Source organism: Streptomyces sp. NPDC058864 (assembly GCF_042742985.1).
Lineage (GTDB): Bacteria > Actinomycetota > Actinomycetes > Streptomycetales > Streptomycetaceae > Actinacidiphila.
In genome coordinates, this window is the sequence record NZ_JBHYMQ010000032.1 from 1 (window position 1) to 55993 (window position 55993).

A 55993-nucleotide genomic window follows, 5' to 3' on the forward strand; every position below is an offset into this window, starting at 1 on the left:
GAGATCGCGACCCGTCCGGCGGGGCTGATGAGCAGGGCCCAGCCGGTCTGGACGTTGAGCTCGGCGATCCGGACGCCCCGGGCGCTGTCGGTGCGCCGGTCGGAGATCTTGAGGACGTCGAAGCCCTTCGCGATGTCGTTCGAGTAGATGTAACCGTTGTAGTAGTAGGCGCTCCAGGAGCCGCCGAGGGTCAGGGTGTCGGTCGAGATCGGCCCGCGCTCGAAGTAGCCGATCTCCTTGGGACGCGCGGAGTCGGTGAAGTCCCACACGGAGACGCCGCCCTGGTACCAGGCCTGGACCATGATGTCGCGGCCCTTGGCGGGGATGAGCGAGCCGTTGTGGGCGACGCAGTTCTCGGTGTCGGCCTGGTGACGGGGGATCTTGTAGTAGTTGCGGAAGACGAGGTCGACCTTGCCGTGCTTGCGGACGATGTCGTAGATGCCGTCGGCGCCGCGCTGCGGACCGATCGCGGCGTTGCACTCGGCGCCGCCGCCACCGCCCAGCTCGTCGGTGAAGACGACCTTGGTGCCGCGCTCGTTGAAGGTCGCCGAGTGCCAGAACGAGAAGTTGACGTTGTCCTGGACACGGTCGAGGACCTTCGGCCGCTCGGGGTCGGAGATGTCCATCAGGATGCCGTCGCCCATGCAGGCGCCGGCGGCGAGCCGCAGCTTCGGGAACGCGGTGATGTCGTGGCAGCCGGTGGTCTCACTGACCCGGGCCTGGGTGTCGGTGGGCGGGACGCCCGGGTTGCCGCCGTCCGGGAAGAGCACGGGGAAGGCCGTGACGGCCGCCTTCTCCGGGTGGTTGCGCGGGATCTTCACCACGGAGATGCCGTCGTGCGGCGGCTGGCAGTCCGGGAAGGATGCGCTGGGCGAGTAGGAGGACACGTAGACGAACAGGTCGCGCTTGCCCGGTACGAGGGTGTGGGTGTGGGAGCCGCAGGCGGTCTCCACGGCGGCGACGTAGCGCGGGTTGGCCTTGTCGCTGATGTCGAAGACCTTGATGCCCTCCCAGGAGGACTTCTCGGCGGCGGACTGGCTCGTGCTCGCGCAGGAGTTGTCGGAGCGCGAGGAGTCGGTGGACAGGACCAGCAGGTTTCCGGAGACCGAGATGTCGTTCTGGGATCCGGGGCACAGGACCTGGCTGACCATCTTGGGGCTGGTGGGACGGCTGATGTCGTAGATCACGAAACCGTCGTAGTTGCCGGCGAAGGCGTATCTGCCCTGGAACGCCAGGTCGGTGTTGAATCCCGCGAGGGACTGCTTGGGTATGTTGACCAGGTGCTCGACATTGGCGCTCGTGACGACCTCGTCGACACCCGGGATGCTCCCGTCGGCCGTGGCGGGGGCCGGAGCCGCCAGTCCGAGCAGCGCGACGGCCGCGACCGCCAGGGTCGCCAGCCGTCCGGGGCGAGCGAGAGCTGTACGTAAGCGCTTCACCGCGTCCTCCTTGTATCCGTTCGCGGTTGAACTTCATGCGGACCCCGGCAGTATGGCCCTTCTCATGTGCGCGTCAAAAGATGACAATGCACTGGTGTTTTCTTCGTATCGCGTTGCGACGCTGCCCGCGCTGGCCCTCACCGCCTCCTTAATGCTCGCCCTGACCAGCTGCGACGGCGGTTCCGGAAGCGATTCCGCGTCCGCCGCGCCCTCGGTCATCGCGCCGGGCGCACCGGGTGAGAAGGCCACCACCCTCTCCAAGGACGAGGCGGCCGAGGCCCTGCCCGACGACTCCCCGAACGCCGCGGACGTCACCTATGTGACGAACATGATCGCCCACCACCAGCAGGCGCTTGTCATGACCGCTCTCGCCGGCACCCACGCCGCCGGCAAGCAGGTCCGCGGGCTCGCCGCACGCATCGACGCAGCGCAGGGCCCGGAGATCGACGTCATGGAGGCCTGGCTCAAGACCAACGGCGGCTCCGACGGCACCGCCCACGGCCACGACCACTCCTCGATGCCCGGAATGGCCACCGCGGCGCAGCTGGCGGCGCTGCGCGAGGCGCGCGGCGCGGAGTTCGACCGGCAGTTCCTGAGCCTGATGATCACCCACCACCGCGGAGCGGTGACGATGGCCACCGACGTGCTCACGCACGGCCGCAACGTCCAGGTCGGCGAGTGGGCGAACGACGTGATCGCCCAGCAGAGCGCCGAGATCGCCCGGATGCGGGCCATGGGCTGACATCGCGGACCGCGACACGCTCCGGTGCCCTCCCCGCGGCCGTCCCGCGGTGCGATGCTGGACGTGGCCGCCCGTACCGCCCGTTCCGGGCGGCACACGGGCCGCCGAGGTGAACCCAACCCTCGCCGAAGGGGAGGCGCCCGTGCTGCGTGTGGCAGTCGTCGGATCAGGTCCCAGCGGGGTGTACACGGCCGAGTCGCTGACCCGCCAGGAGTCGGTGCCGGACGTCGCCGTCGACGTCCTGGACCGGCTGCCCTGCCCCTACGGGCTGGTCCGGTACGGGGTGGCCCCCGACCACGAGAAGATCAAGTCCCTGCAGGGCACGCTGCGGCGCGTCCTGGAGGACCCCCGGATCCGCTTCCTGGGCAATGTGGACGTCGGCGGGCCGGGGCTGCCGCCGCGAGCGCTGCTGGAGCTGTACCACGCCGTGGTGTACTGCGTCGGCGCCGCGACCGACCGCCACCTGGGGGTGCCCGGCGAGGACCTGCCCGGCAGTTGCGCGGCCACGCACTTCGTCTCCTGGTACAGCGCCCATCCCGACGAGGCTCCCGACGGCTTCCCGCTGCACGCCCGCTCCGCCGTCGTCATCGGGGTCGGCAACGTGGCCGTCGACGTGGCCCGCATCCTGGCCCGCGGCGCCGAGGAGCTGCGGCACACCGATGTGCCGGAGGGGGTGCTGCGGGCCCTGGCGGACAGCAGGGTCACGGACGTCCACATGGTGGGGCGGCGCGGTCCCTCGCAGGCGAAGTTCACCACCAAGGAGCTGCGCGAGCTCGGCGACCTGCCCGACGCGGACGTGCTCGTCCGTCCCGAGGAGCTGGCGCTCGACCCCGCCTGCACCGATCCGCAGGGGCTCGTCCCGGTCGCCCGGCGCAACGTGGAAGTGCTGCGCGGCTGGGCCTCCAGGCCGCCGGCGGGCCGGCGCCGCCGCATCCATCTGCGGTTCTTCCTGCGGCCGGTGGCCGTGCTCGGTGAGGACGCGGTGACAGGGGTGCGGTTCGAGCGGACCGCACCGGACGGGCAGGGCGGGGTGCGCGGCACCGGCGTCCTGGAGGACGTCGACGCGGGGCTGGTGCTGCGCTCGGTCGGTTACCGGGGCGTGCCCCTGGAGGGGCTTCCGTTCGACGAGCGGCTCGGCATCGTGCCCAACGAGGAGGGCCGTGTGCTGCGCGCCGGCGTGCCTTCGCCCGGCGAGTACGTGGCGGGCTGGATCAAGCGCGGGCCGACCGGGGTCATCGGCACCAACCGGCCCTGCGCCAAGCAGTCGGCGGCGGCCCTCATCGCCGACGCCCGGGAGCTGCTGGCCCGGCACACCGCGGCCGCCGATCCGCTGGAGGGGCTGCGGGCACTGGGGCAGGACCCGGTGGAGTGGACCGGGTGGGAGGCCATCGAGGCCGCCGAGGCGGCGCTGGGACGGTCGCTGAACCGCACGACCGTGAAGATCCCCGACTGGGAAGGGCTGTTGGCGGCCGCCCGCCCCACCGGGTGAGACCCGCGGGAACTCACCCGAACCCCTCCGCGATCAACGAACCGTTTACGTTCACCAGGTTCACGGGCAACCACTTCAGCGTTCCACCGCACACCCGCGCCGCGTTCGAGGAGCTGCCCATGGCGACGCCGTCGCACCGTCCGGCCGTCCATCCTGTCGACGAGGTCCTGCCCGCCGTCCAGCTGGGGGCGTTCGGGCTGCAGCACGTGCTGGCGATGTACGCCGGCGCGGTGGCCGTGCCGCTCATCGTCGGCGGCGCGCTGAAGCTGCCGCCCGCCGACCTCGCCTACCTGATCACGGCGGACCTGCTGGTGTGCGGCATCGCCACGCTGCTGCAGTGCGTGGGCTGGTGGCGGTTCGGTGTCCGGCTGCCCATCATGCAGGGCTGCACCTTCGCGGCGGTCGCACCCATGGTGCTGATCGGCCAGGACGGCGGACTCCCCGCGATCTACGGCGCCGTCATCGCCTCGGGAGTGGCGATGGTGCTGCTGGCCCCGGTCTTCGGGCGGCTGCTGCGGTTCTTCCCACCACTGGTGACCGGCACCGTGATCCTGGTCATCGGGCTCAGCCTGCTGCCGGTGGCCGGCAACTGGGTCGCAGGAGGGGTGGGTTCGGCCGACTTCGGGGCACCGCGGAACATCGGCCTCGCGGCCGCGGTACTCGCGGTGGTCCTGCTGGTGCAGCGCTTCGCGCCCCCGCCCGTCGCGCGGATCGCGGTCCTGGCGGGCATCGTGCTGGGCACCCTGGCGTCGGTGCCGCTGGGCTTCGCCGACTTCGGCGCGGTCGGCGACGCCGACTGGGTCGGGATCAGCACGCCGTTCCACTTCGGCACGCCCTCCTTCCAGGGCGCGGCGATCGTCTCCATGCTCGTCGTGGCCCTGGTGACGATGACCGAGACGACCGGCGACATCATCGCCGTGGGCGAGCTGACGGGCCGCCACGTGGAGCCGGGGCGGCTCGCGGACGGGCTGCGGGCCGACGGCGTCTCGACCGTGCTCGGCGGGGTGTTCAACACCTTCCCGTACACCGCCTACGCGCAGAACGTGGGCCTCGTGGGGATGACACGGGTGCGCAGCCGCTGGGTGGTGGCGACCGCGGGCGGCATCCTCGTGCTGCTGGGACTGCTGCCCAAGCTGGGTGCGGTGGTCGCGGCGATCCCGGAGCCGGTGCTGGGCGGCGCGGGACTGGTGATGTTCGGAACGGTGGCGGCGAGCGGGGTGCGGACCCTGTCCACCGTCGACTTCCACGGCAACGGCAATCTGACCGTGGTGGCGGTCTCGGTCGCCGTCGGACTGCTGCCGGTCGGCGTGCCGAATGTGTACGACGCCTTCCCCGACTGGTTCCAGACCGTGATGGACAGCGGCATCAGCGCGGGGTGCATCACCGCGATCGCGTTGAACCTGCTCTTCAACCACCTGCCCGGTGGCTCCGGTTCGGGCGCGGACCAGGCGCGGGAGGAGCCCCTGTAGCGCGCCGCGGCCCCCGTTGTCGGTGGGACGGTGCAGAATCTGTGACGCAGGACACATTCCCGTACTTTCGGAGATGGTGCGTCATGGACGACGTCGTACTCGCGATCGGCACGCGCAAAGGACTGTTCCTCGGACGGCGGGGCGGCGCCGGGAAGTGGGAGCTGACCGGCCCGCACTTCCCCATGCAGGCGGTGTACTCGGTGGGCATCGACACCCGCAGGGCGGTGCCCCGGCTGCTGGTCGGCGCGGACAGCTCGCACTGGGGGCCGTCGGTGTTCCGCTCGGACGACCTCGGGCGCAGCTGGGAGGAGCCGGCGCGGCCAGCGGTGCGGTTCCCGAAGGACACGGAGACCTCCCTGGAGCGTGTCTGGCAGATCCAGCCCGCCGGCAGCGGCGCCCCCGACCTGGTGTGGGCCGGGACGGAACCGGGCGCGCTCTTCCGCTCCGACGACGGCGGGGTGACCTTCGAGTTCGTCCGGAGCCTGTGGGAGCACCCGCAGCGGGAGCTGTGGGGCGCCGGATTCGGCGGGCAGGCGGTGCACACGGTCATCACCGATCCGCGCGACGCCGACGCGGTGGTCGCGGCCGTCTCCTCCGGCGGGGTCTACCGCTCCTCCGACGGCGGCGCGGGCTGGCAGGCGTCCAACACCGGGCTCAAGGCGGAGTTCCTCCCCGACCCGTACCCGGAGTTCGGCCAGTGCGTGCACAAGATCGCCCGGGACGCCGAGGACCCGGACCGGCTGTACCTGCAGAACCACGGCGGGGTCTATCGCAGCGACGACGCGGGCGCGACGTGGACGGAGATCGGCAAGGGCCTGCCCGCGGACTTCGGCTTCGCCGTCGCCGCCCACCCCCGGCGCGGCGGCGTCGCGTACGTCTCCCCGGTCAACGACGGCAGCGACCGCTACCAGCCCGACTACCGCTGCCGGATCTACCGCACAGACGACGCCGGCGCCTCGTGGACGGCCCTGTCCTCCGGACTGCCTACGGAGGAGCACTACGGCGTGGTCCTGCGCGACGGGCTGCGCACGGACGACGCCGACCCGGTCGGCGTGTACTTCGGCAACCGCAACGGCGAGGTGTACGCCAGTGCCGACGAGGGAGACACCTGGCGGCTCGTGGCCTCGCACCTGCCGGACGTCCTGTGCGTCCGGGCGGCCGTGGTCTGAGTGTCGGTGTGAGCCACTAGAGTGACTCACCGTGGCAGTACGACCGTTGAACGAAATCGTCGAAGAAGGCTGGGCCAAGGCGCTGGAGCCGGTGGCCGGGGGGATCGCCTCGATGGGCGACTTCCTGCGCGCCGAGATCGCCGCGGGCCGCACCTACCTGCCGTCGGGGGCGAACGTGCTGCGCGCGTTCCAGCAGCCCTTCGACGACGTCCGGGTGCTGATCGTGGGCCAGGACCCGTATCCCACCCCGGGGCACGCCGTCGGGCTGTCGTTCTCGGTCGCCCCGGAGGTGCGGCCGCTGCCCGGCAGCCTGCTGAACATCTACCGGGAGATGAACACCGACCTCGGCCTGCCCCAGCCCTCCAACGGTGACCTGACCCCCTGGACCCGGCAGGGCGTCCTGCTGCTCAACAGGGCGCTCACCACCGCCCCGCGCAAGCCCGGGGCGCACCGCGGCAAGGGCTGGGAGGCGGTCACCGAGCAGGCCATCCGAGCGCTCGCCGCACGCGGCAAGCCGCTGGTGTCCATCCTGTGGGGCTCCGACGCGCGCAGACTGCGGCCGCTGCTGGGCAACCTGCCGGCCGTCGAGTCCGCCCACCCCTCCCCCATGTCGGCCGACCGCGGGTTCTTCGGTTCGCGTCCGTTCAGCCGGGCCAACGACCTTTTGGCACGGCAAGGAGCGGATCCGGTGGACTGGCGGCTGCCCTGACAGAGGCAGCCGTTACCCTGCCCGGGTGACGACGCATTCGAACACCCCAGCGGGCTGGTACCCGGACCCGCACGGCACGCAGAACCTGCTGCGTTACTGGGACGGCTCCCAGTGGACGGAGCACACCCACGCGGGCGGCGCGCAGGTCCCGCCGCAGCCCAAGGACAATCCCTGGGCGCTGGGCGTCGACGGGGGCCCCGACCCCGCGCGCATCCAGCGCCAGGTGCAGCAGCAGGCGGGCGTCGCCCCCACCGGCCCGGGTGGGGGGACGCTGTTCAGCGAGCCCGTCCTGGTGGTCAACCAGAAGGCCAAGCTCATCGAGCTGAACAACGAGTACAGCGTCTTCGACCAGCAGGGACGCCAGCTCGGCTCGGTGCTCCAGGTCGGCCAGAGCACCGCGCGGAAGGTGCTGCGCTTCGTCGCGAGCGTCGACCAGTTCCTGTCCGTGCGCCTGGAGGTCCGCGACGCGCACGGACAGCCCCAGTTGCTGCTGACCCGGCCGGCGAAGTTCATCAAGTCCAAGGTGATCGTGCAGCGCGCCGACGGCATGACGCTCGGCGAGATCGTGCAGCAGAACGCCATCGGAAAGATCAACTTCTCCTTCGAGGTGAACGGGCAGAAGATCGGCGCGATCAAGGCCGAGAACTGGCGCGCCTGGAACTTCGCCATCGTCGACCACACCGACACCGAGGTCGCCAGGATCACCAAGACGTGGGAGGGCCTGGCGAAGACGATGTTCACCACGGCCGACAACTACGTGCTGCAGATCCACCGGCAACTGCCGGACCCCCTGCTGAGCATGGTCGTCGCCTCCGCGCTCACCGTGGACACCGCTCTCAAGCAGGACTCGCGCGGACTCGGCTGATCGTGGCACGCATACGGTGCCGGGGTGTGCGAACCCGGCACCGTACCGGGACAGAACCGGACAGGTAACCCCTGCGATGGACCCGCCCGAACAACAGAGCGCGCAAAGGCACTAGCATGCCTCGCCATGAGCACTGCCGAAGGCCCCGCACCCGGCCTGCCCGTTCGTATGCCCCGCCCCCGCCAGCCCGGGCGGCACCGGCGGCCGGAGCCGCTGACCACGCCCGAGGGTGCACCCGCGCTGGTCCTCGCCGTGCCCGGCACCCCGTCCCCCGCGATACGCAGTCTCGCGGAGGAGATCGTCAGCATCGCCCGCATCGAGCTCTCCGGTCTCGACCCGCGCATCGGGTACGTCGACGGCGACGGCGAGGAGTACCCGACGCTCGAGTCCGTGCTGGCCCAGGCCGCGACCGAGCGCGGCGACCAGGCCCCCGCGGCCGTCGTGGTCCCGCTGCTGGCCGGTCCCGAGGCCTCGGTGATGCGCCGGCTGCGCCAGGCTGTGGCGGACAGCCGTTCCGCGGCAGAGGTGACCGACGTGCTCGGCCCCCACCCGCTGCTGGCCGAGGCGCTGCACGTGCGCCTCTCCGAGGCCGGCCTGGCCCGCGCCGACCGCGCCCGCCTGTTCACGGTGGCCACGGCCGCCGACGGCATCATCCTGGCCACCGTGGGCGGCGAGGAGGCCGTCCAGGCGGCGGGTGTGACCGGTCTGCTGCTGGCCGCGCGCCTGGCCGTGCCGGTGCTGGCCGCCGCGCTGGACATCGAGGACTCGGTCGCGGGAGCCGCCGAGCAGCTGCGCTCCTCCGGCTCGACCACGCTGGCGCTCGCGCCGTACGTGATCGGTCCCGAGGTCGCCCCCGAGGTGCTGCACGACGCCGCCAAGGAGGCCGACTGCTCCGCGGCCGACGCGCTGGGTCCCTACCCGGCCATCGGCAAGCTGGTCGTCGCCACGTACACCGCGGCCCTGGGCATCGCCCAGCCGTCGCAAGGCGCTCCGCTGAGCTGAACCGGCGGGCCTTCGACGACAACGGCGTGGTGGCCCGCCCCGGGATGCCGGGGCGGACCACCACGCCGTTGCGCTCACCGGGGCGCCGCCGTCAGGCGAAGACCACGCAGGACGCGGCGGGCACGGCCACCGAGCCCGCAGGCTCGGGGATACCGGTGGCCGGGTCCACGTCGAACCAGCTGACGTCGCCGGAGCGCTCGTTGGCCGCGTAGAGCCGCTTCCCCGAGGGGTCGAGGGTCAGATGGCGCGGCCAGTCGCCGCCGCAGTCCACGGTCGCCAGCAGCTCCAGCCGGTCACCGCTCTCGTCGACGGACAGCACGGCGATGCTGTTGTGGCCGCGGTTGGCGGCCCAGGCGAACCGGCCGTCGGGCGAGACGACCAGCTCGGAGGGGTAGTTCGGGCCGGAGGCGTCCGCGGGGAGCACGGAGACCTCGGCGAGGGGCTTGAGACGGCCCACCTCGGCGTCCCAGTGACAGACCGTCACCACGGAGTCCAGCTCGTTCATGACGTAGGCGCGGTCGCCACGGGGGTGGAAGGTGAGGTGGCGCGGTCCGGTGCCGGAGCGCAGGCCCATCTCGCGTTCGACCTCCAGCTCCCCGCTCTCCGCGTCGAGTTCGCAGACGCGCACGGAGTCCGTGCCGAGGTCCACGCTGAGCACCCAGCGCCCGGAGGGGTCGGGCAGCACCATGTGGGCGTGCGGGCCCTCCTGGCGCTCCGGATCGGGGCCGTCGCCCTCGTGCTCCAGGACGTGGCGCGGCTCGCCGAGCGCGCCGCGGTCGTCCACCGGCAGCACGCTGACGGTGCCGGAGGCGTAGTTGGCCGTGAGCAGGTGGCCCCGGTGCAGGCACAGGTGGGTGGGCGCGCCGCCGCCCACCGGCACCGTGGCTCCCAGCGGTTCGGGGCGGGCGGGGTCGCTCAGCGAGAACACGGCCGCGCCCCCGTCCTCGGCGTGCTCGCTGACGGCGTAGAGCAGGCCGCCGTCCTCGGAGAGCACGAGGAAGGAGGGGTCCTCCACCGCGGAGTCGGCGCGCAGCACCGTCAGCGCTCCCGAATCGGGGTCGACGGCGGCGGTGGTCAGTCCCTTGCCGCCCGCCGAGGTGAACGACCCGATGTAAACGTGCCCGGCCACTGCCGTACCTCTTCCGCAGGTTGTCTGTACGGCGGCTGAGAGTAACGCAGTGGCCGGAAACCGATCCCGTTGCCCCCGTCACACCAGCGTCTCGCCACGGGAGAGGGCGAGGGACTCGGGGTGGTGGACGTAGGCGGGGGTCAGGTCGCCGGTGTCGTAGTAGCGGTGGAAGACACCGGTGGCCGAGCCGGAGATGGGCGGCACGATCCACGACCAGTCGGCGGGCACCGGACGGCCCTTGCGCTCCTCCCGTTCGATGTGGGCGAGGAAGCGCCTGGACTCGGTGTGGTGGTCGGTGATGCTGACGCCGGCACTGTCGAAGGAGTGCAGCACGGCCCGGTTGAGCTCGACCAGGGCCCGGTCGCGCCAGAGCGAGCGGTCGCTCGCGGTGTCAAGACCGAGCCGGTCGGCGAAGCGCGGCAGCAGGTCGTAGCGGTCGGCGTCGGCGAAGTTGCGGGCGCCTATCTCGGTGCCCATGTACCAGCCGTTGAAGGGGGCGGCCGGGTAGCAGACGCCGCCGATCTCCAGGCACATGGAGGAGATGGCCGGGACGGCGTGCCAGCGCAGGCCCCACTCCGCCAGCCAGTCGAACTCCGGGTGCGCGATCGGCACCTCCAGCACGGCGTCGGCCGGCAGCGGGAAGTGGCGCGGCGGTTCGGCTCCGCCCTGCACGACCAGCGGCAGGACGTCGAAGGGCGTGCCGGGGCCGCCGGACCAGCCGAGCTGCCGGGCCACCTCGGTGATTCCGGTGTTGCCGGGGTCGCCGAGCACACCGCCGTCGGGCCGGGGGTAGCCGGCGTAGCGGATGAGCTGGTCGTTCCAGATCCTCGGGCCGGGACGGTCCGGCGTGTCCGGGGCGAAGACGGTGATGACCGGGCGGATCCGGCCACCGTTGGTCGCGACCTTCAGATGGGCGGCGGCCTCCAGGGCCACCCCGCGCGCGGTGGCGACGTGGCGGCGGTCGCGGACCTGCAGGGAGTTCCAGTACAGCCGCCCTATGCAGCGGTTGCTGTTGCGCCAGGCGACGCGCGCGCCGAAGACGAGTTCCTCGTGGGTGTGCCGGTAGGTGCCCGTCGCGTCGATCTCGGCGAGCACCGCGGCCAAACGCTGCTGCAGGCCACCCGCGGCGCCGGGCAGTTCGCGGTGGTACTGCCGCAGGAAGTCGGTGGCCAGCGCGCGGACGTCGACGTCCTTGTGCCGGACGGCCGGGGCCCCGTCACCGCCGGCCGCGCCGGTCACGGGGCAGGAGGCCGCCGCGTCCCCGGGAGGCGGTGCTCCGGCGTCCTCCTCCTCCGCGGCCTGCGGGTGCCCCGCGGGGCACCCGGCCAGCGGCTCCGGGCCGTCCATCCGCGCGTGCTCCGCCGCGGGCGGGACGCGGCCCGGCCCGGCACGCCGTTCGTTCTTCCCCCCGGTACGGCGCAGAAATCTCAGCACGCCTGGCACCCCCAAGACCGCCCTGCGCGAACCGTTTCCCTCACGGCCCGCGGATACGGCACGAGACGGGAATCGGTCTCACCGCTCGTCCGGAGTCAGTCATCCTGGCATGCCGGGCCGAACAGGACGCTCAATCGGGTGAATTGACGACATCACGACCCAGGTTGGCCGCGATCCGGTCACGTGACGACAGCGACCGGTCCCGATCGGCCCGGGGGCGCACACGAATCCGGCACGCACGCCCGGCGCCGCCGATGGACCTCCACGCGGCGGCGGCGCGCCCCTCGCGCGAGTGCGTCTCCGGACCGGGCAGGCGCCCCAGGTCCCGGCCGGCCGGCGGATGCTCACGCACGTCCCTCGCTTCTCCGGGGGCATCGGACACCGCACAGCGTCCTCGGCACGGCCGAAAGCCGGCGTGACGCACTCGCCAGACAGGCGTACGGAACCGCCCGCGACTTTCACGCGGCAGGGGCGCGCCCCTCGGGCGAGTGCTCAGAAGGGCCCGGAGGGCCGCGCCGGACGCGGGGCGGCACCCAGGGGGACGGCCAGGCCGGTGAGGGCCATCTCGAGGCCGCGCAGGTGCTCCAGGGCCCGGTCCGCGCGCGGGTGCGCGCCCGCGGTCTCGGTGGCCGCTCCCCTGGGCGCCTCCCCGGATACCGCGGTGCCGCTCGCGGCCGCGCCCGGGGGCACCAGGCGCCGTACGGCGATCTCGACGCGGCGGCAGGCTGCCGTGAGGCGCTCGTCGTGGCAGGCGCGAGGGTCGGCCACGACCTCCGCGAGGCCGCGGACCTGGCGGGCGCACTCGTCGAGCAGGGCGAGGACGGTCCGGGCCCGGGCCTTCCTGCGACGCAGCGGGCTGAGGGGGTGCATCAGCGGGGCGACGGTGGCCCGTACCCGCTCCAGGAGGACGTCGAGCTCTGCCACATGGCGGGCCAGGTCGTCACCGGGGCCGCCGGCGAGGTGGCGGGCGGCCTCGCCGGTGAAGTCGTGGACCGCCCGCAACGCACGGCCGATCCAGGCGTCGGTCGCCGCGTGCGTGGTCACCGGCAGCACCACGAGGACCGCGACAGCCGCGCCCAGGGCGCCGACGGCGGTCTCCCCCAGCCGCAGCGCGAGCAGCCCGGGGTGGAGGATGCCGAGGAGGCCGTAGAGCAGCCCGGCCATCACGGTCACGAAGAACATCATCCAGCTGTACGAGACCGGGGCGGTGTAGAAGATCCCGAAGACGCAGACGGCGACGAGCGCGGCGGTCGGTTCGGGCGCCCCGTGCAGCGGGAGCGCCACGGCGAGTCCGGCGACGATGCCGGTGACGGTGCCGAGGACACGGCGGAACCCGCGCACCAGGGTCTCTCCCCGCGAAGTGGTGTTCACGAAGATCCACCAGGCGGTGCCGACGGCCCAGTACCAGCGGTCCTCGGACAGCGCCTGGCCCACCGCCACCGCGATGCCGCCCGCGAGCACCGCCTGGAACGCCTGCCGGGTCGTCGGACGGCGCAGTCCCCGTGGCTGGGGCAGGACGACGGCCGGCGCCGGGACGGCCCCGCGTTCGTAGCACCACAGGCCGAAGCGGACGAGGGCTGCGCAGCCCAGCCCGAGGCCCATGGCCCCGTACAGCTCGGGCAGCAGGGCGGGGCCGGCCCGCAGGAACTGGGCGATGAAGAACATCATGAAGGCGAAGACGCCCAGCGCGTGGCCGCGCGGCCCCCAGCGGCGGACGTAGACGCCGGCGAAGACCACCGCGAGGAAGGCCGCGTCCCGTGCGCCCGCGTAAGGGTGCAGCCACGCGGCCAGCGCGAGGACGGGGAAGCCCACGGCGGGCATCAGCGCGGTCGTCACGGCCTGGCGGGCCGGGCCGGGGTCGGCGACGACGAACAGCGCGAGCAGGGCGGCGAGGCCACCGACCACGACGGCGGGCAGCGGGAGCCCGGCCGTCGCCACGGCGGTGACCGCCCCCGCGATGCCGAGGACCGCGCGCGAGGCGCTGCGCAGCCGCGCGCGCCCCGGGTCCGGTGCCATGAACATCCGCCTCACCACGTGCGCGTCCTGCCCCCTCGTTCGTGCCGCGGCGTATGTCCGCGCATGGAAAAGGCGCTGCGGGGGCCTCGTGCCTGCCGCAACGCCATCGTCGTCCCCAGGAAAGCACCCTTCGGGCCCATGGCTCAACCGAGCGCGTTTCCGCTGGGCCATTGGCCCAGCCGTTGATCACGCGGTCGGCGCGGGGCCGGACCACTGGCCCATGCCGAAACACCCATTCGGCGTATATTGAGGAGAAAGGCGGACGTATTGACGCGAAAAAGTCGATCCCGCCTTTAAAGGCGCCTGACGAACCAACTCACCGGATCCGCCCCAGGAGGGGCTCGAGTCGTATCCGACCCGTCCGGAGGAGGACGCGATGAGGGACGTGGCGAGCGAGCGGGACGTGGACCGTCCCGGAACCATCGAGCGGGTCGTGACACTCGACGTCAACGGCCGGTCGTACACCCTGCGCCTGGACACCCGGGTCACGCTGCTGGACGCCCTGCGGGACCGGCTGGGGCTGACGGGCACCAAGAAGGGCTGCGACCAGGGGGCCTGCGGGGCGTGCACGGTCCACCTCGACGGCAGGAGAGTGCTGTCCTGCCTGACCCTGGCGGCCCAGGCGGAGGGCCGGGCGGTCACCACCATCGAGGGCGTCGGAGGCACGGACGGGCCGCACCCCGTGCAGCGGGCCTTCGTGGAACACGACGGCTTCCAGTGCGGCTTCTGCACCCCCGGGCAGATCATGTCCGCGGTGGCGCTGATCGCCGAGGGCCGGACCGGCTCCGCCGAGGAGATCCGGGAGTTCATGAGCGGCAACCTGTGCCGCTGCGGCGCCTATCCCAACATCGTGGCCGCGATCCGCGAGGCGACGTCCGGGGGAGGTTACGATGCGCACCTTTGAGTACGTACGGGCCACCGACACCCAGGAGGTCGTGCGGATGCTGGCGGAGGACCCGTCGGCGTCCTGCCTCGCGGGCGGCACGACCCAGCTGGACCTGATGAAGGACGGGGTCCTCGAACCGCCGACGCTGATCGACATCACCCGGCTCCCGCTGCACGGCATCGAGCGGCGCGGTGAGTCGCTCCACGTGGGGGCGCTGGCCACGATGGAGGAGCTGGCAGCCGACGCCACGGTCGCCGAGCGGCTGCCGGTCGTGCGCGAGGCCCTGCTGCTGGGCGCGTCGGTGCAGTTGCGGAACATGGCCACCATCGGCGGCAACCTGCTGCAGCGCACCCGTTGCCGCTACTTCCGCGACCCCGCCGTCCTCGAGTGCAACAAGCGCGCCCCGGGCACGGGTTGCGCGGCCGTGCAGGGCGCGGCCAGGATGCACGCCGTACTGGGCGTGAACGAGAACTGCATCGCGCTGCACGCCTCCGACCTCGCCGTCGCGCTGGTGGCACTGGACGCGGTCGTGCACATCCAGGGGCTGTCGGGCCGGCGGAGCGTCCCGCTGACGGAGTTCTACGTGAGCGCCGACGAGAGCCCCCAGCGGGAGAACGTCCTGGAGCACGCCGAGCTGATCACCGAGGTCGAGATCCCGCTCCCGCCGCCGTCCGCCCGGTCGGGCTACCTCAAGGTCCGCGACCGGGTGTCGTACGAGTTCGCACTGACCTCGGCCGCCGTGGTGCTGGTCGTGGAGGACGGCACCATCCGTCAGGCCCGGGTCGGGCTGGGCGGAGTGGGCTCGAAACCCTGGCGGGCGTACGAGGCCGAGCACGTGCTGACCGGAGCTCCCGCGACGTCGGCCACGTTCATGGACGCGTCCGAGGCGACGATGCGCGACGCCTGGACGGTGCCCGGCACGGCGTTCAAGGTACCGCTGGCCCGCCGGACCCTCGTCCGCGAACTGCAGACAGTGTCAGGAGTGACGGCATGAGCACGGTCGAGAGCAGGCCGCTGGTCGGGGCGGGCGTCAACCGGGTCGACGGACCGCGCAAGGTCACCGGCACCGCGCCCTACCCGATGGACTTCAGCGTCCCCGGTCAGGCCTACGGCGCCCTGGTGCAGAGCACCGTCTCCGCGGGCCGGATCGTCCGCATGGACACCGAGGAGGCGGAGCGCTCCCCGGGCGTGATCTCGGTGCTCACCCACGAGAACGCCCCGCGCGTCGGGGCCGGCCCCACCACGGTGCTCGGTGAGGCCCCGCCCGCCCCCTTGCGCAACGACCGGGTCATGCACCACGGGCAGCACATCGCCTTCGTGGTGGCCGAGACGCCGGAACAGGCCACCGCCGCGGCACGGCTGGTGCACGCCGAGTACGAGGCCGCCGAGCCGCTGCTGGACCTGCAGGACCCCAGGGCGCAGCACCTGGTCGACCCGTGGAAGATGGACCACACACGCGGTGACGCCGCCGCCGCAATGGAGGCCGCCGACATCATCGTGCGCGGTACGTACTTCACGGCGGACAACACCAACAACCCGCTCGGGCTGTTCGCCACGCTCGCCGCGTGGGAGGAGGACACGCTCACCGTCCACGACACCAGCCAGTGGCCGTCGATGGTGCGCACCACCCTCGCCATGGTCTTTGGCATCCCCGAGAGCTCGGTGCGGGTGCTGGTGCCCTACGTGGGCGGCGGCTTCGGCGCCGGGCTGCGGGCGTGGCCGCACGTCATCCTCACCGCCATGGCCGCCCGGACGACCAAGCGCCCGGTGAAACTCGTGCTGACCCGGCCGCAGATGTTCACCTCCGTCGGGCACCGGCCCAGCGGGGTGCAGTGGCTCAGCGTGGGCGCCTCGCGCGACGGCGAACTGGTCGCCCTCGACCACCGCAGCCTCAGCTCGCTGAGCATGGAGGACAACGACTTCGAGCCGTTCTCCCACGGGACCTCCTTCGCCTACCGGTGCCCGAACGTCATCACCCGGGACCAGCAGGCCAAGCTCAACATCGCCGTGCCGACGTCGATGCGCGCCCCCGCGGAGGCGCAGGGCTGCTTCGCGCTGGAGTCGGCCCTCGACGAGCTGGCCTACACGCTGCGCATGGACCCCTTGGAGCTGCGGATCCGCAACCACACCGAGGTCGACCCGCGCAACGGGCTGCCCTGGACCGGCAAGGCGATCCTCGAGTGCTACGAGGTCGGCGCGCGGCGCTTCGGCTGGGCCGACCGCGATCCGGAGCCGCGGTCGATGCGCGACGGCAACTGGCTCGTGGGCTACGGCATGGCGAGCGCGATGTTCCCGTACTTCGCGACGCCGTGCATGGCCGAGGCCACCGTCAACCGCGACGGCAGCGCGTTCGTGCGCAGCGCGGCGACGGACATCGGCACCGGCACGTACACCGTGATGGCGCAGCTGTCCGCCGAGGAACTGGGCCTGCCCCTGGACAAGGTCCGCTTCGACCTCGGCGACTCCGACATGCCCGACTCGATGATGGCGGGCGGCTCCGGGCTCACCGGTGCGCTCGGCAACGCCGTGCACGACGCCTGCCGCAGGCTCGTGGGGCTCTTCGCGGACCTCGCCCGGGGGGACGCCGACTCGCCGCTGCTGGGCGCCTCCCCCGAGGACGTCGAGGTCTCCGGCGGCCGGGTCCACCTCGTCGGCCGCCCGGACAGCGGGGAGTCGTACGCCGACATCCTCGCCCGGCACGGACTGCCCCAGCTCACGGCGACCGGGAGCAGCACGCCCCTGGACCCGGCCGGGATCGGCATGTCCCCGGCCGGTGCCTACGGCGCGAAGTTCGTGGAGGTGCGGGTCGACGCCGACCTCGGGATCGTCCGGGTCGCCCGGGTGGTGTCCGTGATCGACGGCGGCCGCATCCTCAACGAGAAGACGGCGAGGAGCCAGATCATCGGCGGCACGGTCGGCGGGATCGGCATGGCCCTGTTCGAGGACACCGTCACCGACCCGCGCACCGGCCGCATCGCCAACGGGACGTTCGCCGACTATCTCGTCGCCGTGAACGCCGACATCCCGGAGCTGGACGTCGTCTTCGTCGGTGAGCCCGACCGCGGATCGCCGACCGGGACCAAGGGAGTCGGCGAGGTCGGGCTGGTCGGCATCGCACCGGCGATTGCCAACGCCGTGTACCACGCCACCGGGAAGCGCTTCCGCGACCTGCCGATCACCATCGACGCCCTGCTCTGAGCGGCGCGAGGCAGCGCCCGTGCCCACCGACGAGCTGGACGCCCGGATCCTGGCGCTGCTGCTGGAGCAACCGCGCACCAGCGTCCGCGAGTACGCCCGCATCCTGGGTGTGGCGCGCGGGACCGTGCAGGCGCGGCTGGACCGGCTGGACCGGGACGGGGTGATCACCGGGTACGGCCCGCGGCTGTCGCCGGAGGCCCTGGGGTACCGGGTGCTGGCCTTCGTCCACCTGGAGGTGACCCAGGGCCATCTGGACGCCACGGGCGAGGCCCTGGCCGCGGTTCCCGAGATCATCGAGGCGTTCTCGATCACCGGCGGAGGGGACCTGCTCACCCGGGTGGTCGCCCGGGACGCCGCGCACCTGGAGGACGTGATCCAGCGTCTGGTCCAGGTGCCGGGCGTGGTCCGCACCCGCACCGAGGTGGCGCTGCGCGAGCGGGTGCCGCAGCGGATGCTGCCGCTGGTCAGGGAGGTCGGCCGGGACGCGGCGGCCGGGCGCACACCGTGATCGCCGGCTTGGCATGCTGGGGGCATGACGCTCCCCGCGGTGATATTCGACCTCGACGGCACCCTCGTGGACAGCGAGCCCAACTACTTCGAGGCGGGTCGCCGGCTGCTGGCCGCGCACGGCGTGGACGACTTCACCTGGGAGCAGCACCGGCGCTTCATCGGGATCGGCACCAAGGAGACGCTGGAGACCCTGCGGGAGGAATACGGCCTGTCGGCGTCCGTCCAGGAGCTGCTGGACGGCAAGAACCGGCTCTACCTGGAGCTGGCCCGCGGGGCCACCGACGTCTTCCCGCGGATGGAGGCGTTCGTCGGGCTGCTGGCGAAGGCCGGGCATCCCATGGCGGTGGCCTCCGGCTCCTCGCGGGAGGCGATCCGGGCGGTGCTGGCCGGCACCGGGCTGGACGCCCTGCTGACGACCGTGGTGTCGGCGGAGGAGGTCGAGCGCGGCAAGCCCGCCCCGGACGTCTTCCTGGAGGCTGCCGCCCGGCTCGGCATCGACCCCGCGGACTGCGTGGTCGTCGAGGACGCGCCGCCCGGCGCGGAGGCCGCGCACCGGGCGGGCATGCGGTGCGTCGCCGTCCCCTACCTGGCCGCGCAGGCCGATGACCCCGCCTTCGCGACGGCCGGTCTCCTGGTGCGCGGCGGGCAGAGCGCCTTCGACGCCCGGGCGGTCATGGACTGGCTGACGGCCTGACGGGCGCGGTGGCGTGTTGCTGCGCGTGCTCGAACCGACGGTGGTGTGCTCCCCCTTGATGACCCGAGCGACGGTGCGCGTGACGTGGACATCAGCGCCTGGTCGAGATGGCAGTCAGCCTGGTGAAACGCGGCTGCCGGGGCACGCCTGCGCCGGGCGGTCCGGTAACGACGTACAGCGCCGCCGTCAGTCCCAACTGGACCGCGGCGTCCACTCGGCACGGTAGTCCGGGTGGTCTGCGTACGTGGTGGCGAGGTGGCAGAGAACGGGTTCCAGGGCAGCCAGCGTCAGGCTCCCGGTCCCCCGGGTGACGGCGCTCTTGCCAGTGGTTGCGGCATGCGAAGCCTGCTCTGCCTCGGCAAGCACGCCACGGACGGCAGCCACGCCGGCCAGCACGCGTGCCGGGCCCTGGCGGGCCGTGTACCGGACCACAGCCTGGCCGTCTGCCGTCTTCGCCCGGACGTCGGTCAGGCTCCCTTGGTTCGCCTCGTCATGGATGAGCGAACGGCCGTCGGCACTGTGGACCCGACGCTCCTCACCGACTCCCAGCACTGCCTTCGCTGCTTGCTCGTCCTCATCAAGCCGGGCGTGCAGGAAAACGAGCAGGTCGTAGTTGAGCGCCCCCACGGTCAACACCTCCGAGATGTCTCAGCACGATGGTCAGCCTATTGCCGCGGGGGTTGTTGCATCGGCATTACGTGCTGCCGACGTTGAGGACTCGCCGACCAGGTTGCCGCTGAGACTGATGCGAACGCATGGTCGAGGGCGAACGTGTCGGGACGATTGCCTGCCTCGTGTCCGTGATCCACTAGACGATGCCTTGTCCGCGGAGTCAGACCTCTTGCCTCGTTGTGCAGCACAGAGCCAGGGGTAGCGGCGTCCGTGGCACGGGTTGGCAGCCACGGACGCCAGCGCCCCCTCGGTCAGCTGGATGCTGACAGGTCGATCCAGATCTTGCGGAGCCTGTTGCCGGAGGTCTTCACGTAGATGGGACGGCTGCTGGTCGCACTGTTCCTGCTCGCTGCTTCGATGAATTCCTTGAGCTCGGCGAGGGTCAGATCCCGGTTGTTCCCGTCGAGTGAGTGCTGGTGCTCTGGCATGAACACAGCATCCGCTGAAGACGAGGACCCTGTCACCGGGCGCACGCAGGCGCTCGGAAGCTCGAACGGCAGTCACAGTCACGAACCGTCGCTGGTCACCCCGTGAGGGGCCGCACACTCGCCGGGCTCGGCTCGGTGGTGCTCATTCACACATCTTGCTGTCAGGTATTGAGGCGCCACCAGGTGGTGCCCACGCAGCAAGGACCTGCGATCAGTGGACGCGAGCGCGGTCGCGGGTACCGGAGTGGCCATCCATGGCGCTGCTGGTGCAGGGCAATGCGTAGTCGGTCCCCCCGTGTCAGCCGAGGAAGCTCAGCCGGACCTGGCGGCGGGGGTTGTCGCGGTTGGTGTCGACCAGGACGACGGACTGCCAGGTGCCGAGTGCCGGCCGGCCGCCGATCACGGGGAGCGTGGCGTGCGGCGGGACGACGGCGGGCAGCACATGGTCACGGCCATGGCCGGGGCTGCCGTGCCGGTGGCGCCAGCGGTCGTCGGCGGGGAGCAGGTCGTGGAGGGCGGCCAGAAGGTCGTCGTCGCTGCCCGCGCCGGTCTCGATGACGGCGATCCCGGCGGTGGCGTGCGGGACGAACACGTTGAGCAGCCCGTCGCGTCCGTGGGCGACGTCGTCGAGGAAGTCGGCGCAGGCGTCGGTCAGGTCGTGGACCGTCTCGCGGCTGCCGGTGGTGACGTCGATGGTGCGGGTGGAGAATGCGTCGGCCATGTGACCATGGTGGCCCACGCCGCGGACCCGCGCGTCGCGGGGTGGCGACGGGCGTTCCGAGGGCCGAGACACCGTTGACGCCATCCGGACGGCCTGGCTACGGTCGTCCGCATGTCGCGTCCCGTTCTGCTCACCACGCGCGGTCACATCGACCTGCTGCGGGTGGCCTCCGCCGCCTGTCGCCGCGGCTGCTGACGCTTCCCCACCTTTTCGCACGCCTTTCGTTCCGCGTGCCCTCAGCGCCTTTGCGCGCCCTTCCCGCACCGCTCCCGTACGCGCTCCAGTGACGAGTCGCAGCGCCCACACCTGTGCCCGTGCCTGTGCCTGACGAGTTGCGCGTACGGACGGGCGTGCGTGCCCGCTCGCCGCCTCCCCCATGTGGAGCCTTCTCATGAGCATCAGCAAAGCGCCACCGGACATATCCCCTGTATCGGCTGACGTCCCACCGGACGCCCCTTCTGTCCTCCCGTCCGCGGTCGCGCCCGGACTGACACCCGTGGTGCCGGTCTCCGCCCGCCGCCGCACGCTCCCCCGCTGGCTGCGGCGCACCACGGGCCCGCTGCTGCTGCTCGCGGCGTGGCAACTGCTCAGTGCGACCGGTGTGCTGCGGCCCGAGGTGCTGGCCTCGCCGGGCACCATCGCCGGCACGGCGGCCGACCTCGTGACGAGCGGTCAGCTCGGCTCCGCCATGGCGGTGTCGCTGCAGCGCGTGGTGTTCGGGCTGCTCCTCGGCGGCGCGGCCGGCATCGCGCTGGCCCTGCTGTCCGGGCTGTCCCGTCTGGGCGAGGACCTGGTCGACGCGAGCGTGCAGATGCTGCGCGCGGTGCCGTTCGTCGGCCTGATCCCGCTGTTCATCATCTGGCTGGGCATCGGCGAGGCCCCGAAGGTCACCCTCATCGCGCTCGGCGTCGCCTTCCACCTCTACCTCAACGTCTACGCGGGGATCCGCGGCGTCGACGAGCAGCTGATCGAGGCCGGCACCTCGCTCGGGCTGACCCGCTGGGGGCTGGTCCGGCACGTCGTGCTGCCGGGGGCACTGCCCGGCGCGATGACGGGACTGCGCTACTCGCTCGCGACCGCATGGCTGGCGCTGGTCTTCGGGGAGCAGATCAACGCCTCCGACGGCATCGGTTTCCTGATGACGCAGGCACGGGACTTCCTGCGGACCGACGTGATCGTGGTCTGCCTCGTCGTCTACGCCTTCCTCGGCCTCACCGCCGACATCGTCGTCCGCGCTCTCGAAAGGCTACTGCTGCAATGGCGACCGACCTTCACCGGCCAGTGAGCCACGGCGCCCCGGCAGCGGCGGGCGGTCCCGCGGCGGTGCGCGTGGCGGGGCTGACCCGTTCCTTCGGCGGCCGGCCCGTCATCGACGGCCTCGACCTCACGTTGCGGCCGGGCGAGTTCACCGCGCTGCTCGGCCGCAGCGGCTGCGGCAAGAGCACACTGCTGCGGGTCCTCGCCGGGCTCGACCGGGAGATCGAGGGCACCGTACTGGTGCCGGAAAGGCGTGCGGTCGCCTTCCAGGCGCCCCGCCTGATGCCGTGGAAACGGGTGTGGCGCAACGTCCTGCTGGGGCTGCCGGGACGGCCCGAGCGGGCGCTGGCAGAGGCCGCGTTGGACGAGGTCGGGCTGAGGCAGCGGTCCGGTGCCTGGCCGAAGACGCTGTCGGGCGGTGAGGCCCAGCGTGCCTCGCTCGCCCGGGCACTGGTCCGCGAACCCGATCTGCTGCTGCTCGACGAGCCGTTCGGCGCGCTGGACGCACTGACCCGCATCAAGGCGCAGCGCCTCGTGGCCGAGCTGTGGCAGCGCCGCGGCTGCGCGGTGCTGCTCGTCACGCACGACGTGGACGAGGCCCTGCTCCTCGCCGACCGGGCCCTGGTCATGCGGGACGGGGTCATCGCCCACGACACCCCGGTCGCGCTGCCCCGCCCCCGCGACATCGGCGACGCCGGCTTCACCGCCCTGCGCTCCCGCCTGCTGGCCGAACTCGGGGTCGCCGCCCCGGTGTCCGGCGAAGCGGCCTGACCCGCCCCCGAGTGAAGGAGACCGCCCCACCATGAACGCCACCCGGCGCATCGCGCCCGCCCTGCTGCTCCCGCTCACCCTCCTGCTCGCCTCCTGCGGCGTCTCCACGGCCGACACCTCCGTGGGCGGCACCGGTGACGGCACCGACGGCAAGGGTGCGGTGACCTTGAACGTCGGCGACCAGAAGGGCGGTTCCGAGGCCGTCCTGAGGGCCGCGGGCGAACTCGACGACCTCACCTACCGGATCAAGTGGTCCACCTTCACCTCCGGGCCACCCCTGCTGGAGGCGGTGAACGCCAAGGCCGTGGACATCGGCGGGGTGGGCAACACCCCGCCGGTCTTCGCCGCCGGTTCCGGGTCGCGGATCACGGTCGTGGCGGCCTCGCACGGCTCCTCCGAGGGCGAGGCCCTCGTCGTGCCCAAGGGCTCGGCGCTCAAGCGGCCCGCGGACCTGAAGGGCAGGCGCATCGCGGTCGCCCAGGGAAGTTCCGCGCACTACCAGCTGATCACCTCGCTGCGGGCCGCCGGGCTGTCGCTCGACGACGTCGACGTCAGTTATCTGCAGCCCGCCGACGCCCTCGCCGCCTTCAGCGGCGGCAAGGTCGACGCCTGGGCGATCTGGGACCCGTACACCTCCCAGGTGCTGCGAGACCACGGCGCGCGCGTACTGACCACCGGCACCGGGCGCGTCAACGGGCTCGCTTTCCAGGTCGCGGCACCAGGTGCGCTCGCCGACAAGGCGAAGTCGGCCGCCATCGGCGACTACCTGGAGCGCCTGCGGCGTGCCCAGGAGTGGGTGGCCAGGCATCCCGAGGAGTGGGCGAAGGTGTGGGCCAAGGAGACCGGGCTGCCGTACGAGGTGGCCCTGGACTCGGTGCGGCGCACCAACGGCACCCGCGTCTCCGTGGCCGTCGACGACGCCGCCGTCGCCTCCGAGCAGGAGATCGCCGACACCTTCGAGGAGCTCGGGCTGATCCCGCGGCACGTGGACTTCGCCGCCTTCGTCGACCGGCGCTTCAACGCCGGCCTGCCCGCCTCGACCACCGCAGCACGCACCCACTGAGAGGGGCCGCACATGTCCGTGCACCTGCACTGGTTCCTGCCCACCGGCGGCGACGGCCGCACCCTGGTGGACCGCCACGCCTACACCGACGGCGGCGTGAAGCGCTCGCGCGTCACCCCGGTCTCCGGGGTGCGCGCGCCAGACATCGAGTACCTGGCGCAGATCGCCCGGGCCGCCGACGCGCTTGGCTTCGAGGCCGTCCTGACGCCCACCGGCACCTGGTGCGAGGACGCGTGGCTGACCACGGTCGCGCTGTCGCAGCACACCGAACGGCTGAAGTTCCTGGTCGCGTTCCGGCCGGGCGTCGTCTCTCCGGTCCTGGCCGCGCAGATGGCGGCGACCTACCAGCGGATCACCCGCGGCCGCCTGCTGCTCAACGTCGTCACCGGCGGGGACTCCGTCGAACAGCGTCGCTTCGGCGACCACCTGGACCACGACGCTCGCTACGCGCGCACCGACGAGTTCCTGTCGGTGGTGCGCGGGGTGTGGGGCGGCCTGCCCTTCGACTTCGACGGGGAGCACTACCGGGTCGAGGGCGGACTGACCGCGCTGCCGCCGGACCCGTTGCCGCAGGTCTTCTTCGGCGGCTCCTCACCGGCGGCCGGGCCTGTCGCCGCCCGGCACGCGGACGTCTACCTGACCTGGGGCGAACCGCCCGGGCAGGTGCGGGCGAAGACCGCGTGGATCCGCGCCCTGGCCGAGGCGGAGGGGCGGACGGTCCGTTTCGGCATCCGTCTGCACGTGATCTCCCGTGACTCCGCGAAGGACGCGTGGGCCACCGCGGACCGGCTGCTGGACGACCTCGACGAGGACACGGTCGCCGCCGCACAGGAGGCGCTGGGGCGCAGCGAGTCGGTGGGCCAGCAGCGCATGCTGGCGCTGCACGGCGGCTCGCGCGACGGGCTCGAGATCTCGCCGAACCTGTGGGCCGGGGTGGGCCTGGTGCGCGGCGGGGCGGGAACGGCGCTGGTCGGCAGCCATGCGGAAGTCGCCGACCGGATCGAGGAGTACCACGCCCTGGGGATCGACCACTTCGTGCTGTCGGGCTATCCGCACCTGGAGGAGGCGTACTGGTTCGGCGAGGGCGTCATGCCCGAACTGGCCGCGCGGGGGCTGCTGGAGAGGGTTCCGGCCGCACCCCTTGCGGGCGTTCCCGCGGCGAACGGCCGTCCGGCGTCCGCGCCGGGCGGGGCGCCGCTGCTGCTCTCCGGGGGCCGCTGACCGGCGCCGCACGACGGGGGCGGCTGTCCTGATCCGGGCGGCCGCCCCCGATTGGTCTGGACCACTCGCCGCCCCGCGGGATAGGGTCGGCTGCGCCCGCCCGAGCGTCAGAGGGGGACCCCCGTGTACGCACCGCACCGCGTCGCCGCGCTGGTCGACGCCTGCCTGCTGCCCGTCGGCCAGACCCGCAGACCGCCGGAATGGCTGCGGCGCGGACTGGAGCGGGCCGGGGCGGTCACCATCGGTGTCCCCGCCGCGCTCAGCGGGCCCGCGGTCACCGAACTGCTGCGGGACGAGTTCGGCGACGGCGCGGTCGTGATCAGCGAACCGCTCGACACGGAGGAGGTCGTGGAGGGCTGGGGCGTACCGGGCGCGGCCGTCCTCGCCTGGCTCTCGGGCGTCGACCTGCTCCAGCTCGGCCCCGGCTGCGGCACGGGCGTCCGGGAGGCCATCCGTACCGCGGCCACCCGGGCGGTCGCGGACGGGGACCTGCCGCTGTCCCGCTTGGAGGAGGCCGCCGCGCGCGTGGCCCGGCTGCGTCGCGAGGTGTCCCCGGGAAGCTTCCGCGATCGCCCGTAGTTGGTGGAAACGTGAACCATGTGGATGTGGACGTCGCCGTCATCGGGGCCGGGCAGGCCGGGCTCTCCGGTGCGTACTTCCTGCGCAGGGCCGGGATGCGGCCCGACGAGGACTTCGTCGTCCTCGACCACTCCCCCGGCCCCGGCGGCGCCTGGCAGTTCCGCTGGCCGACGCTGACGTACGGCAGGGCGCACGGCGTGCACTCGCTGCCGGGCATGGAGCTGGAGGGCGCCGACCCCGGCCGGCCGTCCGCCGAGGTCGTCGCCGAGTACTTCGACCGCTACGAGCGGACCTTCGACCTGCGGGTGCACCGCCCGGTCGACGTCTCCACCGTCCACGAGGGCCCGGACGGAAGGCTGCTGGTCGAGTCCGACGCCGGCCGCTGGGCGGCCCGTGCGCTGATCAACGCCACGGGGACCTGGGACCGGCCCTTCGTGCCCCGCTACCCGGGCCAGGAGGTCTTCCGCGGCCGCCAGCTGCACACGGCGGGGTACCGCGGGCGCGAGGAGTTCGCCGGGAAGCACGTGATCGTCGTCGGCGGCGGCACCTCCGCCGTCCAGCTGCTGATGGAACTCCACGAGGCGGGCGGCGCGGCCGCTACGACCTGGGTCACCCGGCGGCCTCCCGTTTACCACACCGGCCCCTTCGGGGAGGAGCAGGGACGGGCCGCGGTCGCGCTGGTGGAGGAGCGCGTCAAGCAGGGTCTGCCGCCCCAGAGCGTCGTCAGTGTGACGGGACTCCCCATGACCGAGGCGATGGAACGCGCCCGCGAACGCGGGGTCCTCGAACGCCTCCCCATGTTCGACCTGATCACCGAGGACGGCGTGACCTGGGCGGACGGCCGCCATGTCACCGCCGACGCCATCCTGTGGGCCACCGGCTTCCGCGCGGCCCTCGACCACCTCGCCCCGCTGCACCTGCGCGGACCCGGCGGCGGCATCCGCCTGGAGGGGCTCACCCAGGTCGCCGGCGACCCCCGCATCCACCTGATCGGCTACGGCCCGTCCGCGAGCACGATCGGCGCCAACCGGGCCGGCCGCAGCGCGGTCCGCGAGATCCGCGCCTACCTGCGGGGACGCCGGACCGGGGCCTTGGACACGCCTGGGGCGCCGGAACCGGTGGCCGCGGCCGGCTGACGGCGGGCCGCCGGGACACCCGCACACCCTCACCGGTTCCGAACGGGCCATGTACCCGCCCCGGAGGGCTCAGCGGGCGGTTCGGCCGCTCTTGCCGAGGGTGGAGGCCCGGACGACGAGTTCCGGCTGGAAGACGATGCGCCGGTGTTCGTGCTCCTCCGCCGCGTCCCCGGTCTCCTCGATGAGCAGGTCGGCCGCCGCCCGGCCCATCCGGTACGCGGGCTGCCGCACGGAGGTGAGCGGCACCGCGGCCGCCGCCGCGAACTCGATGTCGTCGTAGCCGACCAGCGCGATCTCCTCGGGCACCGCGATGCCCGCCGCGTACAGCGCCTGCAGCACGCCGAGTGCCAGCAGGTCGTTGGCGCAGAAGACGGCGGTCGGCCGGTTGGCCATGCCCAGCAGGCGGGCGCCGGCGTCACGGCCGGAGGGGACGTCGAGCCGCTCGGCCTCGATGTGCGCCAGGGATTCGGCGGGGAGCCCGGCGGCGGCGAGCGCGTCCAGGGCGCCGGTGCGCCGGTCCTGGCACTGGGCGAGGTGCATCGGACCGCTGACGTAGACGATGCGTTCGTGGCCGCGCTCGATGAGGTGGTCGACCGCGAGGCGGCCGCCCTCGATGTCGTCCACCGACACCGAGCAGGCCTCGGCGCTCGGCACGACGCGGTCCACGAAGACGAAGGGGATCCCGTGCCGCCGGAAGGAGGCGATGTTCCGGCCACTGGTGTCCGCCGGCGTCACCAGGACGCCGCGCACCCGCTGCTCGGCAAAGAGCCCGAGGTAGTCGGCCTCCTCCGAGGGGCTCTCGCCGCTGTTGCAGAGCATCACGCCGAGCCCGGTCTCCCGGGCGGCCCGCTCGGCCCCCGAGGCGACGTCCACGAAGAAGGGGTTGGCCATGTCGAGCACGAGCAGCGCGATGATCCTGCTGCGGCCCGCCCTCAGTTGCCGGGCGGACTCACTGCGCACGTAGCCGAGTTGCTCGATGACCGACAGCACGCGGGCACGCGTGTCCTCGGAGACCATGTCGGGCCGGTTGATCACGTTCGACACCGTGCCGACCGAAACTCCCGCCTGCTTGGCGACGTCCTTGATCCCCACCATGCGTGTCACGAGCTCCGCCCTACCTCCTGCCGCCGGCCCGCCGCAGGCCGCGGGTTCATGCTACGCATAGGTGACGGCGTCGGCGCCCACTGTGTCCGGGTGGCCGAACGGCAGTGGTGGAGCGGACCGGCGGCCTCCGGGACGGAACGGCGGCCTCCGGACGGGGCGGAATCGCCGGCACGGGACACGGCGGCGCCGTCATGCCAGGTGGAAAACCTCCGCGAGCGGCCGCATGGCCTCGTCGGGCCGGGTCCCGTCCAGCGCCTCGAAGAATTCCGCCATTTCCGCCTGCCAGCGGGCGTTGACGTCGGTCGCCGCCATCGCCTCCTGCGCGGCCGCGAAGTCCTCGGTCTCCAGGTAGCCGACGAGCAGGCCGTCCTCGCGGAGGAAGAGCGAGTAGTTGTGCCAGCCGGTGGCCGAGAGGGCGTCCAGCATCTCGGGCCAGACGGCGGCGTGGCGCTCGCGGTACTCGGCGAGCCGGTCCTTCCGGACCTTCAACAGGAAACAGACGCGCTGCACGGTCGGCCCTGGCCTCTCGGGTCTGATATGAAAGGTTTCAATCGATGGCAGGGACGTTAGGACACCGCGACATGGCTCGTCAATGGCACCCTTTGCGGCGCGCAGACATCCGATCTCTGCCCCATGATGCGGGGCGAATACGGCAGTATGAGCCCACGGGTGGCCGTGCCGACCGTGAGGAGGCCGCATGCGCGTAGCACTGTTCGTCACTTGCGTGAACGACACGCTGTACCCGGATACGGGGAAGGCCGTCGTGACCCTGCTGGAGCGGCTGGGGGTGACCGTGGACTTCCCCGCCGCGCAGACCTGCTGCGGCCAGCCGCAGTTCAACACCGGCTACCGGCACGAGACGGAGCCCCTGGTCAGGCGTTATGCCAAGGCCTTCGAGGGCTACGACTACATCGTCACCCCGTCCGGCTCCTGTGCCGCGATGGTCCGTGACAACTATCCCCGCATCGGCGAGCGGGCCCGCGCGGAGGGGCGCGGGGAGGACCTCGCCGCCGTCGCCGAATCCGTGGTGCCCCGCACCTACGAACTGACCGAATTCCTCACCGAGGTGCTCAAGGTGACGGATGTCGGCGCCTACTTCCCCTATCCCGTCACCTATCATCCGACCTGTCATGGACTGAGGATGCTGGGACTGGGCCGCCGCCCGGTGGAGCTGCTCAGCCACGTGAAGGGGCTGGAGCTGATCGAGCTGCCCGGCGCCGAGGAGTGCTGCGGCTTCGGCGGCACCTTCGCCGTCAAGAACGCGGCCGTCTCCGCCGCCATGGGCGCGGACAAGGCCCGCAACATCACCTCCACCGGCGCCCGCGCCGTGTGCACGGTGGACAACTCCTGCCTGATGCACATCGGCGGCACCCTCGCCCGGCTCGGTTCCGAGGTCCGGCCGGTCCACCTCGCCGAGATCCTCGCGTCGACCGAGGAGCAGCCCTACGGAGGCATCCGATGAGCGGCACCTACCTGGGCATGCCGGCCTTCCCCGTCGCCGCCGGCGAGGCCGTGCGCGACACGACACTGCGCGGCAACCTGCGGCACGCCACCCACACCATCCGGGACAAGCGGGCCCGCGCCGTCGCGGAACTCGACGACTGGCAGCAACTGCGCGCGGCGGGCAAGCAGATCAAGGACGACGTGCTGTGCCATCTCGACCACTACCTCGTGCGGTTGGAGGAGGCGGTCACCACCGCGGGCGGCACCGTCCACTGGGCCGCCGACGCGGACGAGGCCAACCGCATCGTGACGGATCTCGTACGCGCCACCGGTGAGACCGAGGTCGTCAAGGTCAAATCCATGGCGACCCAGGAGATCGGCCTCAACGAGGCGCTCGCCGGGGCCGGGATCGCCGCCTACGAGACAGACCTGGCCGAGCTCATCGTGCAGCTCGGCGACGACCTGCCGAGCCACATCCTGGTGCCCGCGATCCACCGCAACCGCTCCGAGATCCGCGACATCTTCAACGACGCCATGGGCCGCTGGGGCCGTCCCGCACCCGAGGGGCTGTCGGACTCCCCTGCCGAACTGGCCGAGGCCGCGCGACTCCATCTGCGGGAGAAGTTCCTGCGCGCAAAGGTCGGCATCTCGGGCGCCAACTTCATGATCGCCGAAACCGGCACCCTGGTCGTGGTGGAGTCCGAGGGCAACGGCCGCATGTGCCTGACCCTGCCCGAGACCCTGATCTCGGTGGTCGGCATCGAGAAGGTGCTGCCGAGCTGGCAGGACCTCGAGGTGTTCCTGCAGCTGCTGCCGCGCTCCTCCACGGCCGAGCGGATGAACCCGTACACGAGCACCTGGACCGGGACCACCGACGAGGACGGGCCGCGCACCTTCCACCTCGTCCTGGTCGACAACGGCCGCACCGACACCCTCGCCGACGAGGTGGGGCGGCAGGCCCTGCGCTGCATCCGCTGCTCGGCCTGCCTCAACGTCTGCCCCGTGTACGAGCGGGCGGGCGGGCACGCGTACGGCTCCGCCTACCCGGGGCCGATTGGCGCCATCCTCACCCCGCAGCTCCGGGGCACGGACACCGCGCTCGACGCCTCGCTGCCGTACGCCTCCTCCCTCTGCGGCGCCTGCTACGAGGTGTGCCCGGTCGCCATCGACATCCCGGAGGTCCTGGTCCACCTGCGCGAACGCGTCGTGCAGGGCGGCGAGGTGACCCGGGCGGGCAACAAGGTGACGCTGCGGCCCGCCAAGGGCCACGCGGCGGAGCGGGCGGCCATGCGCGCGGCGCGCTGGACGCTGGACCACCCGGCGGCGCTGCGCGCCGGCCAGCGGCTGGCGTCGCGGACCCGCAGGTTCCACCCGCGGCGGCTGCCGGGGCCCGGGAAGGCATGGACCGACACCCGGGAGGTCCCGTCGTTGCCGGCGGAGTCCTTCCGCGACTGGTGGCAGCGCACCCGCGGGCCGGGCACCGCGGACACCGGCACCGGCACCGGCACCGAGAGCAGGGAGGGCACCAAATGAGCACGCGTGACCAGGTCCTGGGGCGGATCCGCCGTGCCCTCGCCGACGCGCCGCGCGAGGCGGCACCGGCGCGCGGCGCGGTGGACCGGGGATATCTGCGCGTCCATGGGCGACGGGACGCGGCGCAGACAGCCGATCTGCTGGCCGAGAACCTCGCCGACTACCGTGCGATCGTCCACCGCGCCACCGGCGACGAGCTCCCCGGCCGCCTCGCGGGCCTGCTGGCCGCGCGCGGCGCCCGACGGGTCGTCGTACCGCCGGGCCTGCCGGAGCAGTGGCTCTCCGCGGTGCAGGACGTGGAACGGGTGCCCGACTCAGCCGGGCTGACGGCCCGCGAACTGGACGCCGTGGACAGCGTCGTCACCGGTTGCGCGGTGGCGATCGCGGAGACCGGGACCATCGTGCTGGACGCCGGGCCGGACCAGGGCCGGCGCAGGATCACGCTCGTCCCGGACCACCACGTCGTCGTCGTGCGCGTCCCGGTGCAGGTCGTGGACTCGGTGCCGCAGGCGCTGGAACGGCTGGATCCCGTCCGGCCGTTGACATGGATCTCCGGGCCCTCGGCCACCAGCGACATCGAGCTGGACCGGGTCGAGGGCGTGCACGGGCCGCGCACTCTGGAGGTCGTGCTCGTGACGGACTGACCGCGCGTCGCTCATTTGGCGTCCGCGTAGCACTCGACCACATGAGTCTGCAGCGGGAAGGGCACCGGCGTCGGGCCGAAGAGCAGGCGCCGGGCCTCCTCCGCGGACTCGGCGACGGCGCGCTCCACATCGGGCGCCAGCTCCTGGGGTGTGTGCACGATGACCTCGTCGTGCAGGAAGAACACCAGGCGCGGCCTTCCGTCGAGCGCGGCCAGGCGACGGCGCAGGGAGGCCAGCACCGCCAGCGCCCATTCGGCGGCCGTGGCCTGGATGACGAAGTTGCGGGTGAACCGCCCCCAGGAACGGGCCTGGGAGTCGGTGAGGTCCTGCCGGTCGGCGGACGGGGCCGGTGACGTACGCCCGAGGTGGGACCGGACCACGCCGCCGCCCTCCCCGGTGCGGGCCGCGGACTCCACCAGGCGCATGGCGGCCGGGAAACGGCGGCGCAGCACCTCGAGCAGCGGCCCCACCTCGCCGCTGGTCTGGCCGTACATGGCGCCCAGCAGACCGAGTTTGGCCCGGGCGCGGTCGCCGCCGAACGCGGTGCGCGCGAGGGCGGCGTAGAGGTCGCCCTCGGCGGCGGCCGCCGCCAGCCCCGGGTCCCCGGAGAGGGCGGCCAGGACGCGCGGTTCCAGCTGGCCCGCGTCGGCAACGACCAGCCGGTGCCCGGGGTCGGCTACCACCGCCGCGCGGATCTGCCGGGGGATCTGGAGGGCACCGCCGCCGCGGGTGGCCCAGCGACCGGAGACGACACCTCCGACGACGTACTCGGGGTGGAACCGCCCGGTGGGCGCCCACTGTTCGCGCCATGCCCAGCCGTGGGCGCTGTGGATGCGGGAGAGCTCCTTGTAGCGCAGCAGCAGCGCGGCTGCCGGATGCGCGACCTCCCGCAGCACATGGGAGCGGGTGGAGGCGATCTTCACGCCCACGCGCTCGAAGGCGGGCAGCAGTTGGGCGGGCGAGTCCGGGTTGACCGGGCGGCCCAGGGCCTCCTGGATGCCGGTGGTGAGCTCGGACAGCACCTTGGGGCGGACGCCGCCCGACGGGCGGGGGCCGAGCAGCCCGATCAGCACCGCGTCGTGGGCGGCGGCGCTCCAGGGCAGGCCGTCCCAGGTCATCTCGGCGGCGGCCAGGGCGCCGGCGGATTCGGCGGCGCACAACAGGCGCAGCCGGTCGGGGTGTTCGGACAGGGCGATGCGGCGCTGCTGGTCGGCGTGGACGGCGACCACCGCCTCCAGTGGGTCGGTGCCCGGCGGCAGGTGGTGGCGGTCGGCGGCGAAGAGCACCGGCTGGTCGTCGGGGCCGCCCTCGCGCGCGTCGTCCGGCACGGGGAGTCCGCGCGGCCGGGCCCAGGCGGCGCCCAGCGATCGGGGTAGTCCCCAGCGCTCCTCGGAGCCGAGCAGCAGGGACTCGACGAGCTTGAGGTCGTGGCACCGGGCCGGACGTACCGGGACCCGCTCCAGCAGCGGCGGGTAGATCTCGTCGGTCGCGGCCCACACCCAGCGCGGCGCCTGCCGGGCCTCGCGCTCGGCGACGGCCGCCGCGAGGTCGCCGACGGCCTGCGGGGGCCCGTCCGCGGTGCCGTCCTCGCGCAGCGCCTGCAGCCGCCCGCCGGTCCCCAGGGGATCGGCGACGACGGCGATGGACAGACTCCTGGGCGAGGTCACCGTTCGAGAGTAGAACGAGGCACCGACAACGCCCCGTGGACAGGTCAGGGGCGGGTCAGGGGCGGCTGTCGCGGCTCACCTTCAGGGCCCACAGCACGAGCGGGGCCTGCAGCGGCAGCCGGGCGCGGGCCGCCTTCCGCAGCGGCGCGGGCCGGTCGCGCCAGTCACGGGCCATCTTCACGTTGGCGGGGAGTACGGCGGTGAAGAAGCCCGCCGCCAGCAGGGCGCTCGCCCGGCGGGTACGGGGCAGGGCGATGCCCGCGGCGAGCGCCAGTTCCACCGCGCCGCTGACGTAGGTCCAGGTGCGGGGCTCGCCGGGCAGGACGCGCGGGACGATCGCGTCGAAGGGCCGGGGCGCCACGAAGTGTGCGGTGCCCGTGGTGGCGAGCAGTCTGGCCAGCAGCACGGCGGAGCGGTCGGACGCGGCCATCGGTTACCTCCTGCGGTCTGCGCGGCGCCGCTCAGGTTAGCGTCGGTGCCGTGTGCCGGGCGGGCGATCGCCGGGGCCGGGGTGTGCCCTTGCTCACCCGCCTCAGGGGGTGGTGACGGAGGGTCCCGCGAAGGGCGGCAGGGCGGCGAACTCCGGGGCGACCCGGAGCGAGACGGCGAGCTGGGCCAGCGCGTCCCGGACCCGGGTGAGGGGGTGCTCCGGGAAGTGGGCGTCGTAATGGGGGGCGTCGCCCCAGTGGAAGGGCAGGCCCTGCCGCAGGTCGGCGGCGTACGGGTGGGGCATGAAGTAGCGCTCGGGGCCGAGCTCGATGAGCACCTGCGCCTCCCGGGCGCCGGTGGTGCCCTGCTCCAGGGCCTGCACCTTCACGACGGCGCTGCAGGAGGCGCGGGGCAGGGTGTAGCTGCCCAGGAAGGCCTGGCCGGTGGGACGGTCCGGCAGGGGGACCTTGATGACCTGGCGCAGCGTGGGCACCGTCCCCAGGTGCACGACGTCGGCCTCGATGAGGCCGCCGCCCGCCCCGGCCGTGTAGTGGGCCAGGGCGTGCCGCAGGCGCGGCAGGTCCTCCAGGGGCGCGGGTACGTCCGGCGGCACGTCGAACCAGTGCAGGCTGACGAGGTCGCCGTGGTCATTGGTCCAGGCGTCCGCCTCGATCTGCCGGTAGCCGGGGAGTTCCGCCCCCGCGATGGGTTCCATGGCCGAGGATCATGCCGTATGGACGAGTTGGGCGTCACGGCGGACCAGGGCGGCGTAGCGGCCGTCCAGGGCGAGCAGTTCGTCGTGGCTGCCGCGTTCCACGATCCGGCCGTGGTCGAGGACGACGATCTGGTCGGCGTCCCGGACGGTGGACAGGCGGTGGGCGATGGTGATGGTCGTGCGGCCCGCCGAGAGGGCGTCGATGGCATCCTGCACGGCCTGCTCGGTACGGGTGTCCAGCGCGCTGGTGGCCTCGTCGAGGATGAGGACCGGGGGGTCCCGCAGGATCGTCCGGGCGATGGCCAGCCGCTGCTTCTCGCCGCCGGAGAAGCGGTAGCCGCGCTCGCCGACGACCGTGTCGTACCCGTCGGGCAGGCCCGCGATGTGGTCGTGGATCTGCGCGGCGCGTGCGGCGGCGACGACCTCCTCGTCGGTGGCGTCGGGCTTGGCGAAGCGCAGGTTCTCCGCGACCGAGGCGTGGAAGAGGTAGGTCTCCTGCGAGACGACGCCGACCGACGCGGCGAGGGTGTCGAAGGCGAGGTCGCGGACGTCGGCGCCGTCGAGCGTGACGCGCCCTTCGGTGACGTCGTACAGCCGGGGCACGAGGTAGCTCAGGGTGCTCTTGCCGGAGCCGGTGGCGCCGACCACGGCGAGGCTGCCGCCGGCCGGGACCGTGAGGTCGATGCCGTCGAGGGTGCGCCCGGGCGACGCCGGGTCGTAGGAGAAGCCGACGTCCTCGAAGCGGATGTCCCCGCGGACGCGCGGGAGGCGTACCGGGTCGTCCTTCTCGGTGATGTCGACGGGCAGGTCGAGGTACTCGAAGATGCGCTGGAAGAGCGCGAGCGAGGTCTGCACCTGGACGCCGGTCGACAGCAGGCTGACGGTGGGCCGGAACAGGCCCTGCTGGAGCGAGACGAAGGCGACGAGCGTGCCGATCGACACGGTGCCGCCCGCTCCGTGCACGGCGATGCCGGCGACCCAGTAGATGAGGGCGGGCATGGCGGCCATGACCACGCCGATGGTGGACATGCGCCAGCGTCCGGCCATGTTGGAGCGCACCTCGAGGTCGACCAGGCGGTCGGACTCCTCCGCGAAGGAGCGGGTGAGGGAGTCGGCACGCCCCATGGTGCGGCCCAGGAGGATGCCGCTGACCGACAGCGACTCGGTCACGATGGCGGACATCGCCGCCATCTGCTTCTGGCGCTGGGTGGTGATCTTCTTGCGCTCGGTGCCGACCCGGCGGCTGATCCACACGAAGACCGGGAGCAGCAGCAGGGAGGCGATGGTCAGCCGCCAGTCCAGGGCGATCATCGCGACGACGGTGGCCACGACGCTGGTGAGGTTGGAGACCAGCGAGGTCGCGGTGGAGGTGACGGTGGCCTGCATGCCGCCGATGTCGTTGGCGATGCGGGACTGCACCTCTCCGGTGCGGGTGCGGGTGAAGAAGGCGAGCGACATGCGCTGCAGCCGCTCGTAGACGGCGGTGCGCAGGTCGTGCATGACGCGCTGGCCGACCGTGGTGGAGATCAGGGTCTGCAGGACGCCGAAGACGCTGTTGAGGACGGCGGTGGCGATCATGCCGAGGGCGAGCAGGCTCAGCAGCCCGGTGCGGCCCTGCGGGATCGCGGTGTCGAGGATCTCGCGCAGCATGAAGGGCGAGGCGACCGAGACGAGCGAGGCCGCGCCGACGAGGAGCCCCACGAGGGTGAGGCGGGCACGGTAGGGACGGAACAGCCGCAGGACGCGGCGTACGTCGGTGGGTCGGGCGGGGTCCTTGGGCGGTGGGGTCCACCGCGGGTTGTCACCGGGGTGCAAAGGGCCTCCGAAAGGTCCGGGCAGGGCAGGACGATGAGAGTGTAGTTCATTGTTACCTATACTCACAATGAACCGCATCCTGATACCCTCTGACCATGGAATCCCGCACCTCCGCCGCGGACACCGACGAGACCACCGGGCGCCTCGCCGACCAGTTGCTGTGGCTGACCCGCCGGCTGCACCGCGCACAACGGCGGCACCTGGAGCCGGTGGGCGTCACCCCGGCCCAGGCACGCATGCTCCGCACGGTCGCGCACGTCCTCAAGAGCGGGCCCGCGCCCCGGATGGCCGACCTCGCCGAACGGCTGGACGTCGTGCCGCGCGCGGTGACGAGCCTGACCGACGCCCTGGAGGAGCGGGGGCTGGTCCGCAGGGCGCCCGACCCGGCCAACCGCAGGGTGGTGCGCATCGAGCTCACCGAGGAGGGCGACGACGCCGTGCGGCGGTTGCGCCGGGCCCGCCGGGCGGCGGCCGAGGAACTGCTCGCCCCCCTGGACACGGACCAGCGCGATGCCCTGACGGCGTTGCTCGCCGCCCTGGACACCGCGCCGGGTCGCTGCTGAGGCTCCCCAGGAAGGGGTCAGGCGCGCCAGGTGTCGCCCAGGCTCACCTTGCCGCTCGCGGGGACTGTCGCCGTACGGTTGGCGCCGGACTCCCAGGTGACGTTCCCGCTGCCGTCCTTCTTGATGTACTTGTACTCGAAGGACGTTCCCGCGCCCATGGAGACGTCGAGCTTCCACACCGGGTAGGCCGCCGAGGACAGCGGCAGGGCGCTGCCGGTGTTCCAGTTGCCGAGTGCGGCGTTGTTGCCGACGACGTAGACGTTCTGGCCCCACACCGTGGTGGCGTTGACCGAGAAGGACGCACCGCTCGCGGGGGTACCGCCGCCTCCGGTACCGCAGGGGGCGCCGGCGTAAAGCGCCACCGCGTCATTGGCGCCGATGGTGGCGGTGAACCTGCCGTCCGATCCGACGGTGTAGGTGGCGCCGCCGTGCTGCACGTCGCAATAGGTGCCGGCGGGCAGTGAGGTCGTGAAGGTCTGCGTCAGCGAACCGCTTTCGTGGTTGATCGCGACGTAGCCCTTGCTGCCGCGCCCGAAGGCGATGGCGTTGTTGCCGTTGGACCACCAGTTGGTCACCGCGGTACCGGCCACCGCGTTGCGGAAGCCCACCATGCCCGCGATCTGCGGCCAGGCGTGCTGGCACTTCCAGCCGTCGCTGTAGCAGGCGTTGACGGTGCCGCCGTTGGGCGGGCCGGCGTCGTTGTCGGAGAACTCGTAGCCGGAGTAGACGTTCGGGGAGCCGTACGGCCAGGCCAGCATGTAGACGTTGGCCAGGGTGTAGGTCGCGCCGGCCTTGTAGTTGAGGGTCGAGCCGTTGCGCTCGGTATCCCAGTTGTCGACGAAGGTGCGCGAACTGCCGCTCGAGAGGTAGCCCGCGCCCCACGAGGCACCCCAGTTGCTGAGGTAGGCGAGCTTCTCGTTGCTGAAGATCCGCTTGAGGTCGTACGCGCCCTGGAAGGCGTCGACGTCACCGGTGCCGGTGTACTCACCGGGCTGCACGGCCTCCCCGGAGCCGTAGATGACCTCCTGAGCCCAGAAGACCGAGGGGTTGCTGAGCTTGGCCTTGATGGCCGCGAGGTCCGAGGCCGCCATGTGCTTGGCGGCGTCGATGCGGAATCCGTCGACGCCCAGGGCGATGAGGTTGTTCAGGTACGCCGCGATCGTCGAGCGCACGTAGTCGCTGCCGGTGTTCAGGTCCGAGAGCCCGACGAGCTCGCAGTTCTGGACGTTGTCGCGGTTGGTGTAGTCGGTGATGTTCGTCCGGCAGGAGTGGAAGTCCTGGTTCTGGTAGTACCCCGGGTAGTTGTACTTGCTGTACGACGTGCCGCCGGTGCCGGTCCCCGAGCCGGCGCTCATGTGGTTGACGACGGCGTCGGCGACGACCTTGACCCCCGCCGCGTGGCAGGTGTCGACCATGTTCTTGAACGCCGTGCTGTCGCCCAGCCGGCCCGCTATGCGGTAGCTGACCGGCTGGTACGAGGTCCACCACTGAGCGCCCTGGACGTGCTCCTGGGGCGGCGACACCTCGACATAGCCGTACCCGGCCGGCCCGAGGGTGCTGGTGCACTCCTTGGCGACCGAGGCGAACTTCCACTCGAAGAGGGTGGCGGTGACGTCCTTGCTCCCGGGCGGTGCTGCCTCGGCCGGCTGCTGTGAGACGCCGACGAGCCCGGCCGTACCGAGCAGGGCGGCCAGGCCCGCGCGCAGAAAACGCGATCTCATGGTGCGGCTCCTTCGTGTTCGGGCACAAAGGTGCCCCGAAGACAGCCACGCGCCGGGCCATCGAGTGTGGGGGCGGAATTCCCGCCCGTGGGAACTCCGGGTAGGAGACTGGCGCCACGGACGGGTAGCGTCAATACATCGCGTGGAAAAACTTTCAACTTCTTGCGGAAACAGTCTGCTTGGCTCTTGCAGCCGCCCTACCGGAGTTCCGTCACGGCATCTTGAGCGGCAGTCAGGCCGTCAGGCCGTCAGGCCGCCAGGTGCGCCCGGTCCCCCATCACCACGACCGGGTGCGACGCCGGGTCGAGCGTGCGCAGCAGGTACTCCATGTCGGCCTTGGACTGGCTGACGCAGGCCGAGGTACCGCTGCCGTGGTCCATGTGCAGCCAGATGCCGCCGCCCTTGGACTGGCCCTGCGGTCGCGTCGGGTCGAGGGGCGAGGTGCCCTTGACCCGGTTGTAGTCGATCGCGATGACGAGGTCGAAGTCGTGCCAGTGCGAACGGGACCACGACCGCGGCGCGGTGAAGGCGGAGGAGTGGTGGTACGGCAGCCGGGAGTCCGGCTCCGCCAGCACACCGCCCGCGTCCGACAGCGAGAAGACGCCCACCGGGCTCTTGTTGTCGCCCTCGTGGTGGTCGGTCGTCCAGCCGCGCTTGCCGTTGTGCCCGGACCAGGAGCGCTCGCGCTTCCACAGGTCGCCCTGCCGGGTGTACACCACGATGGTCGAGTCCGCCGAGCGGGCACCCTCCCCGTACACCGTCACGACCTGGCGGGAGTCGGCCGGGATACGGGAACGCAGCGCGGTGCCGACGCCCGGAATCCCGCGTGTGGCGGCCGCATGGGTCGCGCGCGGCGGCTGCTTCGCGGTCCGCCCCGACGTGTCCTGGTGCTCGTCGGCGCCCCCCGCGCAGCCGGCGAGCAGCACCAGCGCCGCCGCGACGACCACCGTCCCCGCCCCACGCATCACTCGAACCGCCCCGCTTCCCTGCCGTCGCGTTCCATCTTCGCACCCTTCGGTGAGGACGGGCGGGAGCGATGGGCCGTTCCGCCCGCCCCGGGAAAAAACGGGTTGAATTCGTCACACCTGTGACGCGACGCTGGCACGTCCGCTCCCACCCCCAGCACCGATGTCGGGACCTCATGTCGCTACGCGCACTTCCTCATGCCGACCCGGGTGTCCCCGACACCCGCTCCGGCTTCCGTTTCCTGCTCTGGCTGGAACGGCGCCAGATCGGCGCCCAGGTCAAGGCCGCGCTGTGGGGCACCCTCCACATGGCGGCCGTGGCCTGCCTGCCGGCAGCCGTCGGCATCGCCGTCCAGGCCGTCGTCGACGGCTCCGGAGGACGGCTCGCGCTCGCGGGCGGCCTGATCCTCGCCCTCGGCGTGGTGACCGCCGTCGGCGACACCATGCTGCACCGCACCGCCGTCACCAACTGGATCACCGCCGCCGCCCGGGTGCAGTTGCTGCTGTCGCGCAAGACCGTGGAACTTGGCTCGCTGCTCACCCGGCGGGTCGCGGCGGGCGAGGTCGTCGCGGTCAGCACCGGCGACGTCGAGAAGATCGGCTGGTTCGTCGAGGCGCTGGCCCGCTTCGCCTGCTCCCTGCTGGCGACCGCCGGCGTCACCGTCGCCCTGCTGGTGTACCGGCCCGAGCTGGGGCTGATCGTCGCCGCGGGCGTCCCCGTACTGGCCCTGTCGGTGCTGCCGTTGCTGCCGCACGCCACACGACGCGCGGACGAGCAGCGCGCCAAGGCCGGCAAGGCCACCGAACTCGCCTCCGACACCGTGGCCGGACTGCGCGTGCTGCGGGGCATCGGCGGCGAGGAGCTGTTCCTGTCCCGCTACCGGCAGGCCTCCCAGGAGGTCCGCGGCGCCGCCGTCCGCAACGCCCGGATGTGGGCGCTGATCAGCGCCGTGCAAGTGGCCCTGCCCGGGCTGCTGCTGCTCGCGGTGACCTGGTACGGCGCGCGGCTGGCGCTGGACGGACGGATCGCCGTGGGCGAACTGGTCACCGTCTACGGGACGGTGGTCTTCCTGCTGTTCCCGCTGCGGGGCTTCGAGGAGATCGCGATGGCGTACTCCTTCTCGCGGCCGTCCGCCGCGCGAGCCGCCCGGGTGCTGGCACTGCGGCGGGACAGCGCGGGCGACGACCACGGGACCGGGACGCACGGGGACCCGCCACCTGCGGGCGACCTGCACGACCCCCTGACGGGTCTGCTCGCCCCCGCCGGGGCACTGACCGCCGTGGTGTGCGGGGACCCGGACGCGGCGGGCGCGCTCGCCGACCGGCTGGGCGGACACAGCCCGGCCGGGACCGGCGGCACCCCCTCGGTGCTGCTCGGCGGGACGGCGCTCGACGACCTGCCACTCGCCGCGGCCCGTGCGGCCGTACTGGTCCAGGACAAGGACCCGGTGCTGCTGTCCGGCACGCTCACCCAACTGCTTGACGTGCCCGCCTCCGGCCACGTCACCCCGGCCGAGGCGCTCGCGGCGGCTCAGTGCGGCGACGTCCTCGACGCCCTGGCACAGGCCTCGGTGGACGCCTCCGGGGACCCGATGCGGTCCCGGATCACCGAGCGCGGACGATCCCTGTCGGGCGGCCAGCGGCAGCGGCTGGCGCTGGCCCGGTCGCTCGTCGCCGATCCGGAGGTCCTGGTGCTGGACGAGCCGACCAGTGCCGTCGACACGCACACCGAGGCCCGGATCGCGCAGGGCCTCCGGGCACTTCGCGCCGACCGGACGACGGTGGTCCTCACCTCCAGCCCGCTGCTGCTGGACCGGGCGGACCGGGTGGTGTTCGTCGAGGACGGCACGGTGCGCGCGTCGGGCACGCACCGCGAACTGCTCCGCGCCGACCTCGGCTACCGCGCCGTGGTCACCCGCGAGACCGAGCAGGAGTCCGAGGAGTCCGCACGACACGAGAAAGCCGAGGAGACCGCATGATCGGCGTGAAACCGCCGGAGTACGACCCGGCCGCGCCACGGCACGTGACGACCCTCCCGGTGGGCTCGCCCGCCACGGTACGCGGGTACGTCCGCGAGCTGGCCCGGCGGCACCGGCGCGCGTTCGCCGTGCTCATCTCGGTGAACGCCGTCGCCGTCGTCGCCTCGATGGTCGGCCCCTACCTGCTGGGCGGGCTCGTCGAGGAGCTGGCGGCGGGCCACCGCGACCTGCATCTCGGACGCACCATGGCGCTGTTCGCCGCCGCGCTCGCCGTGCAGACCGTGTTCGTCCGGGAGGTACGGCTGCGCGGCGCGGTCCTCGGCGAGCGGATGCTGGCGGACCTGCGCGAGGACTTCCTCGTACGGTCCGTGGGGCTGCCCCCCGGCGTCCTGGAGCGGGCCGGCACGGGCGACCTGCTGTCCCGCATCACCACGGACATCGACCGGCTGTCCAACGCGATGCGGGAGGCCGTCCCGCAGCTGGCGATCGCCGTGGTGTGGAGCGGCCTGCTGCTCGGCGCGCTGACCGCCACCTCGCCGCCGCTGGCGCTGGCGGTGCTGGTGGCCGTGCCGGTGCTGCTCGTGGGCTGCCGCTGGTACTTCCGGCGCGCCCCGGGGGCGTACCGCTCGGAGGCGGCAGGCTACGCGGCCGTCTCGGCGGTCCTCGCGGAGTCGGTGGACGCCGGGCGCACGATCGAGGCGCACCGGCTCGGCGACCGCCGGGAGGAGCTGTCGCGCACGCGCATCCGCCAATGGGTGGCGTGGGAGCGCTACACGATGTGGCTGCGCAGCGTGCTCTTCCCCGTGATCAACGTGACGTACACGCTCATCCTCGCCTCGGTGCTCCTCATCGGCGGAACGCTGGTGCTGCACGGCCGGGTCTCGGTGGGCGAGCTGACGACGGGCGCGCTCTACGCGCAGATGCTGGTCGACCCGATCAACCTCATCCTGCGCTGGTACGACGAGCTGCAGGTGGCGCAGGTGTCGCTGGCCCGGCTCGTCGGCGTCCGGGAGGTCGAGGGGGGCTCCGGGGACGAGCTGGTGGCGCCGGACGGCCGCGACGTCCACGCCGACGAGGTGCGCTTCGGCTACCGCGCGGGCACCGACGTGCTGCACGGGGTGAGCCTGCGGGTGCGCCCGGGGATCCGGCTGGCCCTGGTCGGACCGTCCGGGGCGGGGAAGTCGACGCTGGGGCGGCTGCTGGCCGGCATCTACAGCCCGCGGACCGGCGAGATCACCCTGGGTGGCGCCCAGCTGGCCCGGATGCCCGCGGAACGGGTCCGTGAGCACGTGGCCCTGGTCAACCAGGAGCACCACGTCTTCGTCGGCACGCTCCGCGACAACCTGCTGCTTGCCCGGGCGGGAGCGGGTGACGAGGAGCTGTGGGCGGCGCTCGCCGCGGTGGACGCCGACGGGTGGGCGCGGGCGCTCGACGACGCCCTGGACACCGAGGTCGGCTCGGGCGGCGCCGCGCTCACCCCGGCCCAGGCCCAGCAGGTGGCACTTGCACGGCTGGTCCTCGCCGACCCGCACACACTGGTGCTGGACGAGGCCACCTCGCTGCTGGACCCGCGCGCGGCGCGCCATCTGGAGAGGTCGCTGGCCCGTGTGCTGGACGGCAGGACCGTGGTGGCCATCGCGCACCGGCTGCACACCGCACACGACGCCGACCTGATCGCGGTGGTCGAGGACGGCCGGATCAGCGAGCTGGGCAGTCATCACCAGCTGGTCGAGGCGGACGGCGCGTACGCGGCGCTGTGGCGGTCCTGGCACGGATAGTGCGGACCGGCACGGCGCCGCGTCACGGCGTGGCGGTGCGGCAGGGGCTCTCAGCCGAAGAACAGGGCCCCGGCCGCGCCCACGCCGCCGATCACGAAGAAGACCGGCGTGAGCACCTTGACCTCGACCTTGCTGCCGGCGCGGAAGCGCATGAACTTGGGCGGGCCGAGCGGGTACCAGCGCCTGCGCCCGATCGGGATGGGCCACAGCACCGGGCAGCCGGACACGGTCAGGGCGTCGCCGATGCAGTGCACGATGGAGCCCAGCACAATGGGGACGCCGATCCACAGGTAGTGCTGGCCGGGCTCGGTGAACAGCCAGGCCTTGCCGCTCTCGGTGCTGTCCAGGGCGTCCGCGAGCACCCAGGCGCTGGTCGCGCCGAGCAGCCACACCAGGATGTCGCTGGAGACCCGGGCCTGCCGCCACAGCAGCCCCTCGACGGCCAGTACCGCGTGCACGAAGAGGATCACGAGCACCGCCCACCGGCCGCCCACCAGGGCCAGGCCGGAGGCCCCGGCGCCCATCAGGACCGCCCACAGCCATGTGTGGGTGAGGGTGCGGTGCCCGCCCTGGCGCACGGGGTCACCGGGCTTCCGGGTCTTCTTGTAGGTGGCGAACGACAGCTTGTCGATGATCTCGCACAGCCCGCGCGATATGGGGCCGAAGGCCCGCGAGATCGTCGCCGCCTTGTGGTCCAGGTCGGGGGCGAGAGCCGCGCCGGCGCAGATCAGCGCGCCGACCACGATGGTCGGCCACGGCATCGGATGACCGAGCCCCGCGGAAACTGCTCCCACGGACAGCCACGCCGCCGCTCCGGAGATGGAATGTGCCGGTCCCATCATGGTGTGTGTCCCGCCCTTTCGGCCCGCTCTGACAGCGGACTTGACGCCCAGTCGACGGCACACCATACCGTCGGCCGATCTTCGTGTGCGCCGCCGGTTCACCCCCCGGTCCGGGAGGCAGGCAAGATGGTGGTGTGACCCTCATCGATCAGCTGCCTTCCAAGCCCGACCCCGATGCCCTCTACGAGGCCTTCTCGTCCTGGGCGGAGGGCCGCGGCATCTCCCTCTACCCCGCCCAGGAGGAGGCGCTGATCGAGGTCGTGTCGGGGGCGAACGTCATCCTGTCGACCCCCACGGGGTCCGGAAAGAGCCTGGTCGCGGCCGGTGCGCACTTCGCGGCGCTGGCCCGGGACGAGGTCACCTTCTACACCGCGCCGATCAAGGCGCTGGTGTCGGAGAAGTTCTTCGACCTGTGCAAGCTCTTCGGCACCGAGAACGTCGGCATGCTGACCGGCGACGCCTCCGTGAACCCGGACGCGCCCGTCATCTGCTGCACGGCGGAGGTGCTGGCGTCGATAGCGCTGCGTGACGGCAAGGACGCCGACATCGGCCAGGTCGTCATGGACGAGTTCCACTTCTACGCCGAGCCCGACCGCGGCTGGGCGTGGCAGATCCCGCTGCTCGAGCTGCCGCAGGCGCAGTTCCTGCTGATGTCGGCGACGCTCGGCGACGTCTCGCGCTTCGAGAAGGACCTCACCCGCCGCACCGGCCGGCCCACGGCCGTCGTGCGCTCCGCGACGCGTCCGGTGCCGCTCTCGTACGAGTACCGGCTGACCCCGCTCACCGAGACGCTGACCGAGCTGCTGGAGACCCGGCAGGCCCCGGTCTACATCGTGCACTTCACGCAGGCGGCTGCCGTGGAGCGGGCGCAGGCGCTGATGAGCATCAACATGTGCACGCGCGCCGAGAAGGACGCCATCGCCGAGCTGATCGGGAACTTCCGTTTCACCACGACGTTCGGCCGCAACCTGTCGCGCTTCGTCCGGCACGGCATCGGGGTGCACCACGCCGGCATGCTGCCCAAGTACCGGCGTCTGGTGGAGAAGCTGGCGCAGGCGGGACTGCTGAAGGTCATCTGCGGCACGGACACCCTCGGCGTCGGCGTCAACGTGCCGATCCGCACCGTGCTCTTCACCGCCCTCACCAAGTACGACGGCAATCGCGTGCGCGTGCTGCGCTCCCGTGAGTTCCACCAGATCGCGGGCCGCGCCGGACGCGCCGGCTTCGACACCTCCGGCTTCGTGGTGGCCCAGGCGCCGGAGCACGTGATCGAGAACGAGAAGGCCCTCGCGAAGGCCGGCGACGACCCGAAGAAGCGCCGCAAGGTGGTGCGCAAGAAGGCGCCCGAGGGCTTCATCGCGTGGTCCGAGAACACCTTCGAGAAGCTGATCGCCTCCGACCCCGAGCCGCTCACCTCCCGCTTCCGGGTGACCCACGCGATGCTGCTGTCGGTCATCGCGCGCCCCGGCAACGCCTTCGACGCGATGCGGCGGCTGCTGGAGGACAACCACGAGGACCGCAGGTCCCAGCTGCGGCACATCCGGCGGGCCATCGCGATCTACCGCTCCCTGCTGGCGGGCGGGGTCGTGGAGCGGCTGGACGAGCCCGACGAGGAAGGGCGCATCGTCCGGCTGACGGTGGACCTGCAGCAGGACTTCGCGCTCAACCAGCCGCTGTCCACGTTCGCACTGGCCGCGTTCGAGCTGCTGGACCCGGAGTCCCCCTCCTACGCGCTGGACATGCTGTCGGTGATCGAGTCGACCCTCGACGACCCCCGGCAGATCATCGCCGCCCAGGAGAACAAGGCGCGCGGCGAGGCCGTCGCGGCGATGAAGGCCGACGGGGTCGAGTACGAGGAGCGGATGGAGCGGCTGCAGGACGTCTCCTACCCCAAGCCGCTGGAGGAGGTGCTGTCGCACGCCTACGGCGTCTACCGCAAGAGCCACCCGTGGGTCGGCGACCACCCGCTGTCGCCGAAGTCGGTCGTGCGTGACATGTACGAGCGGGCGATGACCTTCTCCGAGTTCGTCTCGCACTACGAACTGGCCAGGACCGAGGGCATCGTGCTGCGCTACCTGGCGGGCGCGTACAAGGCGCTGGAGCACACCGTCCCGGACGACCTGAAGTCCGAGGACCTGCAGGACCTCATCGCCTGGCTCGGCGAGCTGGTCCGCCAGGTCGACTCCAGCCTGCTCGACGAATGGGAACAGCTGGCCAACCCCGCCGAGATGACGGCCGAGCAGGCCCAGGAGCGGGCCGACCAGGTCAAGCCCGTCACGGCCAACGCGCGCGCCTTCCGGGTCCTGGTGCGCAACGCCATGTTCCGCCGGGTGGAGCTGGCCGCGCTGGAGCGGTTCGGCGAACTCGGCGAGATGGACGCCGCGTCCGGCTGGGACGCGGACACGTGGGCCGAGGCCATGGACGCCTACTGGGACGAGTACGAGGACCTGGGCACCGGGCCCGACGCGCGGGGTCCGAAGCTGCTGCAGATCGAGGAGCGTCCGGACGAGGGGCTGTGGAAGGTCCGCCAGACCTTCGCGGACCCGGAAGGCGACCACGACTGGGGCATCTCCGCCGAGATCGACCTCACCGCCTCCGACGAGGAGGGCCGCGCGGTGGTCAAGGTGACGGCGGTGGGGGCGCTGTGACCACGGGACCGGCCACCCGCACCCGCGCGAAGGAGCGCAGCCGATGACCAACCCCGCCGAGCGGCTGGTGGACCTCCTCGACCTGGAACGGATCGAGGAGAACATCTTCCGCGGGCAGAGCCCCCAGGAACGCCTCCAGCGGGTGTTCGGCGGCCAGGTGGCGGGCCAGGCGCTGGTCGCGGCCGGCCGCACGACGGACGGCAGCCGTCCGGTGCACTCCCTGCACGCGTACTTCCTGCGCCCGGGACGCCCCGGGGTGCCGATCGTGTACCAGGTGGAGCGGATCCGCGACGGCCGCTCCTTCACCACGCGGCGCGTGGTCGCGGTGCAGCAGGGCCGGACGATCTTCAACCTGACCGCCTCCTTCCATGTGCCGGAGCCCGGGTTCGAGCACCAGCTGCCGATGCGCGAGGTGCCGGACCCGGAGAGCCTGCCGAAGCTGAGCGACGAACTCCGGGAGCACCTCGGCGAACTGCCGGAGCAGTTGGAGCGGATGGCGCGGCGGCAGCCGTTCGACATCCGCTACGTGGACCGGCTGCGCTGGACCGCCGAGGAGGTCGAGGGTGCCGAGCCGCGCAGCGCGGTCTGGATGCGCGCGGTGGGCCCGCTGGGCGACGACCCTCTGGTCCACACCTGCGCCCTGACGTACGCCAGCGACATGATGCTGCTGGACGCCGTGCGTGTGCCGGTCGAACCGCTGTGGGGGCCGCGCGGATTCGACATGGCCTCGCTGGACCACGCGATGTGGTTCCACCGGCCGTTCCGTACCGATGAGTGGTTCCTCTACGACCAGGAGTCCCCCATCGCGACCGGGGCACGCGGACTGGCCCGCGGCCGCATCTACGACCGCGAGGGCCGGCTGCTGGTCTCCGTGGTCCAGGAGGGGCTTTTCCGCAAGCACGGCGCCTGAGCACCCCGACGCCGAGGTCCGGTGCCGGTGCCGGTCGGTGTCCTTCCGCCGAACGGGCCCCTCAGCGCATGCGGAAGACGGGGCCCCGCGGCGTGAACGGGAGGCTGGCGTCGTGGGGGACCAGGAAGGCGTGTTCGCGGCGTATCCGCAGGACGTCGCAGTCGCCGTCGGTGATCAGCAGGACCGGGGCCGTCCGAGGGAAGTCGGGGGCGCGTTCGAGCAGGTCGACACCGGGCTGCAGCACCGTGCCGCCGCGGCCCCTGACACGTACCTTGTGGGCTATCTCGGTCACCGGCAGGTAGCCCGCGTCGGAGGGCGCGGCATCGCAGAACACCACCCGGGCGGCGGTCACGTCGCGGGCTGTGGCGTAGGAGGCGATGGCGCCGAGTGCCTTGCCGAGCAGCATCCGGCTCATGGACGCGGAGGTGTCCAGCACCACACCGAAGGTGCAGCGGGCCATCTCCTGCGGCGGGTGGCTGCGGCCGGCCCTCGGGATGTCCGGGGTGGACGCCTGGCGCCGGGAGGGGCGGGCGAAGCTGCGCACCGCCTCGGGGCGGGGCACGTACTCGTCGAACCAGCGGGCGAGCCTGGCGTCCCAGGGGAGCGGTGGGTGGGACAGCGCGCGGATCTCCTCGACCAGCCCGGCGGGCAGGAGTCCGCGTTCGCGGCGGTGCAGCTCGAAGCCCTGGAGCAGTCCACGCCGGTAGAACTCGTCCAGGTCCACCCAGGTGGGGGCGGTCTCCCCGGGGCGCGGCAGCGGCTCGCCGAGGACGTCCCCGAGGCCCTTGCCGCGCAGCGTGGCGAGGCGGCGCAACCGCCGCTGGTCCCGGGCGATGCGGTCGTAGACCTCCTCGCTGGACAGTCCGGCCAGGGCGGGGTCGTGCAGCAGGCCCTCGGGCATCTGCCCGACGCCCATCTCCAGCAGCCAGCCGTTGATCACGTAATCGGCGGCGACGTTGAAGAGGTACGGGTCCCGGCCGCCGCGGCGTTCGCCGTGGCGCAGCGCGGCGTGCAGCATCTCGTGGGCGAGGATGAACCGCCATTCCTCGTCGTCGTACCGGCACAGGGGGTTGAGGTAGATCTCCCCGGCATCGGCGTTGACCGCCGCGACCGAGATCCGCTGGGCGCGGGCGAGTTCGGCGTCCGCGACCAGGGTCATCCCGGCCGCGATGCCGCCGAGCAGCGGGTAGGAGGAAACGAACCAGCTCAGGGCGCGTTCCCAGGGCCGCATCGGGCGCCTCGCCCCGGTGAGCTCCTCTCGGCGGCCTCCGGCGACGTCCATGGCCGCCGACATCGTGCGGGTGAGCGCGCTCGCGAAGGCGGCCGTCCAGTCCTCGGGTGCGGCCCAGGACTGTTTCCAGGGGTGGAGCACCTGGTCGGGCACCGGTCCGCCCGTGCCGCACACCGTGAAGCCGGCCGGGATGCCGTCACGGCGCCAGCGTGCGGCGAGTTGCTCCTCGTCGCCGTCCGGGAAGGCCTCGGGCAGCACGACGGGGGCCCGGCCCACCGGGAAGGTGTCAAGGAAACGGTTGACCACCGCGCAGCGGGCGGCCAGATCGAAGCGGTCGGGCTGCTCTCGCGGCCCCTTGGCGGCCGGGACGTGCCCGAAGCCGAGGTGCAGGAGGCAGTGCGCCAGCACCCACGCCCATTCCTCCGGCTCCGCACGGCGAAGGGGGTCGGCGTGCACAACGCCGTTGGAGGTCACCGCGGCCCAGCCGCCGCGCGGATGTTCCTCGCACTCCTCGCTGCGGCACAGACGGCCGTTCACGGCCGAGAGCGCGGCGAGCGCGGTGTTGCGCCGCAGCAGGTCCACGCCGGCGGCGAACGTCTCGGCCGCGGGGTCCTTGCGGGGTGCCGACCGCGCCCGGGACCGGTCACCGCGCGTGCCGCTCACCGGCGCGCCTCGACCAGCCGGGGCATGTCCCGCGCGGCCTCGAGAAGGAACCAGGCGGGCAGCACCGGGTTGTCGTCGTCGCCGTCGGCGATCACGGTCTGGGCGACCTCGACCGAGATCTCGGCCATCTGGACCAGGAGCGACTTGGCCCGGTAGGCCATCTGCCGCACGGCCGGGGACGCATGCTCCCGCTGCGCCGGCAACTCCTTGATCAGACGCCCGCGGAAGGAGTCGGCGAGGTAGTAGAGCAGGTCGCGGTCCTCGATGCGGCGGGGCCAGGAGGCGTCCCCCTTGAGAATCGCCTCGAGGCCGTACGCGTGGCGGACGATCTTGACGTAGCCGCAGAAGGCCGTGGCGTGCGCCGGTGTGAGCGTCCCATGCGCCAGCACCTTCAGCGTCTCCTCGTCCAGGGCGGGTCCGAAGGAGTGGAGCGCGTCGGAGAGCATGTGCCAGGCGCGCGGAGTGGAGAACGGCTCCTCGGTCTTGGGCGGGGCGGACCACAGGTGGTCCGGTCGGTCCGTGAGGTGGTCGGTGATCCACGGATGGATACCGGCACCCGCGGCCCAGACCAGCCAGTCCGCGGCGGAGGCCCGCAGATGGACGTGTGCGAGCCGGTTGACGAGGGCGGAGGCCATCGGCCGCGCCAGGGCGTTGTCGGTGGCCCGGTTGCCCGCACCGATGACGATGCTGCCGGGCGGCAGCTCGTACGAGCCGATGCGGCGGTCGAGGATCAGCGAGTAGAAGGCCTTCTGCACATCCGGGGTGGCCGCGTTCAGTTCGTCGAGGAAGAGGCAGTACGGCTCGTCGCGGGCGATGGTCTCCGGCGGGCAGAACCGCGAACGGCCGTCGATGATCTGCGGAACGCCGATGAGGTCCTCCGGAGCCAGCTGCGTCCCGATGAGGCTCACGCAGTCCAGCCCCAGCGAGTCGGCGAACTCCCTGACGAGGGACGACTTCCCGATGCCCGGTGCACCCCACAGGAAGACCGGGCGCACGGTGGCCAGGCTGAGCAGCAACTCGGGCACCTGGGAAGGCGAGACGGTGACAAGACCCTGCAAGCGCGGGCTCCTTGGAGATCGGGGAATGGCGGGCGCTCGACAGACACCGGCCGACCCGGGCAGTCTCACCCCTGCCACCGTCTCGTCGCACCTGCTTTTTGGGGCACATGGCCCTCCCGGAAACCGTCGGGGGAGGAGAATGCCCGGCATCGCAAAGCTGTTCTCGGTGGGAAGGGTCGGCCGCACCGTGAGCGGGCGGAACGTCGTTCTCGCCCGCGCGATCACCGTCGGGCCGGACGACAGGGTCCCGCGGACCCGCTGCGGTCACGACCTCGACAACTACCCGTTCCCTGCCGTCCGGGCCCTCGGCCCGGGACGCTTCGCCGCGGTCTGCGCCCGCAAACTTCATGCCCCCTCCTCCGCGATCGCCATCACCGCGTGGTGGTCAACGGTGTGATGGCCCGCCGCCGTCACCCCAGTCCGAAGAAGCGTCGCCAGCGGCTGCGTGGTGCGGCGGGTGGCGGCGGAGGCTCCGCAGGGGGTGGTGGGACGACCGGTCGGCCGGGAGCGGTGGCCGGGGAGGCGCGGTCGGGGTGCGGGGCGGGGCGGGCGGCGCGGGCCCTGAGCAGCGCGTCGGTGAGCGAGACCTGGGCGAAGGTGACCTCGTCGGGGTGGGAGGCGACGGTCTGGGCCTCGATCAGCTCGCGCGTCGCGTACGAGCCCGTGCTGCCGGGTGGGATCGCCGGGCACAGCCGGCGCAGGTAGGCCCGTTCACGGGCGTCCGGCACCGCGTCGGCGGCGGCTTCCGGGCCCAGCAGGGCGGACCAGGCGGCCGCTTCGCCCCAGGCGTCCGCCGCGTCCCGCACGAGTTCCTCGACGCGTCGGGCCCGCCAGCCGCGGGCGCGGTGGTCCTCGCCCTCGTCGAGGGCGTCGCGCAGCTCGGCGGGCAGCCGGCCCTCCAGCAGCGCCGGTTGGGCCCGGGCGAACCGCCGTACGTCCTCGGCGAGGTAGAGCCACACCACGGCGCGGTAGCGGTTGACGTACCAGCGGACGGGGCGGAGGAAGCCGCCCTTGGCGAGCCGGCTGAAACGCTCCCGGCTGATCCCGATCAGTGCCGCGGCCTCGATGCTGCCCACCAGTTCCAACCGCGCGCGCAGGCGGTCGGGAAATCCCTCCTCCTCCCGCAGCCGGTCCACGTCCTCCCGCACGACGCGCCGGCGTCCGCCGACGGCCGGCGCCGTGCGCACCTCACCGGTCTGCAGCGCGACCTCGAACTCCTCTGCCTCCAGGCACAGTTCCTGCCGGGCGCGCTGCATGCCCAGTGCCTCGCGGGCGGCGGTCTCCTTGACAGCCATGCCACTCCCCCTGACCTTCCGTAGCGACTCATCACTTACAGTCATGACGATAGGTCCTCACGGCGACATCCGCCGGAGCCTGTGGATAACTCCGCGTCACGCCCCGTGGTCGTACACGGTCACCGGGATCCCACGGCCCGCGAGCCGTTCCTCGATCGACGGCTCGACCCGCTCCCACCGACCGCCCGCGAGCCCGCACCCAATGCGCGGCATGTGCACGGAAGCACCGAGCTCGGCCGCTTTCTGCGCCACCAGGGCCAGTCCGGCGTCGATCGCCTCGTACCTCACGGGTACGCCCTTGCTGCCCCTGCGGATGCCGCGCTGCCCGACGAGATTGGCCACCCAGATCCATTCGTTGACCCGGACGAACTGGACGGCGCCCAGGCCGAAGTCGTTCCCGGCGCGCTCACGGTGCCACCGCCGGTACGCGGCCTCGGGCTCCGGCCAGCGGCGGGAGAGCGCGATGACGAAACCCTTGCCCCAGCCGCCCACGTCGTTGCAGACGTGGACGATCAGCTTGACGCCCTTGCCCTGCGGCGCGGTGGCGTCCCCCCGGACATACGTGATCCCCTCCATGGGGTCACCGTACGTCCGGGGTCCGACAACGCCGCCGAAGCAGCCACCCTCACAGGGCGCGCAGGCCGTCGATGACGTCCTTGAGCAGCCCCACGTCGGGCAGTTCGGCCGGCGGCACGGGCCGGATGGCCCGCAGATGGCCGTCCCGGAGGAGGTCCCCGAGCAGCACACGGACGACGCCGAGCGCGAGATCGGCCTCCGAAGCCAGTTCGGCCACGGTGAGCGGACCGTCCCGGCACAGGTCCAGGAGGGCCAGGTGCTCCTCGTCGAGGTCGTCGTCCGAGGCCGCACCGACGGCCGGGACCATGACGGCGATCAGGTCGACGTCACCGTCGGAGTCCGGCCGGGTGCGACCGCCGGTGATGGTGTAGGCGCGCACCATCGGACCGGCCTCGTCGTCATACCAGAGCGCGCCCTCGTCTCCCGGCGGGCTCGGGTTCATGCTTCATCACTCCCCCGGTGCCGCCGCGTCGTGCCGGCGCGGTGTGACACCGAGGTGTTCACCGACCCGGTGGACCATGAGGGTCATCTCGTAGGCGATCTGCCCGACGTCGGCCTGCACACCGCTGAGAACCGAGAGGCAACTGCCCTCGCCCGCGGCAGTGACGAACAGGAAGCCGTCGTCGAACTCGACCATCGTCTGGCGTACGCCGCCGGCGTCGAAGTGCCGCCCCGCGCCCTTGGCGAGGCTGTGGAACCCGGACGAGACGGCGGCCAGGTGCTCGGCCGTGGCACGGTCCAGACTGGTGCTCGCCCCGGTCACCAGACCGTCGCCGGAGAGCACCAGCGCGTGCCTGACGTGCGGCACCCGCTCCGTCAGATCGTCCATCAGCCACGTGAGTCCACTGCTCACCGTCATCCCCCGATCTCCCCGGTCTCCGCTGTTCCCTGTGGTGCTGCGGCGTCCCTGCCGCGGGCCAGGCCGCGGGCGAACGCCGTGATGGTGGAACGAGCCTCTTCCGGAGATCGTTCCCTTTCGTCTCCCCCACCGGGCGGCTCCGCCGGGCTCTGGTGCACCCCGTCGTCCCTCAGTTGAGCTACGAGACTGGCCTGCCGCTGCCGCTTCGGCAACCCTGTCACCGTGCGGCCTTCCTCGCGCGGCCGGGTCGGTCCGCGCCGTGCCCTCGGTGTGCGCGGCGCCGCGTCCGCGCGGTCCGGCCCCGGCGGTTCGGGCACGGCCCGTGGACGGAGCACGTGCTCGCCGGTCTCGACGTCGTCGCCCGAGGCGTCCACGAGCACCGACTGCGGGACGAAGACCACCGCGACCGTGCCGTCGAACCGCCCTCGGCGCAGGGTGACGCGCACTCCCTGCCGCGCGGCGAGCCGCCCGACGGTGAACAGGCCCAGGCGGTCGGTCTCGGGGAGCTCCGTTCCTGCGCCGGCCTCGCCGAGTTCGTTGTTGGCCGCGGCGAGCCGCTCGGTGCTCATGCCCAGGCCGCGGTCCTCGACCTCCAGGACGTAGCCGCCGGCGACGACCTCGCCGCGCACCTCGACCTTGGTGTCGGGCGGCGAGAAGGCGGTGGCATTGTCGATGAGTTCCGCCAGCAGGTGCAGCACATCGGCGACCGCGGAGCCGGTCAGGGCCACCCGTGGAATGCGCCGGACGGTCACCCGCTGGTAGTGCTCCACCTCGCCGACCGCGGCGCGCGCCACCTCCGCGAGCCGGACCGGGCGGCGCCAGGCCCGCCCCGGTGCGTTGCCGGAGAGGATCAGCAGGCCCTCGGCGTGCCGGCGCATGCGGACGGCGATGTGGTCGACGCGGAAGAGGTCGTCCAGGTCCTCCGGGTCACCGGAGCGGCGTTCCATGCCGTCGAGCAGCGTCAGCTGACGGTGCAGCAGGACCTGGCTGCGGCGGGCCAGGTTGGTGAAGACGGCGGAGACTCCGCGGCGCAGCTTCTCCTGGTCGACGGCCGCCTGGACGGCGGCGCGCTGGGCGTTGTTGAAGGCCCGGCCGACCTGTCCGATCTCGTCGGCGCCGAAGCGCAGGTCGGGTGCGGCCCGGGCGACGGCGTCGTCGTCGAGTTCCTCGCCGGCGCGCAGCCTGCGCAGCACCTCCGGAAGGCGCTTCCCTGACAGTTCCAGGGCCTGGTTGCGCAGCAGCGTGAGCCGGCGGGCGATGCCCCGCCCGATGAGCAGGGAGATGACGACCGACAGGACGACGAGGAACAGTCCCGCGAGGCTGACGGCGCCGGTCCGCACGAGCACGTCCATGCCGTCGTCCCGCGCCTGCTCGCCCACCCTGGCGGCGGCGGCGATGTTGATGTCGCTGAGTTCGGTGAGCGCCCTGTCGGCGTTCTGCCGCCAGCGGTCCCGGGAGACGACGAGGCCGACGTCCTTGGCACCCGCCGAACGCGCCGCGGTCTCCATGGAGTCCAGCGTCCAGGCGACGCTGCCGCCCTCGAACTCGTCGAGCCTCTCCTTGGCGGCCTTGGTCAGTTCCGGGTCGACGATGGAGTGCAGCAGCTTGCGTCCGTCGATGGTGCCGATGAACTCGCGGTACTGACTGGCCGTCATCGGCGGGCCGACCTGCGCCGCGGTGAGCATGGCGTCCTCACGGGACAGCAGTTCCCTGGCGCGTACGAGGTCGATGACGAATCCGCCCTGCCGGGCCACCTCGCCGCTCTGGAGCGCGGCGAGCGATCCGCGCAGCCGGAAGATGGGGTCGATCACAGCCGAGTAGCGGTGGAGGGTCATCGACCAGCCGACGTCGCGCTGCCTGACGTCCTCGCGCAGCGGCTCCAGGTCCTTGGCGGCGGTGATCAGCTCGCTGAGCCGCTGCCGCTGGGCGAGGTCCAGTTCGGTGCCCTGTGCCTGCTCGCGCGCGTGCTCCCGGACGACGTCGAGCAGCCGGTCGGTGGTGCGCTCGGCGCTCTCCAGCTCGGCGCCGCCGGTCTCACCGTCGGACGCCACATAGGCGATGGCGACGCGGCGCTCGACCTGCAGGGCCCGACCGAGGTCGTCCGCGGGCGTTCCGTAGTAGCGGTAGGTGTCGGCGATCCCCATGAGGGCGAAGGCCCCGCGCACCGAGGTGAGGGTGCTGTATGTCCACAGACCCGCCAGCGAGATCAGCGGCACCAGGAGAAGTACCACCAGTTGCGTGCGGATGGTGCGGGGGCGCAGGCGCATGCGTGAGGTCCTCGGTCGACCATGGGTTCGATGGGGAGGGGCACAGTCTGACCCACGAACGCCCCCTTCGTGACGCCGACTGTGACATCTCACAATCCCTTTCCCCGCGAAGCCCTCGGGTGCGGGGCACGATGGAGCGGCGTACCCTGCCGGCATCGGTCCCCTGCACCGCAAGCGCGTTCACGTCGCGGCAATGGCGCGGCATTGCGGGGGAAACCCCGCTGCCGCACGCTGGACGCATGGAACGGGGACAGGTCGTGCGCCGGCTCCACGGTCCCGCCCCGGACACGGAGGGCGGATCGCAGGGCGTCCCTCTGGTCCACCGGGACATTCACGGCTACCGGCGCGCGTTCCGGCTGGGCGGCAGCGGGCCCCCGCTGCTGCTGGTCCACGGCCTCGGCGACTCGTCGGCCACGTGGGCGCACATCCTGCCCCGGCTGGGGCGCCGGCACACGGTCATCGCGCCCGACCTGCTGGGCCACGGCGACAGCGAGCAGCCCCGCGCCGACTACGCGGTGGCGGCCTACGCGTGCGGCATGCGGGATCTGCTGGGCGTGCTGGACGTCGACCGGGTGTCGGTCGTGGGGCACTCGCTCGGGGCCGGCGTCGCGATGCAGTTCGCCTACCAGTTCCCGGAGAGGTGCGAACGCCTGGTGATCGTGGGCGGTGGCGGCCTGGGCCCTGAGGTG

Annotated in this window: 52 protein-coding genes (1 of these 52 cut by a window edge); 29 read left to right on the forward strand and 23 right to left on the reverse strand. The window is 72.5% G+C overall.

Annotation, left to right across the window (positions count from 1 at the left end; genetic code table 11):
- A partial coding sequence (locus ACFW3D_RS23390) for an LVIVD repeat-containing protein (protein ID WP_500506782.1) occupies positions 1 to 1391 on the reverse strand: 1391 nt, incomplete at its 3' end.
- A gap of 199 nt (positions 1392 to 1590) precedes the next feature.
- Here ACFW3D_RS23390 and ACFW3D_RS23395 point away from each other — a divergent pair.
- The 7 genes from ACFW3D_RS23395 to ACFW3D_RS23425 all read left to right on the forward strand — a co-directional run bounded on the left by ACFW3D_RS23395 (position 1591) and on the right by ACFW3D_RS23425 (position 8884).
- On the forward strand, positions 1591 to 2181 hold the full coding sequence (locus tag ACFW3D_RS23395) for a DUF305 domain-containing protein (RefSeq protein WP_500506783.1): 591 nt from the start codon (positions 1591 to 1593) through the stop codon (positions 2179 to 2181).
- 142 nt (positions 2182 to 2323) lie between these two features.
- Positions 2324 to 3670, forward strand: coding sequence for an FAD-dependent oxidoreductase (locus ACFW3D_RS23400; protein WP_500506639.1), 1347 nt, complete (start codon positions 2324 to 2326; stop codon positions 3668 to 3670).
- Positions 3671 to 3789: 119 nt separating this feature from the next.
- Positions 3790 to 5139: a nucleobase:cation symporter-2 family protein gene (locus tag ACFW3D_RS23405; RefSeq protein ID WP_500506641.1), complete on the forward strand. Its 1350-nt coding sequence runs from the start codon at positions 3790 to 3792 to the stop codon at positions 5137 to 5139.
- 83 nt (positions 5140 to 5222) lie between these two features.
- Positions 5223 to 6308: a WD40/YVTN/BNR-like repeat-containing protein gene (locus tag ACFW3D_RS23410; RefSeq protein ID WP_500506643.1), complete on the forward strand. Its 1086-nt coding sequence runs from the start codon at positions 5223 to 5225 to the stop codon at positions 6306 to 6308.
- A gap of 31 nt (positions 6309 to 6339) precedes the next feature.
- Complete coding sequence (locus tag ACFW3D_RS23415) at positions 6340 to 7017, forward strand: uracil-DNA glycosylase (RefSeq protein WP_500506645.1); 678 nt, start codon at positions 6340 to 6342, stop codon at positions 7015 to 7017.
- Between the two features lie 25 nt (positions 7018 to 7042).
- Positions 7043 to 7882: an LURP-one-related family protein gene (locus ACFW3D_RS23420; protein ID WP_500506647.1), complete on the forward strand. Its 840-nt coding sequence runs from the start codon at positions 7043 to 7045 to the stop codon at positions 7880 to 7882.
- Between the two features lie 126 nt (positions 7883 to 8008).
- Positions 8009 to 8884 (forward strand): sirohydrochlorin chelatase, encoded by an 876-nt coding sequence (locus ACFW3D_RS23425; protein WP_500506649.1) that lies wholly within the window; start codon positions 8009 to 8011, stop codon positions 8882 to 8884.
- Between the two features lie 91 nt (positions 8885 to 8975).
- Here the strand turns inward: ACFW3D_RS23425 and ACFW3D_RS23430 are convergent, their stop codons facing one another.
- The 3 genes from ACFW3D_RS23430 to ACFW3D_RS23440 all read right to left on the reverse strand — a co-directional run bounded on the left by ACFW3D_RS23430 (position 8976) and on the right by ACFW3D_RS23440 (position 13469).
- Entirely contained in the window at positions 8976 to 10013 is a 1038-nt protein-coding gene (locus tag ACFW3D_RS23430; protein WP_500506651.1) for a lactonase family protein, read from the reverse strand.
- Between the two features lie 78 nt (positions 10014 to 10091).
- The gene (locus tag ACFW3D_RS23435; RefSeq protein ID WP_500506784.1) at positions 10092 to 11360 is read right to left on the reverse strand and encodes a nitric oxide synthase oxygenase; all 1269 of its coding nucleotides are present in this window, start codon (positions 11358 to 11360) and stop codon (positions 10092 to 10094) included.
- A gap of 579 nt (positions 11361 to 11939) precedes the next feature.
- Positions 11940 to 13469 carry an FUSC family protein gene (locus ACFW3D_RS23440; RefSeq protein ID WP_500506653.1) on the reverse strand — a complete coding sequence of 510 codons (1530 nt, stop codon included), beginning with the start codon at positions 13467 to 13469 and terminating at the stop codon, positions 11940 to 11942.
- A gap of 370 nt (positions 13470 to 13839) precedes the next feature.
- Between ACFW3D_RS23440 and ACFW3D_RS23445 the strand changes: the two genes are divergently transcribed.
- Genes ACFW3D_RS23445 through ACFW3D_RS23465 form a run of 5 tightly spaced genes read left to right on the forward strand, consistent with a single transcriptional unit; the run spans position 13840 to position 18751 of the window.
- Positions 13840 to 14367 carry a (2Fe-2S)-binding protein gene (locus ACFW3D_RS23445; protein WP_500506655.1) on the forward strand — a complete coding sequence of 176 codons (528 nt, stop codon included), beginning with the start codon at positions 13840 to 13842 and terminating at the stop codon, positions 14365 to 14367.
- Positions 14354 to 15343, forward strand: coding sequence for an FAD binding domain-containing protein (locus ACFW3D_RS23450; protein ID WP_500506657.1), 990 nt, complete (start codon positions 14354 to 14356; stop codon positions 15341 to 15343). Before ACFW3D_RS23445 ends, ACFW3D_RS23450 begins: the two co-directional genes overlap by 14 nt.
- Complete coding sequence (locus tag ACFW3D_RS23455; RefSeq protein WP_500506659.1) at positions 15340 to 17547, forward strand: xanthine dehydrogenase family protein molybdopterin-binding subunit; 2208 nt, start codon at positions 15340 to 15342, stop codon at positions 17545 to 17547. The genes ACFW3D_RS23450 and ACFW3D_RS23455 overlap by 4 nt, the downstream gene beginning before the upstream one ends.
- Positions 17548 to 17566: 19 nt before the next feature.
- Complete coding sequence (locus tag ACFW3D_RS23460) at positions 17567 to 18055, forward strand: Lrp/AsnC family transcriptional regulator (protein WP_500506661.1); 489 nt, start codon at positions 17567 to 17569, stop codon at positions 18053 to 18055.
- 24 nt (positions 18056 to 18079) lie between these two features.
- Complete coding sequence (locus ACFW3D_RS23465; protein ID WP_500506663.1) at positions 18080 to 18751, forward strand: HAD family hydrolase; 672 nt, start codon at positions 18080 to 18082, stop codon at positions 18749 to 18751.
- Between the two features lie 186 nt (positions 18752 to 18937).
- Here ACFW3D_RS23465 and ACFW3D_RS23470 read toward each other — a convergent pair whose 3' ends face one another.
- The 3 genes from ACFW3D_RS23470 to ACFW3D_RS23480 all read right to left on the reverse strand — a co-directional run bounded on the left by ACFW3D_RS23470 (position 18938) and on the right by ACFW3D_RS23480 (position 20572).
- The gene (locus ACFW3D_RS23470) at positions 18938 to 19378 is read right to left on the reverse strand and encodes a DUF6221 family protein (RefSeq protein ID WP_500506665.1); all 441 of its coding nucleotides are present in this window, start codon (positions 19376 to 19378) and stop codon (positions 18938 to 18940) included.
- 296 nt (positions 19379 to 19674) lie between these two features.
- Positions 19675 to 19851 carry a hypothetical protein gene (locus tag ACFW3D_RS23475; protein ID WP_500506667.1) on the reverse strand — a complete coding sequence of 59 codons (177 nt, stop codon included), beginning with the start codon at positions 19849 to 19851 and terminating at the stop codon, positions 19675 to 19677.
- Between the two features lie 298 nt (positions 19852 to 20149).
- Positions 20150 to 20572, reverse strand: coding sequence for a secondary thiamine-phosphate synthase enzyme YjbQ (locus tag ACFW3D_RS23480; RefSeq protein WP_500506669.1), 423 nt, complete (start codon positions 20570 to 20572; stop codon positions 20150 to 20152).
- A 111-nt stretch (positions 20573 to 20683) separates the two neighbouring features.
- On the opposite strand from ACFW3D_RS23480, the gene ACFW3D_RS23485 reads away from it, so the two are divergent.
- The 7 genes from ACFW3D_RS23485 (at position 20684) to ACFW3D_RS23515 (ending at position 26599) form a co-directional block, all read left to right on the forward strand.
- Positions 20684 to 20767, forward strand: coding sequence for a putative leader peptide (locus tag ACFW3D_RS23485; RefSeq protein ID WP_354795648.1), 84 nt, complete (start codon positions 20684 to 20686; stop codon positions 20765 to 20767).
- Positions 20768 to 20963: 196 nt separating this feature from the next.
- Positions 20964 to 21857 carry an ABC transporter permease gene (locus ACFW3D_RS23490; protein WP_500506671.1) on the forward strand — a complete coding sequence of 298 codons (894 nt, stop codon included), beginning with the start codon at positions 20964 to 20966 and terminating at the stop codon, positions 21855 to 21857.
- On the forward strand, positions 21830 to 22600 hold the full coding sequence (locus ACFW3D_RS23495; protein WP_500506673.1) for an ABC transporter ATP-binding protein: 771 nt from the start codon (positions 21830 to 21832) through the stop codon (positions 22598 to 22600). Before ACFW3D_RS23490 ends, ACFW3D_RS23495 begins: the two co-directional genes overlap by 28 nt.
- Positions 22601 to 22631: 31 nt before the next feature.
- The gene (locus ACFW3D_RS23500) at positions 22632 to 23663 is read left to right on the forward strand and encodes an ABC transporter substrate-binding protein (RefSeq protein WP_500506675.1); all 1032 of its coding nucleotides are present in this window, start codon (positions 22632 to 22634) and stop codon (positions 23661 to 23663) included.
- A 12-nt stretch (positions 23664 to 23675) separates the two neighbouring features.
- A complete protein-coding gene (locus tag ACFW3D_RS23505) occupies positions 23676 to 24884 on the forward strand; it encodes an LLM class flavin-dependent oxidoreductase (RefSeq protein ID WP_500506677.1) in 1209 nt (402 codons plus the stop codon).
- A 123-nt stretch (positions 24885 to 25007) separates the two neighbouring features.
- The gene (locus ACFW3D_RS23510; RefSeq protein ID WP_500506679.1) at positions 25008 to 25463 is read left to right on the forward strand and encodes a hypothetical protein; all 456 of its coding nucleotides are present in this window, start codon (positions 25008 to 25010) and stop codon (positions 25461 to 25463) included.
- Positions 25464 to 25483: 20 nt separating this feature from the next.
- Entirely contained in the window at positions 25484 to 26599 is a 1116-nt protein-coding gene (locus ACFW3D_RS23515; RefSeq protein WP_500506786.1) for an NAD(P)-binding domain-containing protein, read from the forward strand.
- A gap of 69 nt (positions 26600 to 26668) precedes the next feature.
- On the opposite strand, the gene ACFW3D_RS23520 is transcribed toward ACFW3D_RS23515, so the two are convergent.
- Both ACFW3D_RS23520 and ACFW3D_RS23525 read right to left on the reverse strand, forming a co-directional pair.
- Positions 26669 to 27694 (reverse strand): LacI family DNA-binding transcriptional regulator, encoded by a 1026-nt coding sequence (locus ACFW3D_RS23520; protein WP_500506788.1) that lies wholly within the window; start codon positions 27692 to 27694, stop codon positions 26669 to 26671.
- 198 nt (positions 27695 to 27892) lie between these two features.
- Complete coding sequence (locus ACFW3D_RS23525) at positions 27893 to 28213, reverse strand: L-rhamnose mutarotase (protein ID WP_500506681.1); 321 nt, start codon at positions 28211 to 28213, stop codon at positions 27893 to 27895.
- 187 nt (positions 28214 to 28400) lie between these two features.
- On the opposite strand from ACFW3D_RS23525, the gene ACFW3D_RS23530 reads away from it, so the two are divergent.
- The 3 genes from ACFW3D_RS23530 to ACFW3D_RS23540 are packed head-to-tail and all read left to right on the forward strand — an operon-like array spanning position 28401 to position 31323.
- Positions 28401 to 29165 carry a (Fe-S)-binding protein gene (locus ACFW3D_RS23530; RefSeq protein WP_500506683.1) on the forward strand — a complete coding sequence of 255 codons (765 nt, stop codon included), beginning with the start codon at positions 28401 to 28403 and terminating at the stop codon, positions 29163 to 29165.
- Positions 29162 to 30679 carry a lactate utilization protein B gene (locus ACFW3D_RS23535; RefSeq protein WP_500506685.1) on the forward strand — a complete coding sequence of 506 codons (1518 nt, stop codon included), beginning with the start codon at positions 29162 to 29164 and terminating at the stop codon, positions 30677 to 30679. The genes ACFW3D_RS23530 and ACFW3D_RS23535 overlap by 4 nt, the downstream gene beginning before the upstream one ends.
- Positions 30676 to 31323 carry a LutC/YkgG family protein gene (locus tag ACFW3D_RS23540; RefSeq protein WP_500506687.1) on the forward strand — a complete coding sequence of 216 codons (648 nt, stop codon included), beginning with the start codon at positions 30676 to 30678 and terminating at the stop codon, positions 31321 to 31323. The genes ACFW3D_RS23535 and ACFW3D_RS23540 overlap by 4 nt, the downstream gene beginning before the upstream one ends.
- Before the next feature lie 11 nt (positions 31324 to 31334).
- Here ACFW3D_RS23540 and ACFW3D_RS23545 read toward each other — a convergent pair whose 3' ends face one another.
- From ACFW3D_RS23545 to ACFW3D_RS23560, 4 genes are all read right to left on the reverse strand, one after another.
- Positions 31335 to 32990: a bifunctional 3'-5' exonuclease/DNA polymerase gene (locus tag ACFW3D_RS23545; RefSeq protein ID WP_500506689.1), complete on the reverse strand. Its 1656-nt coding sequence runs from the start codon at positions 32988 to 32990 to the stop codon at positions 31335 to 31337.
- 55 nt (positions 32991 to 33045) lie between these two features.
- Complete coding sequence (locus tag ACFW3D_RS23550) at positions 33046 to 33420, reverse strand: DoxX family protein (RefSeq protein ID WP_500506691.1); 375 nt, start codon at positions 33418 to 33420, stop codon at positions 33046 to 33048.
- 102 nt (positions 33421 to 33522) lie between these two features.
- The gene (locus tag ACFW3D_RS23555; RefSeq protein ID WP_500506693.1) at positions 33523 to 34134 is read right to left on the reverse strand and encodes a hypothetical protein; all 612 of its coding nucleotides are present in this window, start codon (positions 34132 to 34134) and stop codon (positions 33523 to 33525) included.
- A gap of 9 nt (positions 34135 to 34143) precedes the next feature.
- Positions 34144 to 35949: an ABC transporter ATP-binding protein gene (locus tag ACFW3D_RS23560; protein WP_500506695.1), complete on the reverse strand. Its 1806-nt coding sequence runs from the start codon at positions 35947 to 35949 to the stop codon at positions 34144 to 34146.
- Positions 35950 to 36044: 95 nt separating this feature from the next.
- On the opposite strand from ACFW3D_RS23560, the gene ACFW3D_RS23565 reads away from it, so the two are divergent.
- A complete protein-coding gene (locus tag ACFW3D_RS23565) occupies positions 36045 to 36512 on the forward strand; it encodes a MarR family winged helix-turn-helix transcriptional regulator (RefSeq protein WP_500506697.1) in 468 nt (155 codons plus the stop codon).
- A 17-nt stretch (positions 36513 to 36529) separates the two neighbouring features.
- On the opposite strand, the gene ACFW3D_RS23570 is transcribed toward ACFW3D_RS23565, so the two are convergent.
- Together ACFW3D_RS23570 and ACFW3D_RS23575 are read right to left on the reverse strand one after the other, a co-directional pair.
- Complete coding sequence (locus ACFW3D_RS23570) at positions 36530 to 38233, reverse strand: carbohydrate-binding module family 20 domain-containing protein (protein WP_500506699.1); 1704 nt, start codon at positions 38231 to 38233, stop codon at positions 36530 to 36532.
- A 248-nt stretch (positions 38234 to 38481) separates the two neighbouring features.
- Positions 38482 to 39198, reverse strand: a complete 717-nt coding sequence (locus tag ACFW3D_RS23575; protein WP_500506701.1) for a L,D-transpeptidase family protein — start codon at positions 39196 to 39198, stop codon at positions 38482 to 38484.
- A 176-nt stretch (positions 39199 to 39374) separates the two neighbouring features.
- Here ACFW3D_RS23575 and ACFW3D_RS23580 point away from each other — a divergent pair, with 176 nt between their 5' ends.
- Together ACFW3D_RS23580 and ACFW3D_RS23585 are read left to right on the forward strand one after the other, a co-directional pair.
- Positions 39375 to 41177 (forward strand): ABC transporter transmembrane domain-containing protein, encoded by a 1803-nt coding sequence (locus tag ACFW3D_RS23580; RefSeq protein WP_500506703.1) that lies wholly within the window; start codon positions 39375 to 39377, stop codon positions 41175 to 41177.
- Positions 41174 to 42955 carry an ABC transporter ATP-binding protein gene (locus ACFW3D_RS23585; RefSeq protein ID WP_500506705.1) on the forward strand — a complete coding sequence of 594 codons (1782 nt, stop codon included), beginning with the start codon at positions 41174 to 41176 and terminating at the stop codon, positions 42953 to 42955. Before ACFW3D_RS23580 ends, ACFW3D_RS23585 begins: the two co-directional genes overlap by 4 nt.
- A gap of 50 nt (positions 42956 to 43005) precedes the next feature.
- On the opposite strand, the gene ACFW3D_RS23590 is transcribed toward ACFW3D_RS23585, so the two are convergent.
- The gene (locus ACFW3D_RS23590) at positions 43006 to 43797 is read right to left on the reverse strand and encodes a metal-dependent hydrolase (RefSeq protein WP_500506707.1); all 792 of its coding nucleotides are present in this window, start codon (positions 43795 to 43797) and stop codon (positions 43006 to 43008) included.
- A gap of 134 nt (positions 43798 to 43931) precedes the next feature.
- On the opposite strand from ACFW3D_RS23590, the gene ACFW3D_RS23595 reads away from it, so the two are divergent.
- On the forward strand, positions 43932 to 46445 hold the full coding sequence (locus tag ACFW3D_RS23595) for a DEAD/DEAH box helicase (protein ID WP_500506709.1): 2514 nt from the start codon (positions 43932 to 43934) through the stop codon (positions 46443 to 46445).
- 43 nt (positions 46446 to 46488) lie between these two features.
- On the forward strand, positions 46489 to 47355 hold the full coding sequence (locus ACFW3D_RS23600; protein ID WP_500506711.1) for an acyl-CoA thioesterase: 867 nt from the start codon (positions 46489 to 46491) through the stop codon (positions 47353 to 47355).
- 61 nt (positions 47356 to 47416) lie between these two features.
- On the opposite strand, the gene ACFW3D_RS23605 is transcribed toward ACFW3D_RS23600, so the two are convergent.
- Complete coding sequence (locus tag ACFW3D_RS23605; protein WP_500506713.1) at positions 47417 to 49249, reverse strand: vWA domain-containing protein; 1833 nt, start codon at positions 49247 to 49249, stop codon at positions 47417 to 47419.
- A complete protein-coding gene (locus ACFW3D_RS23610; RefSeq protein WP_500506715.1) occupies positions 49246 to 50307 on the reverse strand; it encodes an ATP-binding protein in 1062 nt (353 codons plus the stop codon). The genes ACFW3D_RS23605 and ACFW3D_RS23610 overlap by 4 nt, the downstream gene beginning before the upstream one ends.
- A gap of 139 nt (positions 50308 to 50446) precedes the next feature.
- Between ACFW3D_RS23610 and ACFW3D_RS23615 the strand changes: the two genes are divergently transcribed.
- On the forward strand, positions 50447 to 50704 hold the full coding sequence (locus ACFW3D_RS23615) for a hypothetical protein (protein ID WP_500506718.1): 258 nt from the start codon (positions 50447 to 50449) through the stop codon (positions 50702 to 50704).
- 13 nt (positions 50705 to 50717) lie between these two features.
- Here ACFW3D_RS23615 and ACFW3D_RS23620 read toward each other — a convergent pair whose 3' ends face one another.
- The 5 genes from ACFW3D_RS23620 to ACFW3D_RS23640 form a co-directional block, all read right to left on the reverse strand.
- Positions 50718 to 51602, reverse strand: coding sequence for a DUF6397 family protein (locus ACFW3D_RS23620; protein ID WP_500506720.1), 885 nt, complete (start codon positions 51600 to 51602; stop codon positions 50718 to 50720).
- A gap of 96 nt (positions 51603 to 51698) precedes the next feature.
- Complete coding sequence (locus tag ACFW3D_RS23625) at positions 51699 to 52178, reverse strand: macro domain-containing protein (RefSeq protein ID WP_500506722.1); 480 nt, start codon at positions 52176 to 52178, stop codon at positions 51699 to 51701.
- A gap of 49 nt (positions 52179 to 52227) precedes the next feature.
- Positions 52228 to 52620 carry a DUF742 domain-containing protein gene (locus tag ACFW3D_RS23630; protein WP_500506724.1) on the reverse strand — a complete coding sequence of 131 codons (393 nt, stop codon included), beginning with the start codon at positions 52618 to 52620 and terminating at the stop codon, positions 52228 to 52230.
- A 6-nt stretch (positions 52621 to 52626) separates the two neighbouring features.
- Complete coding sequence (locus ACFW3D_RS23635) at positions 52627 to 53037, reverse strand: roadblock/LC7 domain-containing protein (RefSeq protein WP_018562311.1); 411 nt, start codon at positions 53035 to 53037, stop codon at positions 52627 to 52629.
- Positions 53034 to 55304, reverse strand: a complete 2271-nt coding sequence (locus ACFW3D_RS23640; RefSeq protein ID WP_500506726.1) for a sensor histidine kinase — start codon at positions 55302 to 55304, stop codon at positions 53034 to 53036. Before ACFW3D_RS23640 ends, ACFW3D_RS23635 begins: the two co-directional genes overlap by 4 nt.
- A 239-nt stretch (positions 55305 to 55543) precedes the next feature.
- Between ACFW3D_RS23640 and ACFW3D_RS23645 the strand changes: the two genes are divergently transcribed.
- Positions 55544 to 55993: the 5' end (the start) of an alpha/beta fold hydrolase gene (locus tag ACFW3D_RS23645; protein ID WP_500506728.1), read on the forward strand. The gene runs 570 nt beyond the window's last position; only the first 450 of its 1020 coding nucleotides appear in the window; its start codon is at positions 55544 to 55546; its stop codon lies beyond the right edge, outside the window.

Bases quoted from the DNA above. Each gene is read 5' to 3' on its own strand.
- ACFW3D_RS23395 (WP_500506783.1), top strand. From the start codon at position 1,591: ATGCTCGCCCTGACCAGCTGCGACGGCGGTTCCGGAAGCGATTCCGCG.
- ACFW3D_RS23405 (WP_500506641.1), top strand. From the start codon at position 3,790: ATGGCGACGCCGTCGCACCGTCCGGCCGTCCATCCTGTCGACGAGGTC.
- ACFW3D_RS23410 (WP_500506643.1), top strand. From the start codon at position 5,223: ATGGACGACGTCGTACTCGCGATCGGCACGCGCAAAGGACTGTTCCTC.
- ACFW3D_RS23425 (WP_500506649.1), top strand. From the start codon at position 8,009: ATGAGCACTGCCGAAGGCCCCGCACCCGGCCTGCCCGTTCGTATGCCC.
- ACFW3D_RS23435 (WP_500506784.1), bottom strand. From the start codon at position 11,360: ATGGACGGCCCGGAGCCGCTGGCCGGGTGCCCCGCGGGGCACCCGCAG.
- ACFW3D_RS23440 (WP_500506653.1), bottom strand. From the start codon at position 13,469: ATGTTCATGGCACCGGACCCGGGGCGCGCGCGGCTGCGCAGCGCCTCG.
- ACFW3D_RS23445 (WP_500506655.1), top strand. From the start codon at position 13,840: ATGAGGGACGTGGCGAGCGAGCGGGACGTGGACCGTCCCGGAACCATC.
- ACFW3D_RS23450 (WP_500506657.1), top strand. From the start codon at position 14,354: ATGCGCACCTTTGAGTACGTACGGGCCACCGACACCCAGGAGGTCGTG.
- ACFW3D_RS23455 (WP_500506659.1), top strand. From the start codon at position 15,340: ATGAGCACGGTCGAGAGCAGGCCGCTGGTCGGGGCGGGCGTCAACCGG.
- ACFW3D_RS23465 (WP_500506663.1), top strand. From the start codon at position 18,080: ATGACGCTCCCCGCGGTGATATTCGACCTCGACGGCACCCTCGTGGAC.
- ACFW3D_RS23475 (WP_500506667.1), bottom strand. From the start codon at position 19,851: ATGCCAGAGCACCAGCACTCACTCGACGGGAACAACCGGGATCTGACC.
- ACFW3D_RS23480 (WP_500506669.1), bottom strand. From the start codon at position 20,572: ATGGCCGACGCATTCTCCACCCGCACCATCGACGTCACCACCGGCAGC.
- ACFW3D_RS23485 (WP_354795648.1), top strand. From the start codon at position 20,684: ATGTCGCGTCCCGTTCTGCTCACCACGCGCGGTCACATCGACCTGCTG.
- ACFW3D_RS23490 (WP_500506671.1), top strand. From the start codon at position 20,964: ATGAGCATCAGCAAAGCGCCACCGGACATATCCCCTGTATCGGCTGAC.
- ACFW3D_RS23495 (WP_500506673.1), top strand. From the start codon at position 21,830: ATGGCGACCGACCTTCACCGGCCAGTGAGCCACGGCGCCCCGGCAGCG.
- ACFW3D_RS23500 (WP_500506675.1), top strand. From the start codon at position 22,632: ATGAACGCCACCCGGCGCATCGCGCCCGCCCTGCTGCTCCCGCTCACC.
- ACFW3D_RS23505 (WP_500506677.1), top strand. From the start codon at position 23,676: ATGTCCGTGCACCTGCACTGGTTCCTGCCCACCGGCGGCGACGGCCGC.
- ACFW3D_RS23520 (WP_500506788.1), bottom strand. From the start codon at position 27,694: ATGGTGGGGATCAAGGACGTCGCCAAGCAGGCGGGAGTTTCGGTCGGC.
- ACFW3D_RS23530 (WP_500506683.1), top strand. From the start codon at position 28,401: ATGCGCGTAGCACTGTTCGTCACTTGCGTGAACGACACGCTGTACCCG.
- ACFW3D_RS23535 (WP_500506685.1), top strand. From the start codon at position 29,162: ATGAGCGGCACCTACCTGGGCATGCCGGCCTTCCCCGTCGCCGCCGGC.
- ACFW3D_RS23540 (WP_500506687.1), top strand. From the start codon at position 30,676: ATGAGCACGCGTGACCAGGTCCTGGGGCGGATCCGCCGTGCCCTCGCC.
- ACFW3D_RS23550 (WP_500506691.1), bottom strand. From the start codon at position 33,420: ATGGCCGCGTCCGACCGCTCCGCCGTGCTGCTGGCCAGACTGCTCGCC.
- ACFW3D_RS23555 (WP_500506693.1), bottom strand. From the start codon at position 34,134: ATGGAACCCATCGCGGGGGCGGAACTCCCCGGCTACCGGCAGATCGAG.
- ACFW3D_RS23565 (WP_500506697.1), top strand. From the start codon at position 36,045: ATGGAATCCCGCACCTCCGCCGCGGACACCGACGAGACCACCGGGCGC.
- ACFW3D_RS23570 (WP_500506699.1), bottom strand. From the start codon at position 38,233: ATGAGATCGCGTTTTCTGCGCGCGGGCCTGGCCGCCCTGCTCGGTACG.
- ACFW3D_RS23575 (WP_500506701.1), bottom strand. From the start codon at position 39,198: ATGCGTGGGGCGGGGACGGTGGTCGTCGCGGCGGCGCTGGTGCTGCTC.
- ACFW3D_RS23580 (WP_500506703.1), top strand. From the start codon at position 39,375: ATGTCGCTACGCGCACTTCCTCATGCCGACCCGGGTGTCCCCGACACC.
- ACFW3D_RS23585 (WP_500506705.1), top strand. From the start codon at position 41,174: ATGATCGGCGTGAAACCGCCGGAGTACGACCCGGCCGCGCCACGGCAC.
- ACFW3D_RS23590 (WP_500506707.1), bottom strand. From the start codon at position 43,797: ATGATGGGACCGGCACATTCCATCTCCGGAGCGGCGGCGTGGCTGTCC.
- ACFW3D_RS23600 (WP_500506711.1), top strand. From the start codon at position 46,489: ATGACCAACCCCGCCGAGCGGCTGGTGGACCTCCTCGACCTGGAACGG.
- ACFW3D_RS23615 (WP_500506718.1), top strand. From the start codon at position 50,447: ATGCCCGGCATCGCAAAGCTGTTCTCGGTGGGAAGGGTCGGCCGCACC.
- ACFW3D_RS23620 (WP_500506720.1), bottom strand. From the start codon at position 51,602: ATGGCTGTCAAGGAGACCGCCGCCCGCGAGGCACTGGGCATGCAGCGC.
- ACFW3D_RS23625 (WP_500506722.1), bottom strand. From the start codon at position 52,178: ATGGAGGGGATCACGTATGTCCGGGGGGACGCCACCGCGCCGCAGGGC.
- ACFW3D_RS23630 (WP_500506724.1), bottom strand. From the start codon at position 52,620: ATGAACCCGAGCCCGCCGGGAGACGAGGGCGCGCTCTGGTATGACGAC.
- ACFW3D_RS23635 (WP_018562311.1), bottom strand. From the start codon at position 53,037: ATGACGGTGAGCAGTGGACTCACGTGGCTGATGGACGATCTGACGGAG.
- ACFW3D_RS23640 (WP_500506726.1), bottom strand. From the start codon at position 55,304: ATGCGCCTGCGCCCCCGCACCATCCGCACGCAACTGGTGGTACTTCTC.